Genomic DNA, 42,741 nt, shown 5'->3' with positions numbered 1-42,741 from the left:
TTCGCCGGTGACGGCCATGTAGGCGGGAGTTGCCATGTGTCGCTCTCCTTGCTTGGAAAATAGTCGCCGGGTGGCAGGAATTTGCCACCTCGGAGCGACTAGGTAATACAAAGGGCGTGCCAGTTTTTATTTATCTATTTAAAACAGATAGTTACAAAGCAAGCGCATCCATTTGGGTGTTCTTTTCAAGTTGAACCATTCAAAAGTTGCGCAACTTCTTGCGCAGTGGTGGCAAAAAGTTGCGCAGTTGGCTGTACATGACGAATAGCAAGGCCTGCGTCGAACTATCCACACACTTATCCACATTTGAGTGCGCAACTTCTTGCGCAGTTGACTGAGAAGTCAAAAACCTAAAAAGTGAAAACCATAGGGGTGTGTTGAGTGAGCCGGCCTCTTCGCCAGCGAAGCTGGCTCCTACAAGGACCGCGCGGCCCGCAAGAGCGGCGCCGAACCTGTAGGAGCCGGCTTTGCCGGCGAATAGGCCGGTGTAGCCAACACAATGAAATCGCTCCAACAGAAGGCCACTCACTTTCCAAATCTCGACCAAAAGCCACGCGCGGCGAAGGCATCGCGCAGTTGCGCGGCGCCTATGCTGCGTTGCCCGGGGTCGAAGGTCAGCGCCGTGCGCAACGCCGCCCAGGCCTTGGCTGGCATGTTTTCCGGCACCCGCAGCGCATGCTGCAGACCCTGCTCGCGGGCCTTGAGCGACAGCACGCGGTCGAACGGGTGGCGGCCGGTGACCAGTTCGTACAGCACGCAAGCCACCGCATACAGGTCGCTGGCGGTGCTCGGGGTGCCGCCTTCGAACAGCTCCGGCGCGGCATACGCTGGGGTCCAGGCCTCGAAGCGGCCATGGCTCAGGTGCGGCAGGCCGGCCAGCGGGCCTTCCAGGGCCATGCCCAGGCCGAAGTCGAACAGGCGCAGGCCGTCGTCGGTGAGCATCACGTTGCTAGGCTTGAGGTCGCCATGCACCACGCCCTGGCCGTGCACGCAGGCGAGCACATCGAGCAGCGGCACGGCGATCTCGCGCACCTGCTCCCAGGCCAGCCCCATCGGCTGGTCGCAGAGCAGCCGGTCGAGGGAGGTGCCGCGCATCAACTCCATGGTGATGAAGCCACGGTCGCTCTCCGGATCGACGGCGAAACCCTGCAGGCGTACCAGGTTGGGGTGGCGCAGGCGGCTGGTCAGGGCGTACTCGTTGAACAGCAGGGCGTTGGCGTCCGGGGCGGTGGCCAACTGGTCGCTCATCAGTTTCAGCGCCAGCAGCGGCTGCGGGTCGCCGAAGCGCTCCTGCAACAGGTCGCGGGCACGGTACACCCGGCCCATGCCGCCCGCGCCGAGCAGGCGCTCCAGGCGGTAGCGCCCGGCGAGCACGTCGGGCAATGGCGGCAGCGCCCGCGCCGGGGTGGCGGCCGGTGCCTGCGCGGTTGCAGGTGCCCGCCCCTTGCCCCGCCGCTTGCGCCGACCCTTGCCGGTGCGGGCGGGCTCGGGCGCGATGGCCTGGTTGAATGCGAAATAGGTCGACTCGCTGTCCTGCTCGAGTGCATCAAGCACATCCAGCGCGTCGCCGCTGCCAAGGTTCATCGGTGGATCACCACTGCGGTCAGGTTGTCTTTCGCCGAACCGCCCAGGGCGGTTTCGAACAGGCGTTGCAGGGCTTCGCCGGGCGAGGCCAGGTCCAGCGCATGGCCCAGGCCACCGCTCTCCACGCCGTCGTACAGGCCGTCGCTGCACAGCAGGAACACATCACCCGGGCACGCCTCGAATTCCAGCACTTCCAGGGTCAGGCTGGCACTGGCGCCAACTGCACGGGTCAAGGCCCGCGCCGAGGGGTGTTCGCGGGCCTGCTCGGCGCTCATGCGCTCCTTGTCGATCAGTTGCTGCTGCAGCGAATGGTCGCGGGTCAGCTGGTACAGGCGCTGGCCGCGCCATAAATAACAGCGGCTGTCGCCGGCCCACACGCAGGCCCCGCGGCGGCCTTCGAGCAGCAGGGTGACCACGGTGCTGCCGATGATCCGCGCCTGGCCTTCGACGCTCACGGTGAGCTCCTGGCCGAGCCGCCGGTTGATCCAGTGCAGGCACTGGCGCACGGCGACCACGCGCTCATCGAACGTGCTGCTGGCCGGCAGTTCGGCCAGGCTCTCGACGATCATCTGGCTGGCGACATCGCCAGCCTCGTGGCCGCCCATGCCATCGGCCACTGCCCACAGCCCCTGCTGCGGGCAATCGAGAAAGGCGTCCTCGTTGCGCGCACGGACCTTGCCCGGGTCGGTGCGCGCCGCGCTGCGCCAGGGGGTGGCAGGCTGCATCACAGCTCCCCTGGCAGGCGGAAGCCGCGCAGTACGTTCATGTCGAACGGGTTCGGCGCGCGCTGGCTGGTCAGCAGGTAATTGGCGCGCATGCCGCCGACGTTGGCCTTGAGCACCATGGTGTCGCGGCCCTTGAGGTACTCGGTCTGCATCAGGTCGAGCAGGCGGAACAGCGACCATGGGCCACCATTCTTCTCCAGCGCCATGGGGCGGCCGTTGAGCTGCTCCAGGGTCAGGCTGCTGTTGCCGTCCTGGGCCTCGGTCGGCCACTTCAGGCTGGTGGAGACGATCGGGCCGTGACGGTAGTCGATCACCGTGTCGCCGAAGCGGAACTCGGCGCGGCTCACCGACGGGTCGAGGGTGTACGGCTCGAGCTTGAACTGCACCTGCGGCTCTTCCGGGTTCTGCGCGAAGAAGCTCTGGCGGATGGTCTGGGCCGCGCCCATCTGCTCCAGGTACGCCCTGGCCATCGGCAGGCTCTGGCCATCGAGGCTGCGCAGGCGGAAGGTGCCGGCTTCACCGCTGACGAACGGGCGCATGTAGGTGTCGAAGAAGCGGTCCGCCACGCCTTGGGCCTTGAAGAAGTCGCGGAAGTCGCTGATCGCCACGTCGCTGGTGCCATGGGCGTTGAACGGGTAGCGCGACTCGATGGCACGGCCATAGAAGCTGTACAGCTCGCTCTGGTAGCGCTGGTTGAGGTAGCTGTAGGTGTCGTTGAGCACCATGCGCCAGATGTCGTCGGACAGCAGGTTGAACCAACCGGCCACCGGTCGCGGCAGGCGCGTGGTGCTGTTACGCAGGCTGCTCAGGGCATCGCGCTGGCCCGACATGCGCGCCTTGGCCATCTGGTACGAGGCTTCCTCGGCCTGGTTGGAACGGGCCAGGCCGGCCATCTGCTGCTGCAGGTCGTTGAGCGCCTGCATGGTCGGCGCCAGGTCGGGGCCCGGGCCGTTGTTGTCGTCGAGCAACCGGTGCAGCGGTTCGAAGCGCCGTTGCAGGGCCATGCGCGCGGTGTCCGGCAGCGGTTTCTTCGCCAGGGCGTCGCGGGCTTTGTCGGCCACGGCACCGGCCACTGCCGCGCCACCCTTGCCGAGCTTCTTGGCAGCGGCTTTGCCAGCCGCGGCTTCGGCCGCCTGGTTGCCTTCGTCCGGGGTTTCCGCCAGCACCGGGAAGCGGGTGTTCTCACGCACCTCGGTGAGCAGCAGCAGCAGCGGCGAGTTGGCGGCGGTCAGCGCCGACATCTGGTCGGCGCTTTCGCCCGCGTCGTTGAACGGGATCAGGCCGACCTGGTTGATCGCCTCGCCCCAGTAGTTGGCGTAGTCGCGGAAGTACAACTGCTCCAGCTCGACCATCAGCCGGCGCATGTCCATGTCGCTGATGCCGCTGCCCTCGCCCAGCACCCAGTTGTCGCGCAGGATGTCGTTGACCAGGTTGGCGCCCTGCACCGAGAAGTACTGCTGGTAGCCCTGGGAGGTGTAGAAGCCGGGGATCGGGTAGTCGATGCCGACGAACTGGCTGGCCTGCGGCCCGAGCTGCTGGCTCAGGCGGTACTCCGGCAGGCTGCGGGCCTGTTCGCGCAATACCCGGTAGACCACGCTGGCCAGTGACTCGGCGCGCAGCACCTGGCGCGCCTGGGCCACCAGGGCGTCGTTGAGCGGGTAGGCGAACGGCTGCTCGAGCAGGCGCCCGAAGTGAGCGTTCAGGCCCTCCTGCACGGCAGTGTTGCCGGGGTATTGCTGCGACCAGCCGGCCGCCACCCAGTCCTTGAGCCAGCCTTGGTCACGGCGGTCGGGCATGCCGAGCATCAGGTAGGCGCGCAGGCTGTTGAGCAGCCGCTCGCGGCTTTTCAGGTTGCCGCGAATCTGCCCTTCGACCATCTGCGCCACCCGTGGCAGCAGGAGGGTTTCCAGCTCGCGCTGGTAGGCCGGCTGCAGCACTTCGTTGGCTGGCACGCCCTGGTACAGGCCACCGCGGTGCAGCCACGAAGCATCGCTGCGCTCAGGGAACACGCGCGAAGCCTGCCAGGCGGTGTCCAGCGGCTTGAGCGCGGCCAGGGCGTCGTCGCGGGCGCCCAGGCCGACGTGCTGGCGGTGCCATTGCTGGCCCAGCTCGCGCACCTGTTCCAGGCGTTCATGGTTGCCGGAGAAACTGCCGGCCCACAGCACGCCGAACAGTGCCAGCGCCGCGAGGGCGCCCAGGTAGACAGCACGCTGCCCCCAGTGGATGCGCCGGCGTTCGCGCTGGTCGAGACCGGCCAGGTCGTACTCGGGGAAGATCACCCGGCTGAACAGTTGCAGGATGAAACGCGAGCGCCCCTGCGGCGCGCCACGCCCGGGCTGGCCGGGGTGGAAGCCATTGTCGCTGTCCACCTGCGGCGCCTGGTGCGGCGCGCTGGTCAGGTAGAAGCCGCGCAGCTGGCTGGCGCGCTGGTAGCGGTTGCCGGTGAAGGCGGCGTCGACGAACAGGCACAGCTGGTCGCCGATGCGCCCCAGCTGGTGCGGGAAGTCGAGGATCCGCGCCCGGCGCAGGGTGTTGCGCTCGTGGTGCATGCGCTGGGTGACCTGGTCACCGAGGCGTTGCAGCAGGCCCTGGAATTCCTTGGCCAGCAGCTCGGTATCGGCGCCGTTCTGGCCCTTGCCGAAGGTGATGCCGAACACCTGTTCGTTCTCTTCGCGCGACTGCTGGTCGAAGAAGGCGTCGAAACCCTGCAGGCGGTCGGTCTTGCTCAGCACCAGGTACACCGGCACCTCGACGTGCAGGCGCTGGCGCAGCTCCTGCAGGCGCGAGCGGACTTTCTGCGCCAGATCGTTGACCGCGGCCTCGCCGCCGAGCAGCGTGTCCAGCGGCACGGTGACCACCACGCCATTGAGCGGGCGGTTGCGCCGGCGCAGGCGCAGTTGGTCGAGCATCACCCGCCAGGCGCTGCCGTCGATCTCGCTGTCGGACTGGTTGAGGAAGCGCCCGGCGGTATCCACCAGCACGGCCTGTTCGGCGAAGTAGAAGTCGCAGAAATCGCCATTGGACGGATCACGGGCGAGCTTGCGCTCCAGCGCGTTGATCGGGAACTCCAGGCCCGAATGGTCGATCAGGCTGGTCTTGCCCGCGCCCTGCGGGCCGAGCACCAGGTACCAGGGCAAGTCACGGCGCCAGCGTTCGCTGCGGCCACCGTAGAGGCTCGAATGCTTGAGGGTGGACAAGGCATGCTTGAAGCGGGCCTTGATCTCCTTGCCCTCCTCTTCCTTGCGCTCTTCACGCTCCAGGCGTTCGCGGCCGTCCTCGCTCTCCAGCTCCGCCTGCTTGCGGTTGTTGGCGCGCCAGCTGGCGAACACCATCCACAGGCCCCACAGCAGGAACAGCACGCTGATGGTCAGCAGGCGCGCCGCGGCGTCTTCCCAGAACTTGTTGTCGGCCACCGCCAGCAGCGGCCCGGCGAACCACACCAGCAAGGCCAGGGCCAGCACCAGCAGCAGGCTCCAGACCCAGGTCTTGGCGAGGAAGGCGCCTACTTTCTTGAAAAAATTCTTCATCACAGGTCCTTGTGTCACGGCCGCGGTTGGGCCGCAGGCTGCTCAAGCGTCTGGAAGGGTTGCAGGACGGTCGCGCGCTGTTCCCCCAGCACCCAGGCGAAACCGGAATACATCACCACCAGGCACACCAGGGTGAACAGCGCCACGCTCCACCACGGCACGATGCGCACCGGGCTGTTGCGCAACTGGTCCAGGCCTTCCCAGCGCGGCGACAGCTCGCGCGGCACGTCGCCACGCAGTTGGCGGATCTGCCGGAACAGCGCGTCGCGAATGCCTTCCAGCTCGGACATGCCGCGGTCGATGACCCGGTACTTGCCCTCGAAACCCAGCGACAGGCACAGGTACATCAGTTCGAGCATCGGCAGGTGCTTGACTGGGTTCTTCGACATGCGGTCGAGCAGCGAGAAGAACTTTTCGCCGCCGAAGGTCTCGTTGTGGAAAGCGCTGAGCAGGCTCATCTGCGACCACTGGCTCTCGTTGCCCCAGGGCGTGGTGACCACCGCCTCGTCGACCACGGTGCACAGCAGGTAGCGGGCCACGGTGACCTGGCCGTTCTCCACACCTTCGTAGTGGATGCGCGCCTCGAAGGCGCGCACGCAAGCGCTCAGGCGCTCCTTGAGGTTGTTCAGGTCTTCGGCGGTGTCACTGTGCTTGAGCCGCACCACTTCCGAGAGCAGCTCGCCGGCGGCGGCCACCAGTGGGTTGAGGCCGACGCTGAAACTGCCGCTGGAGGGCAGGCGCGCCGAATACACCACGCGCTGCTCCAGCGGCTCGGCCCGCGCCGAACCGCCCAGGGCGGTGAGCGCCTGCCCTTCCGGAGCCGAGCCATCCTGGTTGAACAGGACGGTCTTGTCGTCCTGGGGGGTATCCATGTCCATGCTCATGCTCAGTTCCTGATGGCCCAGAATTTCAGTTCGAGATCGGAGAACTCACTGGTGACGTGGAAGGCGAAGCCACCCGAGCCGTCCATCTTGGCGCGGTCGGCGGCGTCGAGTTCGACGATGAAGTAGGTCTTGTTGGCGTGGAACGGGATCTGCCGCGGCGCCACCGGCAGCGGTTTGACCTTGAGCCCGGGCAGGTGCAGGTTGACCAGCTGGCGGATGCGCTCCACCGGGCCGACCTTCAGGTGCGACGGCAGGCGCTGGCGCAGCTCCTCGGACTCGCAGTTGGCGCTGGCCGCCAGCACGAACGAGGCGGTGGTGAGCAGGCCCGGGTCGTGCAGCGGCGAGACCAGGATGCCGTACTGGCGCTGCTGCAGCTCCAGCTCGATGGCGTGCTGTTCGAGCACCATCGACAGCACCTGACGGATCGACTCCATCAGCTTGCGGAAGCTCGCGCCCTGGTCGCTGTGCTGGTAGCGGGCGTCCAGGCGCGGGCGCTTGGTGTCGCTGGAGAAGGTCGACAGGTCACCCAGCATGATCAGGAAGGTGCGGTACAGCTCTTCGGGGTGCACCTGTTCCAGGCTCAGGTAATGACGCAGCAGCAGTTCGGTGCGGTTGATCAGCTGCAGCATCATGAAGTCGCCGACCTCGGCGCCACCGACCTTGCCGTTGGAGCGGATGCGCTCGGCCAGGGTGTCGCCGCGCAGCGCCAGCATGCTGATGACTTCCTTCAGGCACGACAGCAGGTACACCGAGGAGTGGGTGCGGATGAAAGTCGGCACGAAGTCCGGGTCGAGGCTGATGACCCCGTCGGGCGAGGTGTCGAGGATCTCGCAGACCTTGAGCTTCACATAGGCCTGGTCGGTCTGCTGCTCGCCCAGCAGCAGGCGGAAGTCGGGGCGCGCGCAGTTGATCTGGCTGCTGTTGTCGTCGCCGGCGTTGGAGTCGGACACCTCCACCTCGTAGGTGGTGTAGCGGGTCAGCACATCGGACTGCTCGGGGCGGCGCGCCTCGATGTGGTTGCCGGTGACCAGCGGCAGGGCCATGAAGATCGGCGTGGCGCCGGTGTTCGGCGGCACGTCCAGGGCCAGCGGCTCGCTGCTGCCGTCGAGCTCGAACAGGCTGCCATCGGGCAGGATGCCGGCGGCGCGGCTGATCACCAGCTTGCCCATGTTGAGGAACTGCAGGTCGATTTCCAGGTTGATGAAGCCCCAGGTGTAGGTGCCCAGCAGCTGGGTGCGGGTCTTCATCTGGCTGTCGTAGTAACGGTCGTTGTGCTGGAAATGCTGGGGACGCAGCAGCATCCCTTCCTGCCAGACTACCTTGTGCACATTCATGGGCGCTCACCCGCTTGTGCCACTGCCGGCACGCCATTGTGGATACCGGCCTGGTCCAGGTAGAAATTGGCGGTCACGCGCTCACCGACGCGGATCGCCTGCACCCGGCGCCACTGCGCCTGGTCGAGGTCGCGGTAGGCGGCCATGATGCCGACGAAGCGGCTGTCGGGGTCGATGCTGAGCTTGAGGGTCAGGGTCTCGCCCGGACGCAGCTCATGCTCCTCGCTGGCCACCATGTCGGGCGACAGGGCCTCTTTCGGGCGCTGGTAGAGGCTGAAGAAATCGGTGGTTTCGAAGGCTACCGGGTGCTTGAGCTCGAACAGGCGCACCACCACCGGCGACGGCCGGCCATTGATGTCCAGGTTGAGCTGGTCGGTGGCGGTCAGCGTGAGGTCGAGCTTGGTCATGTGCGAATACGGCGACAGGGCGCTGCAGCCGGCCAGCCAGGACAAGGCGGCCAGGGCCCACGTCGCCCTGAGCATCGTGCGGGTGATGCGAGTCATGGAAATCATCCTTGCGGGTCGTGATGAAGGGAAGCGATCAGGCGCACCTGCTCTTCGTAGGTTCGGGCGAAGTCTTTGGCCAGCAGGCGCTCGCTCCAGTCTTCGTTGCCCATCAGGGCCTGGTGGTAGCGCACGTAGGATTTCCAGCGGCTGCCGAACAGGCCCTTGCGGCCCTGGCGCTCGAACTGCAGCACCAGCTGTTCCGGGGCGAAGTGCTCGAGGGTGCTGCGCAGCGCGTGGCGGCTGGCGCCGAGCATGGCCACCTGGTGCGCCTGCAGGTCGCGGAAGGCCTGGGACACCGCCTGCTCGGCGGACATCTGCCCGCCACGGCGCGGCTTGAGCAGCTCGCCCAGCACCTGGTCGGCCTCCAGCGGCGCCTTGATCGGGTTGCGGCTGGCACCTTGCGGGGTGGTCAGCGACAGGCGCAGTTCGTTCTTCAGCTCGCTGCGGGTACGCAGGCTCTGCTGCAAACCGCCGATGCTGTGGCGCAGCAGCCCGGCGGCCTGCACCGCCAGGTCTTCACGGGCCTGCTCGTCGAGGTTGTCCAGGTCCACCCCAAGGGCGGCGCCGAAGCGCTTCCAGAAGGCGTCGTCGCGACGTTCGCGCGGAGCCGGCGCAGGCGCGGACTCGGGCGCGACGGCCGGTACCAGGGTCGGCACGATCAGGCTCTCGCGGTCGATCTGCGCGTAGTCGGCGCGCTGGCGGGCCGGTGGCTCGGGCATGGCCATGGCCGCCAGCTCGTCCATCGGGTGCAGGCGGGACTCTTCCTGGTCCAGGGCGGTGATCGGGTCGAGTTCGAGGAAGGCGTCGTCGGGGATGATGTTGCCACCCGGCATGCCCAGGCTGACATCCATGCCCGGCTCGCTGTCGATCAGCCGCGCGCGCACTTCGATGTCGCCCAGGCGGTACACCGCGCCCTGCTCGATGCGGTACGGCTCGCCCTTGCGCAGCTGGGCGCCGCTGCTGGCCAGGCGCACGCCGTTGCTGCTGATGTCGGTCAGGAAGAACCCGCCGTTCTCGTAGGTGACCTGGGCGTGATGGCTGGACAGGTGGCGCTTGTCATCCTCGATGCTCCAGTGACAGTCCTTGGCCCGGCCGATCTCGCCACCGGCACGGCCGAAGGTCTTGGTCGGCGAGTCGGTGCGGCCGTGCTGGCGTTTGTCGAGCAGTTCGAAAACCAGTTCCATGGTCAGGGCTCCTTGTGCTCAGTTGCCACGGTTGAGGGCCTGGGGATCTCCCAGGGGGCGGTAGCTGTCGTCGTCGAACTTGTAGTTGCCACCGCAACCAGCCAGGGCGAACGCGGTAACCAGGGCCAGCAACGTGACCCGCCAGTGACGGTGAAACATCGGAACGACTCCATGTACGGATGAGGCATGCGCCGCCACGGGCGCGCCTGGGTGGGAATAGGTAGGTGTCGGGGTCATGCCGGTCAGCCCTCGCAATCGCCGATCTGGATGTTCAGGCGCCCCAGCCGGTACAGCAGGGTGCGCCGCGGCAGGCCGAGCTCGCGGGCTGCCAGGGTCTGGTTGCCGTCGTGTTTGCGCAGGCAGTCGAGCAGCAGGCGGCGCTCGACCTTCTCCAGGCGCTCGCGCAGGTTCAGCTCGCTGTCTTCCAGCGGCGGCTCGGCCAGGTTCAAGGCGAAGTGGCCGACCTCCAGCTCATCGCCTTCGCACAGCAGCACCGCGCGCTCCACCAGGCCCTTGAGCTCGCGCACGTTGCCGGGGAAGGCATAGCCGTCGAGGTGATCCAGGGCGGCCTGGGACCAGCCCACCGGGCTGCGTTGAAGGAAGTCGCAGGCCTTGTCGCAGAAGTGCCGGGCCAGGGTGATGACATCGCCGTTGCGTTGGCGCAGCGGCGGCAGCTCGATGGGGAACTGCGCCAGGCGGTAGTACAGGTCTTCGCGGAACAGGCCGTCGGCGACCATCTGCGCCAGGTCACGGTGGGTGGCGGCGATGATGCGCACGTCGATCTTGTGGGTGACGTTGGAGCCCAGCGGGCGGATCTCGCCTTCCTGCAGCACGCGCAGCAGCTTGGCCTGCAGGGCCAGGGGCATGTCGCCGATCTCGTCAAGCAGCAGGGTGCCGCCGTCGGCGGCGTCGAACAGCCCCGGGCGGTCGCGTTCGGCACCAGTGAAGGCGCCCTTGCGGTAACCGAACAGCTCGCTCTCCAGCAAGCTCTCGGGGAAGGCCGCGCAGTTCTGCACCACGAACGCGCCCGAGCGACGCGGGCCGTAGTCGTGGATGGCGCGGGCCACCAGTTCCTTGCCGGTGCCGGTTTCGCCGCGCAGCAACACGGTGTAAGGGCTGTGCAGGACCTTGCTGATCATCTGGCAGGTCTGGCGCATGGCCTGGCTCTGGCCGATCAGGCCGTAGCTGCTGGCGGCGATCGACGCCGTGCTGGTTGCCTGGGGTTGCGGCCCGGGCTGGCGCAGGCGGCGCAACAGCTGCAACTGGCCCATGGCGAAACCACCCAGGCGGCCGAGTGAGTCGGCGAACCCTTCCAGCGCGCCGCGCTCGCGGTTCACGCACAGCAACACCCCGGCGACGCGCTGCTGCGCGGTCACCAATGGCACCGCCAGCAGCGCCTGCCAGGGTGTGTTCTGGCAAGGCAGGAAGCTGGTGTCAAACAGGCTGGCGGACAGTTCGGCGATGTTCACCACACGGTTCTGGCACAGGGCGAACTGCAACAGCTGCTCGCCGTTGTAGTCGGCCGGCAGGCTGGAACAGTCGCGCGCCAGCAGCTTGCCGTCGAGCCAGGCGGCTTCGAGCCCGAGCCGGGTATGGGTCGGGTCGAGCAGATACACCTGCACCAGCGGGCAACCGCTGAGCCCGGCCACGGCCTGCACCAGCGCCTGCAACAGGCACTGGTCGTCCGCCGCCCGGGCCAGGTCGGTGAAGGTGCCCAGCAGCGACTCGGCATAGGCCAGCGGGTGCGGCACGTGCGCGAACATCACACCCACCTCAGGCAAACTCGCAGATCACGCCGGCATCCGCGTCGAGGGTGGCGTGCACGCGGCTGATCGCCTCGCCGCTGGCCATGGCGTCGAGCAGGCGGTCGGCCACCTTGGGCAGCACGTGGGTGTCGATCAGGTGGTCGATCAGGCGCGCGCCGCTTTCGCTCTGGCTGCAACGCTCGGCCAGGTGGTCGACCAGCGCCTGGCAGTGGCTGAACGCCAGTTGCCGGCGCTGCAGGCGCTCGCCCAGGCGGCCCAGCTTGATCTCGATCAGCTCGCGCAGCACCGGGCCGCCCACCGGGTAGTACGGCACCACGCGCATGCGCGCCAGCAGGGCCGGCTTGAAGTGGCGGCTGAGCACCGGGCGGATGTGCTGCTCGAGCAGCTCGGCATCCGGGCGCTCACCGTTCTCGCACAATGCGCTGATCTGGTCGCTGGCCAGGTTCGAGGTCATCAGGATCAGCGTGTTGCGGAAGTCGATCTGGCGGCCTTCGCCGTCGTTGGCCACGCCCTTGTCGAAGATCTGGTAGAACAGGTTGAGCACGTCCGGGTCGGCCTTCTCCACCTCGTCCAGCAGCACCACCGAGTACGGCTTCTGGCGCACCGCCTCGGTGAGCATGCCGCCCTCGCCGTAACCGACGTAGCCGGGCGGCGCGCCGATCAGGCGCGAGACGGTGTGCTTCTCCTGGAACTCGGACATGTTGATGGTGGTGATGAAGCGGTCGCCGCCGTACAGCAGGTCGGCCAGCGCCAGCGCGGTCTCGGTCTTGCCGACGCCGCTGGGGCCGACCAGCAGGAACACGCCCACCGGCGCGTCAGGCTTGTTCAGGCCGGCGGCGGTGGCGCGCATGGCGCGGTTGAGGGCATGCACGGCCTGCTCCTGGCCACGGATGCGCGCGCGCAGGTCGTCGGCGAAGCTGATCACCTTGGCGTTGTGCTCGCGGGCCAGCTGGCTCAGCGGCACACCGGTCCAGGCGCTGATCACTTCGGCCACCAGGCGCGGGCACACTTCGGCGCTGACCAGGCGTTCCTCGGCCTGGGCGTCGAGCAGGGCTTGGTGGGTCTCGGCCAGGCGCTGCTGGAGCTGTTCGCGGCTTTCGCCGACAACGGCGTCCTCGCCCTCCTCGCCTTCAGTTGGCGCTGGCGCTTCGACGGGGGCGTTGGCGACCTGCTGGCGCAGTTCCAGCACCTGCTCGGCCAACTCGCGCTGGCGGGCCCAGCGGGCGTCCAGCTCGATCTCCTGGTCATGGGCTTCGGCCAGGCGTTGCTCCAGGCGCTCGAAGGCCTCCTGGTCGATCTCAAGCCCGGCCTCGGCATCGCGGCGCAAGGCGTTACGCTGGCGCTCGCCCTCGGCCAGTTCGGCGCGCAGGCGTTCGAGGCTGTCCGGTGCCGCAGCCAGGCTGATGCGCACACGGGCGCAGGCGGTGTCGAGCACGTCGACGGCCTTGTCGGGCAACTGGCGGCCGGTCAGGTAGCGGGCCGACAGTTCGGCCGCGGCAACCACGGCGTCATCACGCAGGTAGATGCCGTGGCTCTTCTCGTACAACTGAGCCAGGCCGCGCAGGATGGTCACCGCCTCGCCCACGGTCGGCTCGTGCAGCTGTACAGGTTGGAAGCGACGGGCCAGGGCCGGGTCCTTCTCGAAGTACTTCTTGTACTCGGCCCAGGTGGTGGCGGCGATGGTGCGCAGTTCGCCACGCGCCAGCGCCGGCTTGAGCAGGTTGGCGGCATCGGAGCCGCCGGCGTTGCCACCCGCGCCGATCAGCGTATGGGCCTCATCGATGAACAGGATCACCGGGCGCGGCGCGGCCTTGACCTCGTCGATCACGCCTTTCAGGCGACGTTCGAACTCGCCCTTGACGCTGGCCCCGGCCTGCAACAGCCCCATATCCAGCGCCAACAGGTCGACACCTTGCAGCGCCGGCGGTACTTCACCAGCGACGATGCGCGCGGCCAGGCCTTCGACCACGGCGGTCTTGCCCACGCCGGCCTCGCCGACCACGATCGGGTTGTTCTTGCGGCGGCGGGCGAGGATATCGATCATCTGGCGAATCGACGCGTCGCGGCACAACACCGGGTCGAGCTTGCCGTCACGGGCCTGCTGGGTGAGGTTGTGGGTGAAGCGCTGCAGCATCGATTCGCCCTGGGGCGCGCCAGCGGCCTTCGGCGCGGCCGGCTGTTGCGACAGCGCATAGCCCTTGAGGCGCTCGATATCCAGGCCCGAGAGCAGCTTGTGGTAACGGCTGCCGGCATAGCGCAGCGGGTTGCGCAGCAGACCAAGGATCAACGCGGCCTGGTCGACCTGGCTCTGCCCCAGTTCGAGGTTGGAGACCAGCAACGCATCCTGCAGCCACTGCACCAGTTCCGGCGCGAACACCGGGTTGCGGGTGGCGCTGTGCTCGACATTCGGCTGCAGCGCGGCGCTGAACTCGCCGACGTCGACCGCGGCATCCTGCAGGGCGCGCTGCAACAGGCTGTCAGTACGCTCGAGCAACCCCAGCAGCAGGTCCTCCACCAGGATCTTGCTGCCGCCGCGGGCCACGCAGCGCTCGGCGGAGCGCTCCAGGTCGCGGCGGCTGTCGGCGTCCAGGGCCTGGACAAGTTGTTGCAGGTCTACGTTGATCATGGCCATTGGTCCTTAATGAATTTTGCTTCCCAGGGTCACCACGCCATCGGCGCGCTCGCGACCCAGCCAACTGGTCCAGCCCAGGTGGCAGACGTTCTGTTCGCCGATGCGCAGCTCGCGGATCTCTTCGCGGCGCAGCTCCAGGCGGATGTCGTAGTCCAGCGGGTCGCGCAGGGTGAAGCGCGTCAGCGCGCACAGCGGCTGGTAACCGAAACCGATCGGCAGGAACTCGTGAAAGCGCTGCCAGTCCAGCTGGGTGATGTGGATGCGGAACTTGCCGCTGCGGTCGCGCACGCGCTCGCCCAGCACGGCGTCTTCGCCCAGCAGGCTGTTGGCCAGGCCCAGGCGGTTGCACTGCTCTTCGAGGATGTCCACGCGCCGCTCCAGGCACTGCTCGATCACCAGGTCGGCGTGCTTGAAGTAGTAACGCAGCACCGCCTCGATCAGCGCCGCCGAGTGGGCGCGCAGACTGAGCACGCCGAGGTACGGCAACAGGCGTTTCCAGTTCAACTCCTTGGCCCGACGAATTTCTTCACCGCCCAGGCCGATCAGGGCGAACAGGTGCGACGAAAAACCGTCCAGCGCGCCGCTCTCGAAGCTGGCGCGGTAGCGGTACTTGCGCCAGATCGGCAGCAGCAAACGCTGCAGGCGGTGGTGGAACAGGTCGAGGAACGTCCGCGTCGGGTTGCCGTCCTCGTTGTCGCCCAGCGCCTGCTCGCCATAGAACGCCGGCAGCGGCGAGCTGGAGCCGACCAGGCCGATCAGGTTGAAGCGCATGCGCGCGCGCAGCTGGCCATGCTCGTGGAAGAACTCGATGCGGTCGACGTCGCTGCCGGGGAAACCCAGGCTGGGGTTGGCCTGGAACTCCACCAGATCGTAGAGCTCCTCGTCCTCCAGGTACGGGTAGGCCTCGCGCAACTGCTCCATCACCAGCAGCACCGCCTGGAACAGCGAGTACTCGCGGATGCTCCGGCTCAGCCGGCTTACAGCAGCGGTTGCAGGCCCATGCGTGGTGTCCATTGGTACACCTCCCCTTGTGTGCTTTTCACCCGCAACTCGTGGTACGAGTTGAGGCTGGCGTAGAGCGCGAAGAATTCATTGAGCACCGAGGCGAAGACGAACAGGTCGCCCTCGCCGATGTAGCCTTCCGGGTCGATGGTCAATTCGGTGCGCAGGCCGCGCAGCGGCAGGCCACGGTGCAGGCGGTCGACGTGCTGGTGGCGGATCGACTTGAGCCCGCCGAGCAGGCGTCGGCTGACTTTCTCGGCGTGCTGGTCGTAGTAGCGCGGCAGGTCGTAGGTCTCGAGGATCACCTTCAGCGCGTCGACGTCGGCCAGCGACAGGTAGTTCAGCGACATGTTGCTGATCAGCTTCCACAGGAAGTCGCGGTTCAGCGGCGGCGCGTAGCTGGCGGTGACCGGCGTGATGTTGCGGAAGGTGAGGAACTCGGGGGTCTCTTCGCTGAGCATGCAGATGTCGCCGAGCTTGAGCCGGCGCGGCAGGTTCTGGTTGGTGCAGGTCAGCTCGATCGACAGCGTCTCGTGGGACTCGGCCTGGTGCACGCCAAAGCTCAGGTAGGTGTCCAGGCCGTCGTGCAGCAGCGAGGAGCGCTGGCGGATGCTGTAGTGCGGGCGGTTCTGCGGCACGTCGAAGCTGGCGTCGTGCTCGAACGATTCGAACGGCACATAGTTCTGGTAGCCCAGGCCGCCCGGGCTCCAGCCGGTCACGCTATCGACCGAGAACACCCCGCAATGCTCCAGGTCGAGCTCGGCCGGCAGCAGCAGGTACTCGTCCTGCTTGCCATCCAGGCGGATGGGCAGGGCGTCGTGCTTGAACAGGTTGGCGATCGGCGTGCAGTACAGCTTGACGTTGTCCAGGGTCGGGCGCAGGCGCTGGGCCTCGCCACGGCGGATGTCGAAGCGCAGCTCGACGCCATGCACCTGCTTGAGGGTTTCCTCCGGCAGGCTCTGCAGCACCTCCAGGCCGGTCACGTCGACGAACAGGAACTTGTCCTGGAAGGCGAAGTACTCCTGCAAGAAGCGGTAGCCACGGAAGGTGTTCAGCGGATAGGGAATCAGCGCCTCTTCCTCGGCGAAGCCCACCGGGTGCACCTTGGCCGCCGGCGCGCGCAGCAGCAGCGGCTCGCCTTTCGTGTTGAGCATCGGCTTGCCGTGGCTGTCCAGCGGCATCAGCTCGATACCGGCCAGGCTGCGCAGCAGGCTCAGGTAGAGCATCTGGCTGATGTAGCGCTCGCCGGCCAGGTGCAGGCGCAGCTTGCTGAGCTTCACATCGCCCAGGTTGCCATCGCAGTTCATGTCCAGGCGCAGGCTCAGCAACGCGCCCTGGCCGTTGAGCGAGTAGTTCAGCGCGCTCAGGCGCAGCGGCAGCACCTCGGTCGGGTAGCAGGTGCGAAAGCGGCAGCTGACACCGTCGATCGGCTTGCCTTCCACCGGCGTGTCGCGCTCGACCCGCAGGGCCGGGCCGGCCTGGCGCAGGGGGTCGAACTGCAAGATGCTGAACGCCGGCAGCGGGCGCATGTAGTTCGGCCACAGCAGGTGCATCAGCGAGTGGGTGAGCTCAGGCAGCTCGTCGTCGAGCTTCTGCCGCAGGCGGCCGGTGAGGAAGGCGAAGCCCTCGAGCAGGCGCTCGACGTCCGGGTCGCGCCCGGCCTGGCCGAGAAACGGCGCCAGCGCCGGGCTGCGTTCGGCAAAGCGCCGCCCCAGCTGGCGCAGCGCCGTCAGCTCGCTTTGGTAGTAATAGTTGAAGGACATCCGTCGTTCCGCCTGAATTCAGATCTCGAGTACCGCCAGTGGCGCAGGGTTCGTGAAATCCAGGGCTATGGGAGGCGCGACATCGTTAGTCTCCTTGACTGACACTGACTTGCCCGCTGCCATCCAGGCGCGCGGCAAAACTGACAGAGCGCTTGATGCCGTCCACCTCAAGCTGGCCTTCGATACTGAAAGCCAGCTTGAGCTGATCGTGATCACGCGGTCGGGAAATCACCCGGACATCGGACAGGCGCGGCTCGTAGGCCTCGATGAAATGCTCGATGGCCCGACGGGCCTGGCTGAGCGCATCGTGCAGGCTCAAACGCATGTCGTTGAGGTCCGGCAGCCCGTAGTCGGCAAGCGTCTGCACGCTGCCGGCCCGGGTGCTGAGCATCTTCGCCAGATGAGCGGCCACGGAAGCCATGGCGGCGTCTTCACGCCGCCAGTTGGCACGCTGGTCGGACTCGCCGCTCAGGCGCTCGAACAGGCTTCCGTAGCCATTCATCATCGACGCTTACTCCTTGTCCAGCTTGCCGACCAGCGACAGGGTGAAGTCGGCGCCCATGTACTTGAAGTGCGGACGCACGTTCAAGCTCACGCGGTACCAGCCCGGCTCACCTTCCACGTCGCTGACGATCACCTGGGCGGCGCGCAGCGGACGACGGCCACGTACTTCGGCGCTCGGGTTCTCCTGGTCGGCCACGTACTGGCGGATCCACTTGTTCAGTTCCAGCTCCAGGTCGGTACGCTCCTTCCAGGAGCCCAGCTGCTCGCGCTGCAGGACCTTGATGTAGTGGGCCAGGCGGTTGACGATCATCATGTACGGCAGCTGGGTACCCAGCTTGTAGTTCAGCTCGGCAGTCTTGCCTTCCGCGCTGATACCGAAGAACTTCGGTTTCTGCGCCGAGTTGGCCGAGAAGAACGCCGCGTTGTCGCTGCCCTTGCGCATGGTCAGGGCGATGAAGCCCTCTTCGGCCAGCTCGTACTCGCGACGGTCGGACACCAGCACTTCGGTCGGGATCTTGGTCTCGATCTCGCCCATGCTCTCGAAGTGGTGCAGCGGCAGGTCTTCCACCGCGCCACCGCTCTGCGGGCCGATGATGTTCGGGCACCAGCGGAACTTGGCGAAGCTGTCTGTGAGCTTGGTACCGAAGGCGTACGCGGTGTTGCCCCACAGGTAGTGCTCGTGGCTGTTGGCCACGGTTTCCTTGTAGACGAACGACTTGACCGGGTTCTCTTCCGGGTCGTACGGGTTGCGCAGCAGGAAGCGCGGCACGGTCAGGCCGATGTAGCGCGCGTCCTCGGACTCACGGAAGCTCTGCCACTTGGTGAACTGCGGGCCTTCGAAGTGATCCTTCAGGTCTTTCAGGTCCGGCAGGCCGGTGAAGCTTTCCAGGCCGAAGAATTTCGGGCCGGCGGCGGCGATGAACGGCGCGTGGGACATGCAGGACACGCTGGAGACGTACTGCATCAACTTGACGTCCGGCGAGCTCGGCGACAGGTAGTAGTTGGCGATGACCGCGCCCACCGGCTGGCCACCGAACTGGCCGTACTCGGCGGTGTAGATGTGCTTGTACAGGCCAGCCTGCATCACTTCCGGCGAGTCTTCGAAGTCATCCAGCAGGTCTTGCTTGGAGACGTTGAGGATCTCGATCTTGATGTTTTCACGGAAATTGGTGCGGTCAACCAGCAGCTGCAGCCCGCGCCAGGCCGATTCCATGGCCTGGAAATCCGGGTGGTGGAGGATCTCGTCCATCTGGCGGCTGAGCTTGGCATCGATCTCGGCGATCATGCGGTCGACCAGCGCCTTCTTGACCGGCTCACCGTCGTTCTGCGGCTTGAGCAGTTCTTCGATGAAGGCCGACACACCGCGCTTGGCGATGTCGTAGGCTTCATCGTCCGGGGTCAGGCGGGTTTCGGCGATGATGCTGTCGAGAATGCTGAACTCGCTGTTCTCGGCGCTCTGTTGTTGTGCGGCGGTGCTCATGGCAATTAGCTTCCTTGACTAGGGGGATCAGGCGTCAGGCGTGGCGTTCAGGCCCAGCTCACCGAGCACGCGCTCGCGGGACTCACCGTCGGCCAGCACGCCTTCGATGGCCTTGCGGAACGCCGGGGCGTTGCCCAGCGGGCCCTTCAGGGCAACCAGGGCTTCACGCAGTTCCATCAGCTTCTTCAGCTCCGGCACTTGCTCGACCAGGCTGGCCGGGTTGAAGTCCTTCATGGTGTTGACGCGCAGGCTGACCGCCAGTTCGTCGCCTTCGGCGCCTTCCTGCAGACGGTTGGGCACGGCCAGGGTCATGCTCAATTCCTGCTTGGCCAGCACCTCGTCGAAGTTCATCTTGTCGATGCTGATCGGCTTGCGGTCTTCGATCTTGCGATCGTCGGCACGCAGGGTGTAGTCACCGATCGCCAGTAGTTTCAACGGCAGTTCGATCTCTTCCTGAGCCCCACCGGTGGCGGGTTTGAACGTGACGTTAATGCGTTCCTTGGGGGCTACCGAGCCTTCTTTGGCCATTGGTTTTCTCCTTGAGGGTTATGGCCCTTGGGCCTATTCGAGTACGACTTCGAGATCGAGATGGCACAGTCGGCGGTAGATCTCGTCCTTGCGTTCGCGCACCACATGGTTCTGCGGCAGCAGCTCGCAACAGGTATGCAGCAGGTGCAGCACCTGCAGCGACAGATCGGGCTCCCAGGCATCCACGCCGGACTGGCGCAACTGCTCGTCCAGGGCTTCCAGCTGGGTCTTGGCCAGTTCGTATTTCTTGGCTGTGTAGCAGAGGCGTGCCTGGCTCAACTGCCAGAAAAAGCGCTCGCGCCCGCCGTGGGCGCCTTGCATCTGCTGCTTGAGGTGCTGCACCGCGCTCTTCAGGCCATCCTTGCGCAGGATCGGCTGCACCGCCTCCAGGGCTTCCTCCCAGGGCGCCTGGCGCACGCCGGGCTCGGTGACCGGCTGGGCCACCTCGGCCTGCAGATGGGGGGTGACCTGGGCGGCGATCCAGGCGCGGGTCTCCGGGTCGGCAAACGGGGTGCCATCATGGAACTTCAGCTCGATCACGCTGGGCAGGCGCTGCAACAGCGAGGCGAAGTTCATCTCCACCTCGCGCATGCCGGCCTCGACGTTCAGGGCCTGGCAGCACTCCCACACCAGGCGCTGGCCATCGAACCAGAACGGCGCCTTGGCCACGCTGTTCTCCAGCTCCACCAGCAGGTCGGCGTAGTTGCCCTGCTCGAAACGCTCCCGGTAGCTCTTGAGCTTGTCGGCGGGCAGACCGCGCAGTGCCGTGACGTTCTCGGCGTTGCGCTCGGGCATCGCCTCGATGGGCAGCCACAGCAGCGTGCGGTTCAGGCGCAGGGCGCGCAGGTCGGTGGCTTTCTGCCGCTGCCACCACACGCACAACTGCCGGCCCTGCTCTTGCTGGGCACGCAGGGCTTTATTCGCATCCTTCTCGTTCTCCACCGGCTCGCCCGGAGTGAACAGCTGGGTGGCCGCCTGCTTTACCTGGGCGACGATGGCGCCGACCGCGCCAGGTTGCGGCTCGTTGTCAGCCGAACGCTGGACCTGGCCCTTGAGTGCACGACAGATCGGCAGCAGCAACGGAGCATCATCGCCCAGCCGGGCGGACAACGCCACCTCCAGGCCACCCAGTTGCTCGACCATCTGCTGGAACAGTGGCAGCTGCTCCTTGATCGCGATGTCGGCGCCCAACGCCTGCTCGAGGCGCGGCACCAGCCAACCGATGGCGGCGGAACGGGTACGGGGTTTGGCGGGATGGACGTCGTCCCAATGGTGCTCGCACAGCTCGCGCAGCAGGCTGATACCCGCCAACAGGCCGGCGTAGGATTCGCGCTGGAACAGGGCCCAGGTCAGCCAGGAGGCCACGCGCAGATCCTTGGACTGGTCGCGCAGCAGCGCTTCACTGTTCTCGAGGATCTTCAGCCAGTCCACCTGGCCGCTGGCATGGATCGACTGCGCCCGGGTCAACTCGCCTTCGAGGGCTTCGAACTCGGTGGAGAAACGCACGTCATCACCACCGAATGAGCCCGGCGAGACGGCATTCTTGCCGAGTTCCAGATAGCGCGCAGCCAATTTAGAAGAGTAAGACATCCATATCTCGCATTTAGAACTCGCACATCGATTCCGGAACCTGAGTTCCAGAACTTTGCTGTCGGGAAGTTCTATCGATTCAGTTCACAATCCAGTGAACAGGTGGTCAAGCGGATGAATAGCCTAATGCCATCAATGCCACATTGCAACCACTCAAAAGGATAGGCAAAAGCAGAACGAAAACACCATCTCAGGGTTTCCCTGATGCCGACTAATATTATCCCTGAGGCAACTGCAAAAGTTATTGACGAAACTCAATCAGGTATCATGGATAACTCTTTGAAAAATTTAACAGCCATTAAAAAAAATCGCAGCGTTTTCGCGCTGCGATTTTTTTGAAAAGCGCGTCGGAAAAGTTACGATCAGAACGAAAGCGCGCGGTTAAAACCGACGAAATGCCTAAACTATGGCACAGTGCCATCAAGTTGCTTTCAAGTGTGCTGCAGTTTCGAACTGAATACCGCACAGGCGTACTCGGCAACAAAAAACCCCCGGAACTTTCGTCCCGGGGGTTCGCAACCAACGGTCACACTTCAGGCTTAGAACGGAATATCGTCGTCGAAGCTGTCGAAGTCAGCGGCCGGTTGCGGGGCAGGCTGCTGCGGTGCCGGACGCTGAGGGGCCTGCTGCGGACGCGGCGCCTGCTGGCGCGGTGCCTGGTTGTACTGCTGCTGGCCGCCCTGGTTGTAGTTGCCGCCACCCTGATTGTACGGGTCGCCACCTTGCTGCTGGTTCTGCGGACGACCGCCGAGCAGCTGCATGGTGCCCTGCATGTCGACGATGATCTCGGTGGTGTAGCGCTTGATGCCGTCCTTTTCCCACTCGCGGGTCTGCAGCTTGCCTTCGATGTACACCTGCGAACCTTTGCGCAGGTACTCGCCGGCGATCTCGGCGACCTTGCCGAACAGCGACACGCGGTGCCATTCAGTACGCTCGACCTTCTGCCCGGACTGCTTGTCGGTCCACTGCTCGCTGGTGGCCAGGCTCAGGTTGGTCACGGCGTTACCGTTGGGCAGGTAGCGGACTTCGGGATCCTGACCGCAGGTACCGACCAGAATGACTTTGTTAACCCCACGGGCCATAACGTTCTCCTAGGCTTCGCACGCCGAAGAGGCTGGGTTCACCAGACGCTCGAGGGTCGTACGGTCCAAAATTTTCGTATCCAGTTTGATATAGATGGCGGCTTCTTCTGCCACCACCACGGCGTCGGTCACACCCGGCACGGCCATCAAGCGCTCGGTCAGCCCGGCTTCCCGGACCGCCTCCGGCGTCAGCGGCATGCGCAGGCTGGTCACGTAGGGTGGCTCGTTCATGCGCAACGCAGTGAGCAGCCACACCGCACACAGGCCCGCGCAACCGAGAAACACCATGCTCAGGCCACCGTGCTGGAACAACCAGCCACCGATGATTCCTCCCAGCGCGGCACCCAGGAACTGGCTGGTGGAGTACACCCCCATCGCAGTCCCTTTGCCGCCAGCGGGCGACACCTTGCTGACCAGCGAAGGCAGAGATGCCTCCAGCAGGTTGAAGGCAGTAAAGAATACCACGGTGCCGATCACCAGTCCGCGCAAGTTGTCAGCCCACTGCCAGAAGAACACCTCCACCAGCAGCAACACACTGACCGCGCCAAGCAGCACGCGTTTCATCTTGCGCTTCTTCTCGCCGTAGATGATGAACGGGACCATTGCAAAAAATGAGACGAGCAGCGCGGTCAGGTACACCCACCAGTGCTGCTCTTTCGGCAACCCGCCGCGCTCGACGAACGCCAGCGGCAGCGCCACGAAGCTGGCCATGAGGATGGCGTGGAGGATGAAGATGCCCACATCCAGGCGCAGAAGGTCCGGATGACGCAGGGTCGGGCCGAGCGCCTGGCGGGCCACACCGGATTCGCGATGCTGCAAGGTGCTGTGGGTGTTGGGCACGACAAATGCGATCAGGGCGATACCAACCAGGGCAAGTCCTGCGGTGGCGAGGAACAATCCTGACAAGCCAAAGGCGCGGGTCAACAATGGACCAATCACCATCGCCACGGCGAACGACAAGCCGATGCTCATGCCGATCATCGCCATGGCCTTGGTTCGGTGCTGTTCGCGGGTGAGGTCGGAAAGCAGCGCCATCACCGCCGCGGAAATAGCGCCCGCGCCTTGCAGGATACGCCCGGCGATCACGCCCCAGATCGAATCGGCCTGGGCCGCCAGCACGCTGCCCAGGGCGAAGATCACCAGCCCCAGGTAGATCACCGGGCGACGGCCGATGCGGTCGGAAATCACCCCGAACGGAATCTGCAGCACAGCCTGGGTCAGGCCATAGGCGCCGATGGCCAGGCCGATCAGCGCGGGGGTGGCGCCAGCCAAGTCCATGCCGTAGGTGGCCAGCACCGGCAGTACCATGAACATGCCCAGCATACGAAAGGCAAAGACCAGGGCCAGGCCGCTAGCGGCGCGGGTTTCGCTGCCACTCATGCGTTCGTTGTGGGTGTCGTGCATGGAATAACCTCGTGTGAACCGGCGGCGATTCTATCAGTCCGACGCGTGGACGGCATATACGTGACGCTTTGCCGCGTACTGGCAGCGCGCCGTATACTCCTGTGTTTATGCCCGCCGAGCGAGGCCGCAGTGGACAAGATCCTGATCCGTGGGGCACGCACCCACAACCTGAAGAACATCGACCTCACGCTACCGCGGGACAAGCTGATCGTGATCACCGGCCTGTCCGGTTCCGGCAAGTCGTCCCTGGCGTTCGACACTCTGTACGCCGAAGGCCAGCGCCGCTACGTGGAATCGCTGTCGGCGTACGCCCGGCAGTTCCTGTCGATGATGGAAAAACCTGACGTCGACACCATCGAAGGCCTCTCGCCAGCGATCTCCATCGAGCAGAAGTCGACCTCGCACAACCCGCGCTCGACCGTCGGCACCATCACCGAGATCTACGACTACCTGCGCCTGCTCTATGCCCGGGTCGGTACGCCACGCTGCCCGGACCACGACATCCCGCTGGAAGCGCAAACGATCAGCCAGATGGTCGACCTGGTGCTGGAAAAGCCCGAGGGCAGCAAGCTGATGCTGCTGGCCCCGGTGATCCGCGAGCGCAAGGGCGAGCACCTGGCGGTGTTCGACGAGCTGCGCGCCCAGGGCTTCGTGCGCGCCCGGGTCAACGGCAAGCTCTACGAGCTCGACGAACTGCCCAAGCTGGACAAGCAGAAGAAGCACAGCATCGATGTGGTGGTGGACCGTTTCAAGGTCCGTGCCGACCTGCAGCAGCGCCTGGCCGAGTCGTTCGAGACCGCGCTCAAGCTGGCCGACGGCATTGCCCTGGTGGCACCGATGGACGACGAGGAAGGCGAAGAAGCGATCTTCTCCGCCCGCTTCGCCTGCCCGATCTGCGGCCATGCCATCAGCGAGCTGGAACCGAAGCTGTTCTCCTTCAACAACCCGGCCGGCGCCTGCCCGACCTGCGATGGCCTGGGGGTGAAGCAGTTCTTCGACACCAAGCGCCTGGTCAACGCCGAACTCACCCTCGCCGAGGGCGCGATACGTGGCTGGGACCGGCGCAACGTCTATTACTTCCAGATGCTCGGCTCACTGGCCGCGCACTACGGCTTCAGTCTTGAAGAACCTTTCGGCGAGCTCTCGGCCGATCACCAGAAAGTGATCCTGCATGGCAGCGGCAAGCAGAGCGTCGACTTCAAGTACCTCAACGACCGTGGCGACATCGTCAAGCGCTCGCACCCGTTCGAGGGTATCGTGCCCAACCTCGAGCGCCGCTACCGCGAGACCGAGTCGGCCACCGTGCGCGAGGAGCTGGCCAAGTTCCTCGGTACCCAGCCCTGCCCCGATTGCCGCGGCACGCGCCTGCGCCGTGAGGCGCGGCATGTATGGGTGGGTGAGAAAACCCTGCCGGCAGTCACCAACCTGCCAATCGGCGAAGCCAGCAACTACTTCGGCGAGCTGACCCTCACCGGGCGTCGTGGCGAGATCGCGGCGAAGATCCTCAAGGAGATCTGCGAGCGCCTGCAGTTCCTGGTCAATGTCGGCCTCGACTACCTGACGCTGGACCGCAGCGCTGACACCCTGTCCGGTGGCGAAGCCCAGCGCATTCGCCTGGCCAGCCAGATCGGCGCCGGCCTGGTGGGCGTGATGTACATTCTCGACGAGCCGTCCATCGGCCTGCACCAGCGCGACAACGACCGCCTGTTGGCCACCCTCAACCACCTGCGCGACCTGGGCAACACGGTGATCGTGGTTGAGCATGATGAAGACGCCATCCGCTTGGCCGACTACGTGGTGGACATCGGCCCGGGCGCCGGCGTGCACGGTGGGCAGATCGTCGCCGAGGGCTCGCCGGAAGAAGTCATGGCGCACCCTGATTCGCTGACCGGCAAATACCTGTCCGGGCGCAAGAAGATCGTCGTGCCCGCCAAGCGCACCCCGCGCAACAAGAAGCTGTCGCTCAAGCTCAAGGGCGCACGCGGCAACAACTTGCAGAACGTCGACCTGGAAGTGCCAATCGGCCTGCTGACCTGCGTGACCGGCGTGTCCGGTTCGGGTAAGTCGACGCTGATCAACAACACCCTGTTCCCCCTGGCCGCCACCGCCCTCAATGGCGCAAGCAGCCTGGAGGCGGCGCCGCACGCCAGCGTCGACGGCCTGCAACACCTGGACAAGGTGGTCGACATCGACCAGAGCCCGATCGGCCGTACCCCACGCTCGAACCCGGCCACCTACACCGGCATCTTCACGCCGATCCGCGAGCTGTTCTCCGGCGTGCCGGAGGCCCGCTCACGCGGCTACGGCCCGGGGCGCTTCTCGTTCAACGTCAAGGGCGGCCGCTGCGAGGCCTGCCAGGGCGATGGCCTGATCAAGGTAGAGATGCACTTCCTGCCGGACATCTACGTGCCCTGCGACGTGTGCAAGAGCAAGCGTTACAACCGCGAGACCCTGGAGATCAAGTACAAGGGCAAGAACATCCACGAAGTGCTGGAAATGACCATCGAGGATGCCCGCGCGTTCTTCGACGCGGTCCCTGCCCTGGCGCGCAAGCTGCAGACTTTGATGGACGTGGGGCTTTCCTACATCAAGCTGGGGCAGTCGGCGACCACCCTGTCCGGTGGCGAGGCGCAACGGGTCAAGCTGTCGCGCGAGTTGTCCAAGCGTGATACCGGCAAGACCTTGTACATCCTCGACGAGCCTACTACCGGCCTGCACTTCGCCGACATCCAGCAACTGCTCGATGTACTGCACCGCCTGCGCGACCACGGCAACACCGTGGTGGTGATCGAACACAACCTGGATGTGATCAAGACCGCCGACTGGCTGGTGGACCTGGGGCCAGAGGGCGGCTCCAAGGGTGGCCAGATCATCGCCTGTGGCACGCCTGAGGAACTGTCCGAGCAGAAGCAGTCGTACACCGGACATTACCTCAAGCCGCTGCTTGAGCGAGACCGAGCCTGACTTGATGTGAAAAAGCCCCTGGCATCGTTGAATGCCAGGGGCTTTTTTATGTGGCCTGCACCGACCAGTTCGCCAGCAAGCTGGCTCCTACTGAAGAGCGGCGCACCTGGGACCCCGTAGGAGCCGGCTTGCCGGCGAACAGCGCCGACCGATCACATCTGCGACTGCAGGTAGTTCTCCAGGCCAATAGCCTTGATCAACCCTTGCTGCTTCTCCAGCCAGTAAGTGTGATCTTCCTCGGTATCCGCCAGTTGCGCGCGCAGGATGTCGCGGCTGATGTAATCCTTGTGCAGCTCGCACAGCTCGATGCCCTTGCACAACGCGGCACGGACCTTGTACTCGAGCTTCAAGTCGGCCTCGATCATCTCCGGCACGGTACTGCCTACTTCCAGGTCGTCGGCGCGCATGTCGGGCGTGCCTTCGAGCATCAGGATACGGCGCATCAGCGCATCGGCGTGCTGGGTCTCTTCCTCCATCTCGTGGTTGATACGCTCGTAGAGCTTGCCCAGGCCCCAGTCTTCGTACATCCGCGAGTGAATGAAGTACTGGTCGCGCGCGGCCAGCTCGCCTTTCAGCAACGTGACGAGGTAATTGATTACGTCCGGGTGACCTTGCATCGCCCTGCTTCTCCCTGTGAATGCGTCAATGAACATAGTTTGAACCAGCTTCTGCTCGCGGTCACTGGGAAATGCGCAATAAGATGCAAAAAAACGGTTGAACGGTAGTGATTTTCATTGAAAAACCGCCCAAATGAGGGCGGTTCTTCTTATCACTTCGACTTAGGCGAGATTCATGCCCAAGGCTTTGGCAATGCCTTCACCATATGCTGGGTCGGCCTTGAAGAAGTGCTGCAACTGGCGCTGAACAACGTCTTCGCTGACCCCCGCCATAGTCCCGGCTATGTTGCTGATCAACAGTGCCCGCTGCTCATCGCTCATCAACCGGAACAACGCTCCAGCATGGCTGTAGTAATCACTGTCTTCGCGGTGATCGTGGCAGTCGGCCGCGCCGCTCAACGCCTGTGCCGGTTCGGCGTGACGTGGCGACTGCTTAGGTGCATCACCATAGCTGTTCGGCTCATAGTTCGGCGCGCCACCGTAGCTGCCCGTGGCCATGGCGCCGTCACGCTGGTAACTGTGCACCGGGCTACGCGGCGCATTGACCGGCAGCTGCTGGTGGTTGGTACCCACACGGTAGCGGTGGGCATCGGCGTAAGCGAACACACGACCTTGCAGCATGCGGTCAGGTGACAGGCCGACACCCGGGACCATGTTGCTGGGACCGAAGGCTGCCTGCTCCACCTCGGCGAAGTAGTTGAGCGGGTTGCGGTTGAGCTCCAAAACGCCCACTTCAATCAGCGGATAGTCCTTCTGCGACCAGGTCTTGGTCACGTCGAACGGGTTCTCTTGGCGGTTCGCGGCCTCATCCTCGCTCATCACCTGGATACACACGCTCCAGCGTGGGAAGTCACCACGCTCGATGGCCTCGAACAGGTCGCGCTGTGCATAGTCAGGATCAGTGCCCGCCAGGCGCGCAGCATCCGCCGGCGCCAGGTTCTTGATGCCCTGCTGGGTCTTGAAGTGCCACTTCACCCAAGTGCGTACGCCCTTGTCGTTAACCAAGCTGTAGGTGTGGCTGCCAAAACCGTGCATGTGGCGGTAGCCATCCGGAATTCCACGATCGGAGAACAAGATGGTGACCTGGTGCAGTGCTTCAGGCGAATGCGACCAGAAGTCCCACATCATTTGGGCATTCTTCAGGTTGGTTTGAGGGTGGCGCTTTTGGGTGTGGATGAAATCCGGGAACTTCAGCGGATCACGGATGAAGAACACTGGCGTGTTGTTGCCGACGATGTCCCAGTTGCCTTCCTCGGTGTAGAACTTGACCGCAAAGCCACGAGGATCGCGCTCAGTGTCGGCCGAACCCCGCTCACCACCCACGGTGGAGAAGCGCAGGAACGTCTCGGTCCGCTTGCCCACCGCATTGAACAGTTTGGCGCAGGTCAGATAGGTAATATCGCGGGTAACGGTGAAGGTGCCAAAGGCGCCCGAACCCTTGGCGTGTACGCGGCGCTCGGGGATGTTCTCGCGGTTGAAGTGGGCGAGTTTCTCGATCAGGTGAAAATCGTCGAGCAACAAGGGGCCGCGGGGGCCTGCGGAACGGGAATTCTGGTTGTCGGCTACAGGTGCACCGCTGGCGGTGGTCAGAATCTTGCTCATGGGCTCTCCTTATCGGTCTCTAATCGCCGGCTAGGCGGTATGTAGAGGAGTATCCGCGAGCATGATTCCATTAACTAATTCATTGATTTTTTAGTTTCGATAGAAAATTACAATTCATACAGATACAAAAAACCGGGCACTAGGCCCGGTTTCTTGTAGCAGACAGAACGTCTTACTCGGCAGCTTCTACAGCACCACCGACTGGACGATCAACCAGCTCGACGTACGCCATAGGCGCGTTGTCGCCAGCGCGGAAACCGCACTTCAGGATGCGCAGGTAGCCGCCCTGACGGGTGGCGTAGCGCTTGCCCAGATCGTTGAACAGTTTGCCAACGGCGGACTTCGAACGGGTACGGTCGAAGGCCAGACGACGGTTGGCTACGCTGTCTTCCTTGGCCAGGGTGATCAGCGGCTCGGCAACGCGGCGCAGTTCCTTGGCTTTCGGCAGGGTGGTTTTGATCAGCTCGTGCTCGATCAGCGACACTGCCATGTTCTGGAACATGGCCTTGCGGTGAGAGCTGGTACGGCTCAGGTGACGTCCACTTTTACGATGACGCATGATTCATTCCTTACCAAACACTACGTTCGGTGATTACGACGATCAGGCAGTCGCCTTGTCGTCCTTCTTAAGACTTGCAGGCGGCCAGTTGTCGAGGCGCATGCCGAGAGACAGACCACGGGAGGCCAGGACGTCCTTGATTTCAGTCAGGGACTTCTTGCCCAGGTTAGGAGTCTTCAACAGCTCTACTTCGGTACGCTGAATCAGGTCGCCGATGTAGTAGATGTTCTCCGCCTTGAGGCAGTTGGCCGAACGTACGGTCAGTTCCAGGTCGTCAACCGGGCGCAGCAGGATCGGATCGATCTCGTCTTCCTGCTCGACCACAACCGGCTCGCTGTCACCTTTGAGGTCGACGAACGCGGCCAGCTGCTGTTGCAGGATGGTCGCGGCACGACGGATGGCCTCTTCAGGATCCAGGGTACCGTTGGTTTCCAGATCGATGACCAGCTTGTCCAGGTTGGTACGCTGCTCAACACGGGCGTTCTCGACCACATAGGCGATACGACGCACCGGGCTGAACGAAGCGTCCAGCTGAAGGCGACCAATGCTACGGCTTTCGTCTTCGTCGGTTTGACGGGAGTCGGCCGGCTCGTAACCGCGACCACGAGCTACGGTGAGCTTCATGTTCAGGGCGCCGTTGGACGCCAGGTTCGCGATTACGTGATCGGGGTTGACGATCTCGACATCGTGATCCAGCTGAATATCGGCAGCGGTAACCACCCCCGAACCCTTTTTCGACAAGGTCAGCGTAACTTCGTCACGACCGTGCAGTTTGATAGCCAGGCCTTTCAGGTTCAACAGGATTTCAATGACGTCTTCCTGTACACCTTCGATCGCGGAGTACTCATGGAGTACGCCGTCGATCTCGGCCTCGACTACTGCACAGCCAGGCATGGAGGACAACAGGATGCGGCGCAGCGCGTTGCCCAGGGTATGGCCGAAGCCACGCTCGAGAGGCTCGAGCGTGATCTTGGCGCGGGTTGGACTGACAACCTGCACATCGATGTGGCGGGGTGTCAGAAACTCATTTACCGAAATCTGCATGGATGCACCTATTTTCTAGCCCTTACTTGGAGTAGAGCTCGACAATCAGGTTTTCGTTGATGTCGGCGGACAGGTCGCTGCGAGCAGGAACGTTCTTGAAAACGCCCGACTTTTTAGCAGCATCCACGTCTACCCACTCAACGCGGCCACGCTGGGCGCACAGTTCAAGGGCTTGAACAATGCGCAGCTGGTTCAGCGACTTCTCGCGAACCGAGACCACGTCACCCGGACGAACTTGGTAGGATGGAATGTTCACAGTCTTACCGTTGACGCTGATCGCTTTGTGCGAAACCAGCTGACGCGACTCGGAACGAGTCGAGCCGAAGCCCATACGGTAGACGACGTTATCCAGACGGCACTCGAGCATCTGCAGCAGGTTCTCACCGGTGGCGCCTTTCTTCGAGGCAGCCGCTTGGTAGTAACCGCGGAATTGACGCTCCAGCACGCCGTAGATACGACGGACTTTTTGTTTCTCGCGCAGCTGGGTACCGTAGTCGGACTGACGGCCACGGCGCTGGCCGTGGATACCTGGGGCTGCTTCGATGTTGCACTTCGATTCCAGAGCGCGAACGCCGCTCTTCAGGAACAGGTCAGTGCCTTCACGGCGAGACAGTTTGCATTTTGGACCAATGTAACGTGCCATTTATCTGTCTCCTGATTACACGCGACGCTTCTTCGGCGGACGGCACCCGTTATGCGGGATTGGCGTCACGTCGGTGATGCTGGCGATCTTGTAGCCGCAGCTGTTCAGTGCACGAACGGCGGATTCACGACCTGGACCTGGACCCTTGACGTTGACGTCGAGGTTTTTCAGACCATATTCCAGCGCAGCTTGACCAGCACGCTCAGCAGCGATCTGGGCTGCGAACGGGGTGGATTTGCGCGAACCACGGAAACCCGAACCACCGGAAGTAGCCCAGGACAGTGCGTTGCCCTGACGGTCGGTGATGGTCACGATGGTGTTGTTGAAAGACGCATGGATATGGGCGATGCCATCAACCACTGTCTTTTTGACTTTCTTACGAGGACGAGCAGCAGGTTTTGCCATGTCTATATTCCTGGGCGGTTACTTGCGGATCGGCTTACGCGGGCCCTTACGGGTGCGTGCGTTGGTCTTGGTGCGCTGACCGCGAACCGGCAGACCTTTACGATGACGCAGGCCGCGGTAGCAACCCAGGTCCATCAAGCGCTTGATCTTCATGTTGATGTCACGACGCAGGTCACCTTCGGTGGTGAACTTCGCGACTTCGCCACGCAGGGTTTCGATTTGCTCGTCGCTCAGATCCTTGATCTTAGCGGCTGGGTTGACACCAGCGTCTGCACAGATCTTCTGTGCAGTTGTGCGACCGACACCATAGATGTAGGTCAGCGAGATAACAGTATGCTTGTTATCTGGAATGTTGACGCCTGCAATACGGGCCATTCAGTGGGACTCCAATTGACAGCTACCTACGCCCCGGAAGCCAAGAAATAGGGCGCGAGATAATATCGCTGTAGAAACGAATAATCAACCCAGCAGCACACTAGCTGCTGGGTTTGAAGCGCAGATCACACTCAGCCTTGGCGCTGCTTGTGACGCGGTTCCGCGCTGCAGATCACGCGCACGATACCTTCGCGACGAATGATCTTGCAGTTACGGCACAGCTTTTTCACCGATGCACGAACTTTCATTACCGACTCCTCGAACCTTAGGGGGCTAAATCAGCGCAGCAGACCGCTGCCGCCGTAGCCTTTCAGGTTGGCTTTCTTCATCAGGGATTCGTACTGGTGCGAAACGAGGTGCGATTGTACTTGGGACATGAAGTCCATCACAACCACTACCACAATCAGCAACGAGGTCCCGCCAAGGTAGAACGGCACGTTTGCTGCCACCACCAGGAACTGGGGCAGAAGGCAGACGGCCATCATGTAAAGAGCACCGAACATGGTCAAACGGGTCAGGACGCCATCAATGTAGCGTGCCGACTGCTCACCAGGACGGATACCCGGAATAAAGGCACCGGACTTCTTCAGGTTTTCCGCTACGTCTTTCGGGTTGAACATCAACGCTGTGTAGAAGAAGCAGAAGAAAATGATCCCTGCACTAAACAGCAGAATGTTCAACGGCTGACCAGGAGCGATCGACTGCGAGATGTCCTGCAGCCAGCCCATACCCTCGGACTGACCGAACCAGGCACCCAGCGAAGCCGGGAACAGCAGAATGCTGCTCGCGAAAATGGCCGGGATTACGCCCGCCATGTTCACCTTCAGCGGCAAGTGGCTGGTCTGCGCAGCGAAGACCTTGCGGCCCTGCTGACGCTTGGCGTAGTGAACGGCGATACGACGCTGACCACGCTCAATGAACACCACGAAGCCGATAATCGCTACTGCCAGCAAACCGATAGCGACCAGGGCGAAGATGTTGATATCGCCTGTGCGCGCAGACTCGAAAGACTGCCCGATTGCTCTCGGAAGACCGGCAACGATACCTGCGAAGATCAACATCGAGATACCGTTGCCCACACCGCGCTCGGTGATCTGCTCGCCCAGCCACATCATGAACATCGCGCCCGCCACGAAGGTGGAGACGGCGACGACATGGAAGCCGAGGCCTGCAGAAAACGCCACGCCCTGGTTGGCCAGGCCAATGGACATGCCAATGGCTTGGACCAGCGCCAGGATAACGGTGCCGTAGCGGGTGTACTGGCTGATCTTGCGACGGCCAGCTTCACCTTCCTTCTTCAACTGCTCCAGCTGCGGGCTGACAGCGGTCATGAGCTGCATGATGATCGACGCCGAGATGTACGGCATGATCCCCAGTGCAAAAATGCTCATGCGCTCCAGCGCGCCGCCGGAAAACATGTTGAACAAGCTAAGAATGGTCCCCTCATTCTGCCGGAACAGATCCGCGAGACGGTCCGGGTTAATGCCTGGTACCGGGATGTGCGCGCCGATTCGATAGACGATGATCGCCATGAACAGAAAACGCAGACGAGCCCAGAGTTCCGACATCCCGCCCTTACCGAGCGAAGAGAGAGCACCTTGCTTAGCCATTTATTCCTCGAACTTGCCGCCAGCTGCTTCGATAGCCGCACGTGCACCTTTGGTGACGGCGATACCCTTGAGGGTGACTGCGCGAGTGACTTCGCCCGACAGCATGATTTTCACGCGCTGTACGTGCTGGCCGATCACGTTGGCGTCCTTGAGGGACTGAACGGTGATCAGATCGCCTTCCACCTTGGCCAGCTCGGACAGACGCACTTCAGCGCGGTCCATGGCTTTCAGGGAAACGAAGCCGAACTTCGGCAGGCGACGGTGCAGCGGCTGTTGACCGCCTTCGAAGCCTGGAGCAATGGAACCACCGGAACGGGAGGTCTGACCTTTGTGGCCACGGCCACCGGTCTTACCCAGACCGCTACCGATACCACGGCCCGGACGGTGCTTCTCGCGACGGGAACCCGGCGCTGGACTCAGATCATTGAGTTTCATTGATTAGCCCTCGACCTTCAGCATGTAGTAGGCCTTGTTGATCATCCCGCGGTTCTCGGGAGTATCCTGGACTTCTACAGTGTGACCGATGCGACGCAGACCCAGACCCTTAACGCACAGTTTGTGGTTAGGGATACGGCCCGAGACGCTCTTGATCAGCGTTACTTTTACGGTTGCCATGATCAGAAGATCTCCTCGACAGTCTTGCCGCGCTTGGCAGCAATGGACTCAGGGGATTGCATGGCTTTCAGACCCTTGAAGGTGGCGTGAACCACGTTCACCGGGTTGGTCGAACCGTAGCACTTGGCCAGGACGTTCTGAACGCCAGCAACTTCCAGGACGGCACGCATTGCGCCACCGGCGATGATACCGGTACCTTCCGAGGCAGGCTGCATGTAGACCTTCGAGGCGCCGTGGGCGGCCTTGGTGGCGTACTGCAGGGTGGTGCCTTTCAGGTCGACCTGAATCATGTTGCGACGGGCAGCTTCCATGGCTTTCTGGATCGCGGCTGGTACTTCGCGCGATTTGCCACGGCCGAAGCCAACACGACCCTTGCCATCACCTACCACGGTCAGCGCGGTGAAGGTGAAGATACGGCCGCCTTTTACGGTTTTGGCTACGCGGTTAACTTGAACCAGCTTCTCGATGTAGCCTTCGTCGCGCTTTTGATCGTTATTTGCCATAACTTAGAACTCCAGCCCGCCTTCACGAGCAGCATCAGCCAGCGCTTTGACGCGGCCATGGTACTTGAAGCCGGAACGGTCAAAGGCAACTTGAGATACACCGGCGGCTTTCGCGCGCTCAGCTACCAGCTTGCCAACCTTAGTGGCCGCGTCGATGTTGCCAGTGGCGCCATCACGCAGTTCTTTGTCCAAGGTCGAGGCACTTGCCAGAACCTTGCTGCCGTCGGCCGAAATGACCTGGGCATAGATGTGCTGCGAGGAGCGGAACACGCACAGACGCACGGCTTCGAGCTCGTGCATTTTCAGGCGTGCTTTGCGAGCGCGACGCAGTCGGATAACTTTTTTGTCGGTCATTTGCTAGGCCCTACTTCTTCTTGGCTTCTTTACGACGGACTACTTCGTCCGCGTAACGCACACCCTTGCCTTTGTAAGGCTCTGGCGGACGGAAACCGCGGACTTCAGCGGCCACCTGACCTACCAGCTGCTTGTCGATACCCTTGATCAGGATGTCGGTCTGGCTTGGGGTTTCAGCGGTGATACCGGCTGGCAGTTCGTAATCCACTGGGTGCGAGAAGCCCAGAGCCAGGTTCAGGACGGTGCCTTTAGCCTGTGCCTTGTAACCAACACCGACCAGCTGGAGCTTGCGCTCGAAGCCTTGGCTTACGCCTTGGACCATGTTGTTCACCAGGGCGCGGGTAGTACCGGCCATGGCGCGAGCTTGCTGGTCACCGTTGCGAGCGACGAAACGCAGCTCACCAGACTCTTCGGTAACTTCAACAGACGAGTGAACGTTCAGTTCGAGAGTGCCCTTGGCACCCTTCACCGAAAGCTGCTGGCCGGCGAATTTGACTTCGACGCCTGCTGGCAGCTTAACGGGGTTCTTAGCGACGCGAGACATGCCTATCTCCCCTTAGAACACTGTGCACAGAACTTCGCCGCCGACACCGGCAGCGCGCGCAGCGCGGTCAGTCATCACACCTTTGTTGGTGGAGACGATAGACACGCCCAGGCCGCCACGTACTTTCGGCAGCTCGGTAACGGCCTTGTACTGGCGCAGGCCAGGACGGCTGGAACGCTTCAGTTCCTCGATGACCGGACGGCCTTCGAAATACTTCAGTTCGATCGACAGGGAAGGCTTGGCTTCGCCACTGACTTCGTAGCCGGCGATGTAACCTTCGTCTTTCAGTACTTTGGCAACCGCGACCTTCAGGGTGGAGGAAGGCATGCTTACGACAGACTTTTCAGCCATCTGGGCATTACGGATGCGAGTTAGCATGTCCGCTAACGGGTCCTGCATACTCATGGGCTAGATGCTCCTGATACAAGAATTATTAGCCTTGCGGCTATCACAACCACCCGAGCGCGCAGGGCAAAAAACCCAGGCTCGGGTGAGCCGGTCATTCTAGACACAAGGCAGAAACGAAACAAGCCCCATATAGGGGCTTGTTTCGTTGCGAGGTCACCGGCGGTCGGAAGATCACTCCCCTTCCGCCGGCGGTCACGCCAACTGAATTACCAGCTGGCCTTGACCAGACCTGGCACGTCACCACGCATGGCGGCTTCGCGCAGCTTGTTACGGCCGAGGCCGAACTTGCGGTACACGCCGTGCGGACGACCGGTCAGGCGGCAACGGTTACGCAGGCGCGAGGCGCTGGCGTCACGTGGTTGCTTCTGCAGGGCGACAACGGCAGCGAAACGCTCTTCTGGAGAGGCGTTCAGGTTGACGATGGTCGCTTTCAGCTCAGCGCGCTTTTTAGCGAACTTGGCTACCGTGAGCTGACGCTTCAGCTCGCGGTTTTTCATGCTCTTCTTGGCCATTTTCCTACTCCAATCAGTTGCGGAACGGGAACTTGAATGCACGCAGCAGAGCGCGGCCTTCGTCGTCCGAACGAGCAGTGGTGGTCAGGGTGATGTCCAAACCGCGCAGAGCATCGATCTTGTCGTAGTCGATTTCCGGGAAGATGATCTGCTCTTTCACGCCCATGCTGTAGTTGCCACGGCCATCGAAGGACTTGGCATTCAGGCCGCGGAAGTCGCGAACCCGAGGCAGGGAGATCGCCAGCAGGCGGTCCAGGAACTCGTACATCTTGTCGCTACGCAGGGTCACCTTGACGCCGATCGGCCAACCCTCACGGACTTTGAAGCCCGCGATGGATTTACGAGCGAAAGTCACGACCGGCTTTTGACCGGTGATCTTTTCCAGGTCGGCAACAGCGTGCTCGATGACTTTCTTGTCGCCGATCGCTTCGCCCAGACCCATGTTCAGGGTGATTTTGGTAACGCGCGGAACTTCCATCACGTTCGACAGCTTAAGTTCTTCCTTAAGCTTAGGAGCGATTTCGTTCCGGTAAATCTCTTTCAGTCGTGCCATGGTCTTCTACCTAGCAGTGTTCAAGCATCAACCGCTTTTTGGGTCGACTTGAAGACACGAATTTTCTTACCGTCTTCTACTTTGAAACCAACGCGGTCAGCCTTGTTGGTTTCACCGTTGAAGATGGCAACGTTGGAAGCGTGCAGAGGCGCTTCTTTCTCGACGATACCGCCCTGGACGCCCGCCATCGGGTTAGGCTTGGTATGACGCTTGACCAGGTTCACACCACCGATGACCAGACGATCATCAGCCAGAACCTTCAGCACCTTACCGCGCTTACCTTTGTCTTTGCCGGCGATCACGATGATCTCGTCGTCACGACGAATCTTTTGCATGTCGGATCTCCTTAGAGCACTTCAGGGGCGAGCGAGACGATCTTCATGAACTTCTCGGTACGAAGTTCACGGGTCACTGGCCCGAAGATGCGAGTGCCGATCGGCTCTTGCTTGGTGTTCAGCAGAACAGCAGCGTTGCCGTCGAAACGAATGATGGAACCGTCAGCGCGACGTACACCGTGACGGGTACGAACGACAACAGCAGTCATCACTTGGCCTTTTTTGACCTTACCGCGCGGAATTGCTTCCTTGACGGTAACCTTGATGATGTCACCGATGCCGGCGTAACGGCGGTGGGAACCGCCGAGCACCTTGATGCACATGACGCGACGAGCGCCGCTGTTATCGGCCACATCGAGCATGGATTGAGTCTGAATCATAAAATTTCTCCGACCCCTAGCCCTTAGACTTCAACAGCGCGTTCGAGGACTTCAACCAGTGCCCAGGACTTGGTCTTGGCCAGCGGACGGGTTTCACGAATGGAAACCTTGTCGCCGATCTTGCACTGGTTGGATTCGTCGTGCGCGTGCAGCTTAGTCGAACGCTTAACGTATTTACCGTAGATCGGGTGCTTGACGCGACGCTCGATCAGAACGGTGATGGTCTTGTCCATTTTGTCGCTGACGACACGGCCAGTCAGCGTACGGACGGTTTTTTCAGCTTCAGCCATGATCACTTACCTGCCTGCTGGTTGAGCACAGTTTTCACGCGAGCGATGTCACGCTTAACTTGCGAGAGCAGGTGCGACTGCCCCAACTGGCCAGTTGCTTTCTGCATGCGCAGATTGAACTGGTCGCGCAGCAAGCCGAGCAGTTGCTCATTCAGTTGCTGTGCCGATTTTTCACGAAGTTCATTCGCTTTCATCACATCACCGTCCGCTTAACAAAGGAGGTGGCGAGAGGCAGCTTTGCAGCAGCCAGGGCGAAAGCTTCGCGCGCCAGCTCTTCAGAAACACCCTCGATCTCGTACAGGACTTTGCCTGGCTGGATCTGGGCAACCCAGTACTCCACGGAACCCTTACCTTTACCCATCCGCACTTCGAGAGGCTTCTTGGTAACCGGCTTGTCCGGGAATACACGGATCCAGATCTTGCCGCCACGTTTTACGTGACGGGTCAGGGCACGACGTGCCGACTCGATCTGGCGAGCGGTGAGACGACCGCGAGCGACAGCTTTCAGAGCGAACTCGCCGAAGCTGACCTTGCTACCGCGCAGTGCCAGACCACGGTTGTGGCCGGTCATCTGCTTGCGGAATTTTGTACGCTTTGGTTGCAACATTTGGCGTACCCCTTACTTAGCAGCTTTTTTACGAGGCGCTGGTGCTTGAGGCTTCAGCTCTTCCTGGCGACCACCAATCACTTCGCCTTTGAAGATCCAAACCTTCACACCGATCACACCGTAGGTGGTGTGAGCTTCGTAGGTGTTGTAGTCGATATCGGCACGCAGGGTGTGCAGAGGCACACGACCTTCGCGATACCACTCGGTACGTGCGATCTCGGCACCGCCGAGACGACCGCTCACCTGGATCTTGATGCCCTTGGCACCAATACGCATGGCGTTTTGTACGGCGCGCTTCATGGCGCGACGGAACATAACGCGGCGCTCCAGCTGCTGGGCAACGCTCTGAGCAACCAGCATGGCGTCGAGTTCCGGCTTGCGGATCTCTTCGATGTTGATGTGCACAGGCACACCCATCTGCTTGGTCAGGTCCTGACGCAGTTTCTCAACATCTTCACCTTTCTTACCGATAACGATACCGGGACGAGCGGTGTGGATGGTGATGCGTGCAGTTTGAGCCGGACGATGAATATCGATACGGCTTACGGACGCGCTTTTTAGTTTGTCTTGGAGGTACTCACGCGTTTGCAGATCCTTCAACAGGTAATCTGCGTAAGTCGCGCCGTCTGCGTACCAGACGGAGGTGTGCTCCTTGACGATTCCCAGGCGAATGCCAGTGGGATGTACTTTCTGACCCATCTGATCGACTCCGTTACTTGTCCGCAACCTTGACAGTGATATGGCAAGACCGCTTGACGATGCGATCAGCGCGGCCTTTAGCACGCGGCATGATGCGCTTCAGCGAACGCCCTTCGTTGACGAAGACGGTGGAGACCTTCAGGTCATCAACGTCTGCGCCTTCGTTGTGTTCGGCGTTGGCAACGGCCGACTCGAGGACTTTCTTCATGATTTCAGCGGCTTTTTTGCTGCTGAAGGCCAACAGGTTGAGCGCTTCGCCCACCTTCTTCCCGCGGATCTGGTCGGCGACCAAGCGGGCTTTCTGGGCGGAGATGCGAGCGCCCGACAACTTAGCGGCTACTTCCATTTCCTTACCCCTTAACGCTTGGCTTTCTTGTCAGCCACGTGCCCGCGGTAGGTGCGGGTACCGGCGAACTCGCCCAGTTTGTGGCCGACCATGTCTTCGTTCACGAGAACTGGGACGTGTTGGCGACCGTTGTGTACCGCGATGGTCAGACCGACCATTTGTGGCAGGATCATCGAACGGCGCGACCAGGTTTTAACTGGCTTGCGATCGTTCTTCTCCACCGCCACTTCGACCTTCTTCAACAGGTGAAGATCGATAAAAGGACCTTTTTTCAGAGAACGTGGCACTGTCGTATCCCTCTAGTTACTTGCGACGACGGACGATCATATTGTCGGTACGCTTATTACCGCGGGTTTTAGCACCCTTGGTTGGGAAGCCCCATGGCGATACCGGATGACGACCACCGGAGGTACGACCTTCACCACCACCATGCGGGTGGTCAACCGGGTTCATGGCAACACCACGAACGGTTGGGCGAACGCCGCGCCAGCGTTTGGCACCTGCTTTACCCAGCGAACGCAGGCTGTGCTCGGAGTTCGAGACTTCGCCCAGGGTCGCACGGCACTCAGCCAGTACTTTACGCATTTCGCCAGAGCGAAGACGCAGAGTCACGTAGACGCCTTCACGCGCGATCAGCTGAGCGGAAGCACCAGCGGAACGAGCGATCTGAGCACCTTTACCCGGCTTCAGTTCGATGCCGTGAATGGTGCTACCTACTGGGATGTTGCGCAGTTGCAGGGAGTTACCGGCCTTGATTGGGGCCAGTGCGCCTGCGATCAGCTGGTCGCCAGCGCTCACGCCTTTAGGGGCGATGATGTAGCGACGCTCACCGTCTGCGTAGCACAGCAGGGCGATGTGAGCAGTACGGTTCGGGTCGTATTCGATACGCTCGACAGTGGCTGGGATGCCATCTTTGTCGTTGCGACGGAAGTCAACCAGACGGTAATGCTGCTTATGACCACCACCAACGTGACGAGTGGTGATGCGGCCATTGTTGTTACGACCACCAGACTTCGATTTTTTCTCGATCAGCGGTGCGTGAGGAGCGCCTTTGTGCAGCTCCTTGTTGACCACCTTGACCACAAAACGGCGGCCAGGGGAAGTCGGTTTGCATTTAACGATTGCCATGATGCACCCCTTCCTTACTCAGCACTGCTGCTGAAATCGAGATCTTGGCCTGGCTGAAGGGAGACGATCGCCTTCTTCCAGTCATTACGCTTGCCCAGACCACGTGCGGTACGCTTGGTTTTACCCAGAACGTTAACAGTCGACACGTTTTCAACTTTTACGTTGAACAGGCCTTCGACAGCTTTCTTGATTTCCAGCTTGGTTGCATCGGTAGCAACCTTGAATACGAACTGGCCTTTTTTCTCAGCCAGAACGGTAGCCTTCTCGGAAACGTGCGGGCCAAGGAGGACTTTGAATACGCGTTCCTGGTTCATCCCAGCAGCTCCTCGAATTTCTTCACGGCCGAGACAGTGATCAACACTTTCTCGTATGCGATCAGACTGACCGGGTCGGAACCTTGAACGTCACGTACGTCGACGTGCGGCAGGTTGCGAGCAGCCAGGTACAGGTTCTGATCAACAGCGTCGGAAACGATCAGAACGTCGTTCAGACCCATGCCGTTCAGCTTGTTCAGCAGATCCTTGGTTTTCGGCGCTTCAACAGCGAAGTCCTGAACCACGACCAGACGGTCGCTACGCACCAGCTCGGCGAGGATGGAGCGCAGGGCTGCGCGGTACATCTTCTTGTTGAGCTTCTGCGAGTGATCTTGAGGACGAGCTGCGAAGGTTACACCACCGCCACGCCAGATCGGACCACGGGTAGTACCGGCACGAGCGCGGCCAGTACCTTTCTGACGCCATGGGCGCTTACCGCCACCGGCTACGTCAGAACGGGTCTTCTGCTGCTTGGTGCCCTGACGGCCGCCGGCCATGTAGGCCACGACTGCTTGGTGTACCAGCGTCTCGTTGAATTCGCCACCGAAGGTCAGTTCGGAAACTTCGATCGCCTGAGCGTCATTTACATTAAGTTGCATGTCAGTTTCCCCTTAACCGCGAGCCTTGACAGCCGGACGCACGACCACGTCGCCGCCAGTAGCGCCTGGGACGGCACCCTTGATCAGCAGCAGGTTGCGTTCAGCGTCTACGCGTACTACTTCCAGGGACTGAACAGTCACGCGCTCGGCGCCCATGTGACCGGACATTTTCTTGCCCTTGAATACACGACCAGGAGTCTGGCACTGGCCGATGGAGCCAGGGACACGGTGCGATACGGAGTTACCGTGGGTGTTGTCCTGACCACGGAAGTTCCAACGCTTGATGGTACCGGCGAAGCCTTTACCTTTCGACTGACCGGTTACGTCTACCAGCTGGCCTGCAGTGAAGAGTTCAGCTTTGATCAGATCGCCAGCCTGGAAATCGCCTTCTTCAAGACGGAACTCCCAGACACCGCGACCAGCGGCAACGTTGGCCTTGGCAAAGTGGCCTGCCTGAGCGGCAGTCACGCGCGAAGCACGACGCTCGCCGACAGTGACTTGCACTGCACGGTAGCCATCAGTTTCTTCGGTTTTGAACTGGGTGACACGATTCGGCTCGATCTCGATGACCGTGACCGGAATGGAGACACCTTCTTCGGTGAAAATACGGGTCATACCCGCTTTTCGACCGACTACACCAATAGTCATGTTGTAAACCTCATGAGTGTACGGGGCTTTCACCCGCTATGGCCGCCCATTTCAGAGCGTTACACGACCAGACCGAAGTCTTAGCCGAGGCTGATCTGTACTTCCACGCCGGCCGCCAGATCAAGCTTCATCAGCGCGTCAACGGTTTTATCCGTTGGCTGGACGATGTCCAGAACACGCTTATGAGTGCGAATCTCGTACTGGTCACGCGCGTCTTTGTTGACGTGCGGGGAGACCAGAACGGTGAAACGCTCTTTGCGGGTAGGCAGTGGAATTGGACCACGCACTTGTGCACCAGTACGTTTCGCGGTTTCCACGATTTCCTGGGTGGATTGGTCGATCAGGCGATGGTCGAAAGCCTTCAACCTGATACGGATTTGCTGATTTTGCATTGGATTTCAGACTCCAGGCTGTTCCCAACGGACGCACTACGCCCGCTAAAAGGAGGCGTGATTCTATAGACGCCCCAATTTAGTGTCAACCCAATAAAAAAAGCCCCCGCTGAGCGGGGGCTTTTTCAATCGGTCGAGTGATTACTCGATGATTTTGGCTACGACGCCGGCGCCGACGGTACGACCGCCTTCACGGATGG

Annotated in this window: 49 protein-coding genes; 1 reads left to right on the top strand and 48 read right to left on the bottom strand. The window is 62.5% G+C overall.

What is annotated here, in order from left to right; genetic code table 11:
• Nucleotides 1-525 precede the first annotated feature (525 nt).
• From P5705_RS21375 to P5705_RS21290, 18 genes are all read right to left on the bottom strand, one after another.
• A complete protein-coding gene (locus P5705_RS21375) occupies nucleotides 526-1,584 on the bottom strand; it encodes a serine/threonine-protein kinase (protein ID WP_277462864.1) in 1,059 nt (352 codons plus the stop codon).
• Nucleotides 1,581-2,309, bottom strand: coding sequence for a PP2C family protein-serine/threonine phosphatase (locus tag P5705_RS21370; RefSeq protein WP_011531918.1), 729 nt, complete (start codon nucleotides 2,307-2,309; stop codon nucleotides 1,581-1,583). The genes P5705_RS21375 and P5705_RS21370 overlap by 4 nt, the downstream gene beginning before the upstream one ends.
• On the bottom strand, nucleotides 2,309-5,836 hold the full coding sequence (gene tssM / locus P5705_RS21365; RefSeq protein ID WP_277462863.1) for a type VI secretion system membrane subunit TssM: 3,528 nt from the start codon (nucleotides 5,834-5,836) through the stop codon (nucleotides 2,309-2,311). The genes P5705_RS21370 and tssM overlap by 1 nt, the downstream gene beginning before the upstream one ends.
• A gap of 14 nt (nucleotides 5,837-5,850) precedes the next feature.
• Nucleotides 5,851-6,720, bottom strand: coding sequence for a type IVB secretion system protein IcmH/DotU (icmH, locus tag P5705_RS21360; RefSeq protein WP_240066733.1), 870 nt, complete (start codon nucleotides 6,718-6,720; stop codon nucleotides 5,851-5,853).
• 2 nt (nucleotides 6,721-6,722) lie between these two features.
• Nucleotides 6,723-8,054, bottom strand: a complete 1,332-nt coding sequence (gene tssK / locus P5705_RS21355) for a type VI secretion system baseplate subunit TssK (protein ID WP_011531915.1) — start codon at nucleotides 8,052-8,054, stop codon at nucleotides 6,723-6,725.
• A complete protein-coding gene (gene tssJ, locus P5705_RS21350; RefSeq protein WP_277462862.1) occupies nucleotides 8,051-8,557 on the bottom strand; it encodes a type VI secretion system lipoprotein TssJ in 507 nt (168 codons plus the stop codon). The genes tssK and tssJ overlap by 4 nt, the downstream gene beginning before the upstream one ends.
• A gap of 5 nt (nucleotides 8,558-8,562) precedes the next feature.
• The gene (gene tagH / locus P5705_RS21345; RefSeq protein ID WP_277462861.1) at nucleotides 8,563-9,744 is read right to left on the bottom strand and encodes a type VI secretion system-associated FHA domain protein TagH; all 1,182 of its coding nucleotides are present in this window, start codon (nucleotides 9,742-9,744) and stop codon (nucleotides 8,563-8,565) included.
• Nucleotides 9,745-9,762: 18 nt separating this feature from the next.
• Nucleotides 9,763-9,903 (bottom strand): hypothetical protein, encoded by a 141-nt coding sequence (locus P5705_RS21340; protein WP_011531912.1) that lies wholly within the window; start codon nucleotides 9,901-9,903, stop codon nucleotides 9,763-9,765.
• An 83-nt stretch (nucleotides 9,904-9,986) separates the two neighbouring features.
• Nucleotides 9,987-11,507, bottom strand: a complete 1,521-nt coding sequence (locus P5705_RS21335; RefSeq protein ID WP_277462860.1) for a sigma 54-interacting transcriptional regulator — start codon at nucleotides 11,505-11,507, stop codon at nucleotides 9,987-9,989.
• A 10-nt stretch (nucleotides 11,508-11,517) separates the two neighbouring features.
• Nucleotides 11,518-14,142: a type VI secretion system ATPase TssH gene (gene tssH, locus P5705_RS21330; RefSeq protein ID WP_277462859.1), complete on the bottom strand. Its 2,625-nt coding sequence runs from the start codon at nucleotides 14,140-14,142 to the stop codon at nucleotides 11,518-11,520.
• Nucleotides 14,143-14,148: 6 nt separating this feature from the next.
• Nucleotides 14,149-15,156, bottom strand: a complete 1,008-nt coding sequence (tssG, locus tag P5705_RS21325; RefSeq protein WP_011531909.1) for a type VI secretion system baseplate subunit TssG — start codon at nucleotides 15,154-15,156, stop codon at nucleotides 14,149-14,151.
• On the bottom strand, nucleotides 15,120-16,907 hold the full coding sequence (gene tssF, locus P5705_RS21320; RefSeq protein WP_240066740.1) for a type VI secretion system baseplate subunit TssF: 1,788 nt from the start codon (nucleotides 16,905-16,907) through the stop codon (nucleotides 15,120-15,122). Before tssF ends, tssG begins: the two co-directional genes overlap by 37 nt.
• An 85-nt stretch (nucleotides 16,908-16,992) precedes the next feature.
• Nucleotides 16,993-17,409 carry a type VI secretion system baseplate subunit TssE gene (gene tssE, locus P5705_RS21315; protein ID WP_011531907.1) on the bottom strand — a complete coding sequence of 139 codons (417 nt, stop codon included), beginning with the start codon at nucleotides 17,407-17,409 and terminating at the stop codon, nucleotides 16,993-16,995.
• 9 nt (nucleotides 17,410-17,418) lie between these two features.
• Nucleotides 17,419-18,891, bottom strand: a complete 1,473-nt coding sequence (gene tssC, locus P5705_RS21310; RefSeq protein ID WP_011531906.1) for a type VI secretion system contractile sheath large subunit — start codon at nucleotides 18,889-18,891, stop codon at nucleotides 17,419-17,421.
• 27 nt (nucleotides 18,892-18,918) lie between these two features.
• Nucleotides 18,919-19,419, bottom strand: coding sequence for a type VI secretion system contractile sheath small subunit (tssB, locus tag P5705_RS21305; RefSeq protein ID WP_213659336.1), 501 nt, complete (start codon nucleotides 19,417-19,419; stop codon nucleotides 18,919-18,921).
• Between the two features lie 33 nt (nucleotides 19,420-19,452).
• Nucleotides 19,453-21,009 (bottom strand): type VI secretion system protein TssA, encoded by a 1,557-nt coding sequence (tssA, locus tag P5705_RS21300; protein ID WP_277462858.1) that lies wholly within the window; start codon nucleotides 21,007-21,009, stop codon nucleotides 19,453-19,455.
• A 539-nt stretch (nucleotides 21,010-21,548) separates the two neighbouring features.
• Nucleotides 21,549-22,091, bottom strand: a complete 543-nt coding sequence (locus tag P5705_RS21295; RefSeq protein ID WP_011531903.1) for a single-stranded DNA-binding protein — start codon at nucleotides 22,089-22,091, stop codon at nucleotides 21,549-21,551.
• Between the two features lie 9 nt (nucleotides 22,092-22,100).
• Nucleotides 22,101-23,495: an MFS transporter gene (locus tag P5705_RS21290; protein WP_277462857.1), complete on the bottom strand. Its 1,395-nt coding sequence runs from the start codon at nucleotides 23,493-23,495 to the stop codon at nucleotides 22,101-22,103.
• 129 nt (nucleotides 23,496-23,624) lie between these two features.
• Here P5705_RS21290 and uvrA point away from each other — a divergent pair, with 129 nt between their 5' ends.
• Nucleotides 23,625-26,459, top strand: coding sequence for an excinuclease ABC subunit UvrA (uvrA, locus tag P5705_RS21285; protein ID WP_277462856.1), 2,835 nt, complete (start codon nucleotides 23,625-23,627; stop codon nucleotides 26,457-26,459).
• A gap of 152 nt (nucleotides 26,460-26,611) precedes the next feature.
• Here uvrA and bfr read toward each other — a convergent pair whose 3' ends face one another.
• From bfr to rpsJ, 30 genes are all read right to left on the bottom strand, one after another.
• A complete protein-coding gene (bfr, locus tag P5705_RS21280) occupies nucleotides 26,612-27,076 on the bottom strand; it encodes a bacterioferritin (protein WP_166891780.1) in 465 nt (154 codons plus the stop codon).
• 162 nt (nucleotides 27,077-27,238) lie between these two features.
• Nucleotides 27,239-28,678 carry a catalase gene (locus P5705_RS21275; protein ID WP_277462855.1) on the bottom strand — a complete coding sequence of 480 codons (1,440 nt, stop codon included), beginning with the start codon at nucleotides 28,676-28,678 and terminating at the stop codon, nucleotides 27,239-27,241.
• A gap of 172 nt (nucleotides 28,679-28,850) precedes the next feature.
• Nucleotides 28,851-29,237, bottom strand: coding sequence for a 50S ribosomal protein L17 (gene rplQ / locus P5705_RS21270; RefSeq protein WP_003255451.1), 387 nt, complete (start codon nucleotides 29,235-29,237; stop codon nucleotides 28,851-28,853).
• Nucleotides 29,238-29,279: 42 nt separating this feature from the next.
• On the bottom strand, nucleotides 29,280-30,281 hold the full coding sequence (locus P5705_RS21265; protein WP_003255452.1) for a DNA-directed RNA polymerase subunit alpha: 1,002 nt from the start codon (nucleotides 30,279-30,281) through the stop codon (nucleotides 29,280-29,282).
• Between the two features lie 22 nt (nucleotides 30,282-30,303).
• Entirely contained in the window at nucleotides 30,304-30,924 is a 621-nt protein-coding gene (rpsD, locus tag P5705_RS21260) for a 30S ribosomal protein S4 (protein ID WP_011531898.1), read from the bottom strand.
• Between the two features lie 15 nt (nucleotides 30,925-30,939).
• Nucleotides 30,940-31,329, bottom strand: coding sequence for a 30S ribosomal protein S11 (gene rpsK, locus P5705_RS21255; protein WP_003255454.1), 390 nt, complete (start codon nucleotides 31,327-31,329; stop codon nucleotides 30,940-30,942).
• A gap of 18 nt (nucleotides 31,330-31,347) precedes the next feature.
• Complete coding sequence (gene rpsM / locus P5705_RS21250; RefSeq protein WP_003255457.1) at nucleotides 31,348-31,704, bottom strand: 30S ribosomal protein S13; 357 nt, start codon at nucleotides 31,702-31,704, stop codon at nucleotides 31,348-31,350.
• Between the two features lie 131 nt (nucleotides 31,705-31,835).
• Nucleotides 31,836-31,952 carry a 50S ribosomal protein L36 gene (gene rpmJ, locus P5705_RS21245; protein ID WP_011531897.1) on the bottom strand — a complete coding sequence of 39 codons (117 nt, stop codon included), beginning with the start codon at nucleotides 31,950-31,952 and terminating at the stop codon, nucleotides 31,836-31,838.
• A gap of 30 nt (nucleotides 31,953-31,982) precedes the next feature.
• Nucleotides 31,983-33,314: a preprotein translocase subunit SecY gene (gene secY, locus P5705_RS21240; RefSeq protein ID WP_003255459.1), complete on the bottom strand. Its 1,332-nt coding sequence runs from the start codon at nucleotides 33,312-33,314 to the stop codon at nucleotides 31,983-31,985.
• Nucleotides 33,315-33,749: a 50S ribosomal protein L15 gene (rplO, locus tag P5705_RS21235; RefSeq protein ID WP_011531896.1), complete on the bottom strand. Its 435-nt coding sequence runs from the start codon at nucleotides 33,747-33,749 to the stop codon at nucleotides 33,315-33,317.
• A gap of 3 nt (nucleotides 33,750-33,752) precedes the next feature.
• A complete protein-coding gene (gene rpmD, locus P5705_RS21230; RefSeq protein WP_011531895.1) occupies nucleotides 33,753-33,929 on the bottom strand; it encodes a 50S ribosomal protein L30 in 177 nt (58 codons plus the stop codon).
• A 2-nt stretch (nucleotides 33,930-33,931) separates the two neighbouring features.
• A complete protein-coding gene (rpsE, locus tag P5705_RS21225; RefSeq protein ID WP_011531894.1) occupies nucleotides 33,932-34,432 on the bottom strand; it encodes a 30S ribosomal protein S5 in 501 nt (166 codons plus the stop codon).
• 3 nt (nucleotides 34,433-34,435) lie between these two features.
• The gene (gene rplR, locus P5705_RS21220; protein ID WP_023629183.1) at nucleotides 34,436-34,786 is read right to left on the bottom strand and encodes a 50S ribosomal protein L18; all 351 of its coding nucleotides are present in this window, start codon (nucleotides 34,784-34,786) and stop codon (nucleotides 34,436-34,438) included.
• Between the two features lie 10 nt (nucleotides 34,787-34,796).
• Nucleotides 34,797-35,330: a 50S ribosomal protein L6 gene (gene rplF / locus P5705_RS21215; RefSeq protein ID WP_046857344.1), complete on the bottom strand. Its 534-nt coding sequence runs from the start codon at nucleotides 35,328-35,330 to the stop codon at nucleotides 34,797-34,799.
• 12 nt (nucleotides 35,331-35,342) lie between these two features.
• Complete coding sequence (rpsH, locus tag P5705_RS21210) at nucleotides 35,343-35,735, bottom strand: 30S ribosomal protein S8 (protein ID WP_240066746.1); 393 nt, start codon at nucleotides 35,733-35,735, stop codon at nucleotides 35,343-35,345.
• Nucleotides 35,736-35,944: 209 nt separating this feature from the next.
• A complete protein-coding gene (gene rpsN / locus P5705_RS21205) occupies nucleotides 35,945-36,250 on the bottom strand; it encodes a 30S ribosomal protein S14 (protein ID WP_011531890.1) in 306 nt (101 codons plus the stop codon).
• 13 nt (nucleotides 36,251-36,263) lie between these two features.
• The gene (gene rplE, locus P5705_RS21200) at nucleotides 36,264-36,803 is read right to left on the bottom strand and encodes a 50S ribosomal protein L5 (RefSeq protein WP_003255474.1); all 540 of its coding nucleotides are present in this window, start codon (nucleotides 36,801-36,803) and stop codon (nucleotides 36,264-36,266) included.
• 20 nt (nucleotides 36,804-36,823) lie between these two features.
• Nucleotides 36,824-37,138: a 50S ribosomal protein L24 gene (gene rplX / locus P5705_RS21195; RefSeq protein WP_003255476.1), complete on the bottom strand. Its 315-nt coding sequence runs from the start codon at nucleotides 37,136-37,138 to the stop codon at nucleotides 36,824-36,826.
• 11 nt (nucleotides 37,139-37,149) lie between these two features.
• Nucleotides 37,150-37,518 carry a 50S ribosomal protein L14 gene (gene rplN, locus P5705_RS21190; protein WP_008089810.1) on the bottom strand — a complete coding sequence of 123 codons (369 nt, stop codon included), beginning with the start codon at nucleotides 37,516-37,518 and terminating at the stop codon, nucleotides 37,150-37,152.
• A gap of 23 nt (nucleotides 37,519-37,541) precedes the next feature.
• The gene (gene rpsQ / locus P5705_RS21185) at nucleotides 37,542-37,808 is read right to left on the bottom strand and encodes a 30S ribosomal protein S17 (protein ID WP_008089812.1); all 267 of its coding nucleotides are present in this window, start codon (nucleotides 37,806-37,808) and stop codon (nucleotides 37,542-37,544) included.
• 2 nt (nucleotides 37,809-37,810) lie between these two features.
• The gene (rpmC, locus tag P5705_RS21180) at nucleotides 37,811-38,002 is read right to left on the bottom strand and encodes a 50S ribosomal protein L29 (protein WP_002555481.1); all 192 of its coding nucleotides are present in this window, start codon (nucleotides 38,000-38,002) and stop codon (nucleotides 37,811-37,813) included.
• Nucleotides 38,002-38,415, bottom strand: a complete 414-nt coding sequence (rplP, locus tag P5705_RS21175; protein WP_009397508.1) for a 50S ribosomal protein L16 — start codon at nucleotides 38,413-38,415, stop codon at nucleotides 38,002-38,004. The genes rpmC and rplP overlap by 1 nt, the downstream gene beginning before the upstream one ends.
• A 12-nt stretch (nucleotides 38,416-38,427) precedes the next feature.
• Nucleotides 38,428-39,114, bottom strand: coding sequence for a 30S ribosomal protein S3 (gene rpsC / locus P5705_RS21170; RefSeq protein ID WP_011531889.1), 687 nt, complete (start codon nucleotides 39,112-39,114; stop codon nucleotides 38,428-38,430).
• Between the two features lie 13 nt (nucleotides 39,115-39,127).
• Nucleotides 39,128-39,460: a 50S ribosomal protein L22 gene (rplV, locus tag P5705_RS21165; RefSeq protein WP_003103908.1), complete on the bottom strand. Its 333-nt coding sequence runs from the start codon at nucleotides 39,458-39,460 to the stop codon at nucleotides 39,128-39,130.
• Between the two features lie 11 nt (nucleotides 39,461-39,471).
• A complete protein-coding gene (rpsS, locus tag P5705_RS21160) occupies nucleotides 39,472-39,747 on the bottom strand; it encodes a 30S ribosomal protein S19 (protein WP_003255482.1) in 276 nt (91 codons plus the stop codon).
• 16 nt (nucleotides 39,748-39,763) lie between these two features.
• Entirely contained in the window at nucleotides 39,764-40,588 is an 825-nt protein-coding gene (rplB, locus tag P5705_RS21155; RefSeq protein ID WP_003255483.1) for a 50S ribosomal protein L2, read from the bottom strand.
• A 14-nt stretch (nucleotides 40,589-40,602) separates the two neighbouring features.
• Nucleotides 40,603-40,902, bottom strand: a complete 300-nt coding sequence (gene rplW / locus P5705_RS21150) for a 50S ribosomal protein L23 (protein ID WP_003255484.1) — start codon at nucleotides 40,900-40,902, stop codon at nucleotides 40,603-40,605.
• Entirely contained in the window at nucleotides 40,899-41,501 is a 603-nt protein-coding gene (rplD, locus tag P5705_RS21145) for a 50S ribosomal protein L4 (RefSeq protein WP_008089819.1), read from the bottom strand. Before rplD ends, rplW begins: the two co-directional genes overlap by 4 nt.
• 12 nt (nucleotides 41,502-41,513) lie before the next feature.
• Nucleotides 41,514-42,149 (bottom strand): 50S ribosomal protein L3, encoded by a 636-nt coding sequence (gene rplC / locus P5705_RS21140; RefSeq protein ID WP_011531887.1) that lies wholly within the window; start codon nucleotides 42,147-42,149, stop codon nucleotides 41,514-41,516.
• 80 nt (nucleotides 42,150-42,229) lie between these two features.
• Nucleotides 42,230-42,541 (bottom strand): 30S ribosomal protein S10, encoded by a 312-nt coding sequence (rpsJ, locus tag P5705_RS21135; RefSeq protein WP_003186070.1) that lies wholly within the window; start codon nucleotides 42,539-42,541, stop codon nucleotides 42,230-42,232.
• Nucleotides 42,542-42,741: the final 200 nt, after the last annotated feature.

The sequence above is a fragment of the Pseudomonas entomophila genome (genome assembly GCF_029478665.1).
Classification (GTDB): domain Bacteria; phylum Pseudomonadota; class Gammaproteobacteria; order Pseudomonadales; family Pseudomonadaceae; genus Aquipseudomonas; species Aquipseudomonas entomophila_F.
The sequence above is the reverse complement of the archived record's forward strand: the minus strand, read 5'-3'. Positions and strand labels throughout refer to the sequence as shown.

Bases quoted from the DNA above. Each gene is read 5' to 3' on its own strand.
- tssK (WP_011531915.1), bottom strand. From the start codon at position 8,054: ATGAATGTGCACAAGGTAGTCTGGCAGGAAGGGATGCTGCTGCGTCCC.
- rpsD (WP_011531898.1), bottom strand. From the start codon at position 30,924: ATGGCACGTTACATTGGTCCAAAATGCAAACTGTCTCGCCGTGAAGGC.
- rplE (WP_003255474.1), bottom strand. From the start codon at position 36,803: ATGGCACGACTGAAAGAGATTTACCGGAACGAAATCGCTCCTAAGCTT.
- rplP (WP_009397508.1), bottom strand. From the start codon at position 38,415: ATGTTGCAACCAAAGCGTACAAAATTCCGCAAGCAGATGACCGGCCAC.
- P5705_RS21335 (WP_277462860.1), bottom strand. From the start codon at position 11,507: ATGTTCGCGCACGTGCCGCACCCGCTGGCCTATGCCGAGTCGCTGCTG.
- tagH (WP_277462861.1), bottom strand. From the start codon at position 9,744: ATGGAACTGGTTTTCGAACTGCTCGACAAACGCCAGCACGGCCGCACC.
- rpsK (WP_003255454.1), bottom strand. From the start codon at position 31,329: ATGGCAAAACCTGCTGCTCGTCCTCGTAAGAAAGTCAAAAAGACAGTG.
- tssH (WP_277462859.1), bottom strand. From the start codon at position 14,142: ATGGCCATGATCAACGTAGACCTGCAACAACTTGTCCAGGCCCTGGAC.
- rplD (WP_008089819.1), bottom strand. From the start codon at position 41,501: ATGCAACTTAATGTAAATGACGCTCAGGCGATCGAAGTTTCCGAACTG.
- secY (WP_003255459.1), bottom strand. From the start codon at position 33,314: ATGGCTAAGCAAGGTGCTCTCTCTTCGCTCGGTAAGGGCGGGATGTCG.
- P5705_RS21290 (WP_277462857.1), bottom strand. From the start codon at position 23,495: ATGCACGACACCCACAACGAACGCATGAGTGGCAGCGAAACCCGCGCC.
- tssE (WP_011531907.1), bottom strand. From the start codon at position 17,409: ATGAATGGCTACGGAAGCCTGTTCGAGCGCCTGAGCGGCGAGTCCGAC.
- rpsE (WP_011531894.1), bottom strand. From the start codon at position 34,432: ATGGCAAATAACGATCAAAAGCGCGACGAAGGCTACATCGAGAAGCTG.
- tssF (WP_240066740.1), bottom strand. From the start codon at position 16,907: ATGTCCTTCAACTATTACTACCAAAGCGAGCTGACGGCGCTGCGCCAG.
- rplO (WP_011531896.1), bottom strand. From the start codon at position 33,749: ATGAAACTCAATGATCTGAGTCCAGCGCCGGGTTCCCGTCGCGAGAAG.
- rplC (WP_011531887.1), bottom strand. From the start codon at position 42,149: ATGACTATTGGTGTAGTCGGTCGAAAAGCGGGTATGACCCGTATTTTC.
- rplR (WP_023629183.1), bottom strand. From the start codon at position 34,786: ATGACCGACAAAAAAGTTATCCGACTGCGTCGCGCTCGCAAAGCACGC.
- P5705_RS21265 (WP_003255452.1), bottom strand. From the start codon at position 30,281: ATGCAGATTTCGGTAAATGAGTTTCTGACACCCCGCCACATCGATGTG.
- rplX (WP_003255476.1), bottom strand. From the start codon at position 37,138: ATGCAAAAGATTCGTCGTGACGACGAGATCATCGTGATCGCCGGCAAA.
- bfr (WP_166891780.1), bottom strand. From the start codon at position 27,076: ATGCAAGGTCACCCGGACGTAATCAATTACCTCGTCACGTTGCTGAAA.
- rpsJ (WP_003186070.1), bottom strand. From the start codon at position 42,541: ATGCAAAATCAGCAAATCCGTATCAGGTTGAAGGCTTTCGACCATCGC.
- rpsN (WP_011531890.1), bottom strand. From the start codon at position 36,250: ATGGCCAAGAAGAGCATGAAAAACCGCGAGCTGAAGCGTCAGCTCACG.
- rpmJ (WP_011531897.1), bottom strand. From the start codon at position 31,952: ATGAAAGTTCGTGCATCGGTGAAAAAGCTGTGCCGTAACTGCAAGATC.
- rpmC (WP_002555481.1), bottom strand. From the start codon at position 38,002: ATGAAAGCGAATGAACTTCGTGAAAAATCGGCACAGCAACTGAATGAG.
- rpsH (WP_240066746.1), bottom strand. From the start codon at position 35,735: ATGAGTATGCAGGACCCGTTAGCGGACATGCTAACTCGCATCCGTAAT.
- P5705_RS21295 (WP_011531903.1), bottom strand. From the start codon at position 22,091: ATGGCCCGTGGGGTTAACAAAGTCATTCTGGTCGGTACCTGCGGTCAG.
- rpsC (WP_011531889.1), bottom strand. From the start codon at position 39,114: ATGGGTCAGAAAGTACATCCCACTGGCATTCGCCTGGGAATCGTCAAG.
- rplN (WP_008089810.1), bottom strand. From the start codon at position 37,518: ATGATTCAGACTCAATCCATGCTCGATGTGGCCGATAACAGCGGCGCT.
- tssB (WP_213659336.1), bottom strand. From the start codon at position 19,419: ATGGCCAAAGAAGGCTCGGTAGCCCCCAAGGAACGCATTAACGTCACG.
- P5705_RS21340 (WP_011531912.1), bottom strand. From the start codon at position 9,903: ATGTTTCACCGTCACTGGCGGGTCACGTTGCTGGCCCTGGTTACCGCG.
- rplW (WP_003255484.1), bottom strand. From the start codon at position 40,902: ATGAACCAGGAACGCGTATTCAAAGTCCTCCTTGGCCCGCACGTTTCC.
- rpsM (WP_003255457.1), bottom strand. From the start codon at position 31,704: ATGGCCCGTATTGCAGGCGTCAACATTCCAGATAACAAGCATACTGTT.
- P5705_RS21370 (WP_011531918.1), bottom strand. From the start codon at position 2,309: ATGCAGCCTGCCACCCCCTGGCGCAGCGCGGCGCGCACCGACCCGGGC.
- tssG (WP_011531909.1), bottom strand. From the start codon at position 15,156: ATGGACACCACGCATGGGCCTGCAACCGCTGCTGTAAGCCGGCTGAGC.
- tssC (WP_011531906.1), bottom strand. From the start codon at position 18,891: ATGAGCACCGCCGCACAACAACAGAGCGCCGAGAACAGCGAGTTCAGC.
- rplQ (WP_003255451.1), bottom strand. From the start codon at position 29,237: ATGCGTCATCGTAAAAGTGGACGTCACCTGAGCCGTACCAGCTCTCAC.
- P5705_RS21275 (WP_277462855.1), bottom strand. From the start codon at position 28,678: ATGAGCAAGATTCTGACCACCGCCAGCGGTGCACCTGTAGCCGACAAC.
- tssJ (WP_277462862.1), bottom strand. From the start codon at position 8,557: ATGACTCGCATCACCCGCACGATGCTCAGGGCGACGTGGGCCCTGGCC.
- rpmD (WP_011531895.1), bottom strand. From the start codon at position 33,929: ATGGCAACCGTAAAAGTAACGCTGATCAAGAGCGTCTCGGGCCGTATC.
- rplV (WP_003103908.1), bottom strand. From the start codon at position 39,460: ATGGAAGTAGCCGCTAAGTTGTCGGGCGCTCGCATCTCCGCCCAGAAA.
- tssA (WP_277462858.1), bottom strand. From the start codon at position 21,009: ATGTCTTACTCTTCTAAATTGGCTGCGCGCTATCTGGAACTCGGCAAG.
- icmH (WP_240066733.1), bottom strand. From the start codon at position 6,720: ATGAGCATGGACATGGATACCCCCCAGGACGACAAGACCGTCCTGTTC.
- tssM (WP_277462863.1), bottom strand. From the start codon at position 5,836: ATGAAGAATTTTTTCAAGAAAGTAGGCGCCTTCCTCGCCAAGACCTGG.
- rplF (WP_046857344.1), bottom strand. From the start codon at position 35,330: ATGTCTCGCGTCGCTAAGAACCCCGTTAAGCTGCCAGCAGGCGTCGAA.
- P5705_RS21375 (WP_277462864.1), bottom strand. From the start codon at position 1,584: ATGAACCTTGGCAGCGGCGACGCGCTGGATGTGCTTGATGCACTCGAG.
- rplB (WP_003255483.1), bottom strand. From the start codon at position 40,588: ATGGCAATCGTTAAATGCAAACCGACTTCCCCTGGCCGCCGTTTTGTG.
- rpsQ (WP_008089812.1), bottom strand. From the start codon at position 37,808: ATGGCTGAAGCTGAAAAAACCGTCCGTACGCTGACTGGCCGTGTCGTC.